General features: G+C 59.4%; 47 protein-coding genes and 1 pseudogene. 25 read left to right on the top strand and 23 right to left on the bottom strand.

Features of this window, described 5'->3' with window-relative positions:
- Nucleotides 1-458: 458 nt before the first annotated feature.
- The 4 genes from DK871_RS22385 (at nt 459) to DK871_RS22370 (ending at nt 3783) form a co-directional block, all read left to right on the top strand.
- Nucleotides 459-755 (top strand): DUF6124 family protein, encoded by a 297-nt coding sequence (locus DK871_RS22385; RefSeq protein ID WP_161906663.1) that lies wholly within the window; start codon nt 459-461, stop codon nt 753-755.
- Nucleotides 756-964: 209 nt separating this feature from the next.
- Nucleotides 965-1906 (top strand): ornithine cyclodeaminase family protein, encoded by a 942-nt coding sequence (locus DK871_RS22380; protein WP_161906662.1) that lies wholly within the window; start codon nt 965-967, stop codon nt 1904-1906.
- A gap of 117 nt (nt 1907-2023) precedes the next feature.
- On the top strand, nt 2024-3157 hold the full coding sequence (locus tag DK871_RS22375) for an FAD-binding oxidoreductase (RefSeq protein WP_161906661.1): 1134 nt from the start codon (nt 2024-2026) through the stop codon (nt 3155-3157).
- Complete coding sequence (locus DK871_RS22370; protein ID WP_161906660.1) at nt 3157-3783, top strand: transcriptional regulator; 627 nt, start codon at nt 3157-3159, stop codon at nt 3781-3783. Before DK871_RS22375 ends, DK871_RS22370 begins: the two co-directional genes overlap by 1 nt.
- A gap of 124 nt (nt 3784-3907) precedes the next feature.
- Here the strand turns inward: DK871_RS22370 and DK871_RS22365 are convergent, their stop codons facing one another.
- Both DK871_RS22365 and DK871_RS22360 read right to left on the bottom strand, forming a co-directional pair.
- Nucleotides 3908-4684, bottom strand: a complete 777-nt coding sequence (locus tag DK871_RS22365) for an ABC transporter substrate-binding protein (RefSeq protein ID WP_161906659.1) — start codon at nt 4682-4684, stop codon at nt 3908-3910.
- A gap of 174 nt (nt 4685-4858) precedes the next feature.
- On the bottom strand, nt 4859-6358 hold the full coding sequence (locus DK871_RS22360; RefSeq protein WP_161906658.1) for a CoA-acylating methylmalonate-semialdehyde dehydrogenase: 1500 nt from the start codon (nt 6356-6358) through the stop codon (nt 4859-4861).
- A gap of 108 nt (nt 6359-6466) precedes the next feature.
- On the opposite strand from DK871_RS22360, the gene DK871_RS22355 reads away from it, so the two are divergent.
- The 4 genes from DK871_RS22355 (at nt 6467) to DK871_RS22340 (ending at nt 11741) form a co-directional block, all read left to right on the top strand.
- Nucleotides 6467-7408: a LysR family transcriptional regulator gene (locus DK871_RS22355; RefSeq protein ID WP_161906657.1), complete on the top strand. Its 942-nt coding sequence runs from the start codon at nt 6467-6469 to the stop codon at nt 7406-7408.
- Between the two features lie 280 nt (nt 7409-7688).
- On the top strand, nt 7689-8147 hold the full coding sequence (locus DK871_RS22350; protein ID WP_014718046.1) for a (2Fe-2S)-binding protein: 459 nt from the start codon (nt 7689-7691) through the stop codon (nt 8145-8147).
- Nucleotides 8147-10384, top strand: a complete 2238-nt coding sequence (locus DK871_RS22345) for a molybdopterin cofactor-binding domain-containing protein (protein ID WP_161906656.1) — start codon at nt 8147-8149, stop codon at nt 10382-10384. Before DK871_RS22350 ends, DK871_RS22345 begins: the two co-directional genes overlap by 1 nt.
- Nucleotides 10385-10400: 16 nt before the next feature.
- Nucleotides 10401-11741, top strand: coding sequence for a cytochrome c (locus DK871_RS22340; protein ID WP_161906655.1), 1341 nt, complete (start codon nt 10401-10403; stop codon nt 11739-11741).
- Nucleotides 11742-11951: 210 nt separating this feature from the next.
- On the opposite strand, the gene DK871_RS28695 is transcribed toward DK871_RS22340, so the two are convergent.
- Both DK871_RS28695 and DK871_RS22335 read right to left on the bottom strand, forming a co-directional pair.
- Complete coding sequence (locus DK871_RS28695; protein ID WP_178116078.1) at nt 11952-12101, bottom strand: hypothetical protein; 150 nt, start codon at nt 12099-12101, stop codon at nt 11952-11954.
- A 132-nt stretch (nt 12102-12233) separates the two neighbouring features.
- Nucleotides 12234-12677, bottom strand: coding sequence for a DUF421 domain-containing protein (locus DK871_RS22335; protein WP_014718042.1), 444 nt, complete (start codon nt 12675-12677; stop codon nt 12234-12236).
- Nucleotides 12678-12911: 234 nt separating this feature from the next.
- Between DK871_RS22335 and DK871_RS22330 the strand changes: the two genes are divergently transcribed.
- Nucleotides 12912-13130, top strand: coding sequence for a hypothetical protein (locus tag DK871_RS22330; protein ID WP_032892334.1), 219 nt, complete (start codon nt 12912-12914; stop codon nt 13128-13130).
- Between the two features lie 3 nt (nt 13131-13133).
- Here DK871_RS22330 and DK871_RS22325 read toward each other — a convergent pair whose 3' ends face one another.
- Nucleotides 13134-13973, bottom strand: coding sequence for a DNA/RNA non-specific endonuclease (locus DK871_RS22325; protein ID WP_161906654.1), 840 nt, complete (start codon nt 13971-13973; stop codon nt 13134-13136).
- 222 nt (nt 13974-14195) lie between these two features.
- Here DK871_RS22325 and DK871_RS22320 point away from each other — a divergent pair, with 222 nt between their 5' ends.
- Nucleotides 14196-14888, top strand: coding sequence for an alpha/beta hydrolase (locus DK871_RS22320; protein ID WP_161906653.1), 693 nt, complete (start codon nt 14196-14198; stop codon nt 14886-14888).
- A 234-nt stretch (nt 14889-15122) separates the two neighbouring features.
- On the opposite strand, the gene DK871_RS22315 is transcribed toward DK871_RS22320, so the two are convergent.
- The 11 genes and pseudogenes from DK871_RS22315 to DK871_RS29310 all read right to left on the bottom strand — a co-directional run.
- On the bottom strand, nt 15123-15569 hold the full coding sequence (locus DK871_RS22315; RefSeq protein ID WP_038449776.1) for a hypothetical protein: 447 nt from the start codon (nt 15567-15569) through the stop codon (nt 15123-15125).
- Nucleotides 15570-15580: 11 nt separating this feature from the next.
- Nucleotides 15581-16705, bottom strand: coding sequence for a fimbrial protein (locus DK871_RS22310; RefSeq protein WP_038449774.1), 1125 nt, complete (start codon nt 16703-16705; stop codon nt 15581-15583).
- Nucleotides 16702-19299 carry a fimbria/pilus outer membrane usher protein gene (locus DK871_RS22305; protein WP_161906652.1) on the bottom strand — a complete coding sequence of 866 codons (2598 nt, stop codon included), beginning with the start codon at nt 19297-19299 and terminating at the stop codon, nt 16702-16704. The genes DK871_RS22310 and DK871_RS22305 overlap by 4 nt, the downstream gene beginning before the upstream one ends.
- A gap of 33 nt (nt 19300-19332) precedes the next feature.
- A complete protein-coding gene (locus DK871_RS22300; protein ID WP_038449772.1) occupies nt 19333-20079 on the bottom strand; it encodes a molecular chaperone in 747 nt (248 codons plus the stop codon).
- A gap of 73 nt (nt 20080-20152) precedes the next feature.
- Nucleotides 20153-20701 carry a fimbrial protein gene (locus DK871_RS22295; RefSeq protein WP_038449771.1) on the bottom strand — a complete coding sequence of 183 codons (549 nt, stop codon included), beginning with the start codon at nt 20699-20701 and terminating at the stop codon, nt 20153-20155.
- Between the two features lie 276 nt (nt 20702-20977).
- Nucleotides 20978-23311 carry an ATP-binding protein gene (locus DK871_RS22290; protein ID WP_161906651.1) on the bottom strand — a complete coding sequence of 778 codons (2334 nt, stop codon included), beginning with the start codon at nt 23309-23311 and terminating at the stop codon, nt 20978-20980.
- Nucleotides 23311-25653 carry an ATP-binding protein gene (locus DK871_RS22285; RefSeq protein WP_256677511.1) on the bottom strand — a complete coding sequence of 781 codons (2343 nt, stop codon included), beginning with the start codon at nt 25651-25653 and terminating at the stop codon, nt 23311-23313. The genes DK871_RS22290 and DK871_RS22285 overlap by 1 nt, the downstream gene beginning before the upstream one ends.
- 41 nt (nt 25654-25694) lie before the next feature.
- Nucleotides 25695-26360: a response regulator transcription factor gene (locus DK871_RS22280; protein ID WP_161906649.1), complete on the bottom strand. Its 666-nt coding sequence runs from the start codon at nt 26358-26360 to the stop codon at nt 25695-25697.
- A gap of 139 nt (nt 26361-26499) precedes the next feature.
- Complete coding sequence (locus DK871_RS22275) at nt 26500-27165, bottom strand: response regulator transcription factor (protein WP_038449765.1); 666 nt, start codon at nt 27163-27165, stop codon at nt 26500-26502.
- Between the two features lie 220 nt (nt 27166-27385).
- Complete coding sequence (locus DK871_RS22270) at nt 27386-28735, bottom strand: EAL domain-containing protein (protein WP_161906648.1); 1350 nt, start codon at nt 28733-28735, stop codon at nt 27386-27388.
- A gap of 105 nt (nt 28736-28840) precedes the next feature.
- Nucleotides 28841-29002, bottom strand: a pseudogene (locus DK871_RS29310) (AraC family transcriptional regulator CmrA); the annotation flags it as partial.
- Nucleotides 29003-29102: 100 nt separating this feature from the next.
- Between DK871_RS29310 and DK871_RS22265 the strand changes: the two are divergent.
- Together DK871_RS22265 and DK871_RS28690 are read left to right on the top strand one after the other, a co-directional pair.
- Entirely contained in the window at nt 29103-29558 is a 456-nt protein-coding gene (locus tag DK871_RS22265; protein WP_003190483.1) for a GNAT family N-acetyltransferase, read from the top strand.
- A 90-nt stretch (nt 29559-29648) separates the two neighbouring features.
- On the top strand, nt 29649-29798 hold the full coding sequence (locus tag DK871_RS28690) for a hypothetical protein (protein ID WP_019821496.1): 150 nt from the start codon (nt 29649-29651) through the stop codon (nt 29796-29798).
- A gap of 27 nt (nt 29799-29825) precedes the next feature.
- On the opposite strand, the gene DK871_RS22260 is transcribed toward DK871_RS28690, so the two are convergent.
- Complete coding sequence (locus DK871_RS22260; RefSeq protein ID WP_161906647.1) at nt 29826-31349, bottom strand: sensor domain-containing diguanylate cyclase; 1524 nt, start codon at nt 31347-31349, stop codon at nt 29826-29828.
- Between the two features lie 419 nt (nt 31350-31768).
- Between DK871_RS22260 and DK871_RS22255 the strand changes: the two genes are divergently transcribed.
- From DK871_RS22255 to DK871_RS22240, 4 genes are all read left to right on the top strand, one after another.
- Nucleotides 31769-31945 carry a general stress protein gene (locus tag DK871_RS22255; RefSeq protein ID WP_003190478.1) on the top strand — a complete coding sequence of 59 codons (177 nt, stop codon included), beginning with the start codon at nt 31769-31771 and terminating at the stop codon, nt 31943-31945.
- A 327-nt stretch (nt 31946-32272) separates the two neighbouring features.
- Nucleotides 32273-32623 carry a general stress protein gene (locus DK871_RS22250; RefSeq protein ID WP_014718036.1) on the top strand — a complete coding sequence of 117 codons (351 nt, stop codon included), beginning with the start codon at nt 32273-32275 and terminating at the stop codon, nt 32621-32623.
- A 53-nt stretch (nt 32624-32676) separates the two neighbouring features.
- Nucleotides 32677-33228, top strand: coding sequence for an ATP-dependent Clp protease proteolytic subunit (locus DK871_RS22245; protein WP_019821492.1), 552 nt, complete (start codon nt 32677-32679; stop codon nt 33226-33228).
- Between the two features lie 29 nt (nt 33229-33257).
- Nucleotides 33258-33491: a DUF2934 domain-containing protein gene (locus tag DK871_RS22240; RefSeq protein WP_014718034.1), complete on the top strand. Its 234-nt coding sequence runs from the start codon at nt 33258-33260 to the stop codon at nt 33489-33491.
- Nucleotides 33492-33966: 475 nt separating this feature from the next.
- On the opposite strand, the gene DK871_RS22235 is transcribed toward DK871_RS22240, so the two are convergent.
- Nucleotides 33967-34236, bottom strand: coding sequence for a DUF6555 family protein (locus DK871_RS22235; RefSeq protein WP_003190473.1), 270 nt, complete (start codon nt 34234-34236; stop codon nt 33967-33969).
- 403 nt (nt 34237-34639) lie between these two features.
- Nucleotides 34640-34954 (bottom strand): hypothetical protein, encoded by a 315-nt coding sequence (locus DK871_RS22230; protein WP_019821486.1) that lies wholly within the window; start codon nt 34952-34954, stop codon nt 34640-34642.
- A gap of 397 nt (nt 34955-35351) precedes the next feature.
- Here DK871_RS22230 and cyoA point away from each other — a divergent pair, with 397 nt between their 5' ends.
- From cyoA to cyoE, 5 genes are read left to right on the top strand one after another with little or no spacing between them, the layout of a single operon-like run.
- Nucleotides 35352-36275: a ubiquinol oxidase subunit II gene (gene cyoA / locus DK871_RS22225; protein WP_161906646.1), complete on the top strand. Its 924-nt coding sequence runs from the start codon at nt 35352-35354 to the stop codon at nt 36273-36275.
- A 2-nt stretch (nt 36276-36277) separates the two neighbouring features.
- Nucleotides 36278-38251 carry a cytochrome o ubiquinol oxidase subunit I gene (gene cyoB, locus DK871_RS22220; RefSeq protein WP_161906645.1) on the top strand — a complete coding sequence of 658 codons (1974 nt, stop codon included), beginning with the start codon at nt 36278-36280 and terminating at the stop codon, nt 38249-38251.
- 3 nt (nt 38252-38254) lie between these two features.
- Nucleotides 38255-38869 (top strand): cytochrome o ubiquinol oxidase subunit III, encoded by a 615-nt coding sequence (locus tag DK871_RS22215; RefSeq protein ID WP_003190467.1) that lies wholly within the window; start codon nt 38255-38257, stop codon nt 38867-38869.
- A 1-nt stretch (nt 38870) separates the two neighbouring features.
- Nucleotides 38871-39209, top strand: a complete 339-nt coding sequence (gene cyoD, locus DK871_RS22210) for a cytochrome o ubiquinol oxidase subunit IV (protein WP_019821483.1) — start codon at nt 38871-38873, stop codon at nt 39207-39209.
- A complete protein-coding gene (cyoE, locus tag DK871_RS22205; protein ID WP_161906644.1) occupies nt 39167-40063 on the top strand; it encodes a heme o synthase in 897 nt (298 codons plus the stop codon). The genes cyoD and cyoE overlap by 43 nt, the downstream gene beginning before the upstream one ends.
- A gap of 126 nt (nt 40064-40189) precedes the next feature.
- Here cyoE and DK871_RS22200 read toward each other — a convergent pair whose 3' ends face one another.
- From DK871_RS22200 to DK871_RS22190, 3 genes are all read right to left on the bottom strand, one after another.
- Nucleotides 40190-41785, bottom strand: a complete 1596-nt coding sequence (locus DK871_RS22200) for a histidine kinase famiy protein (RefSeq protein ID WP_178116077.1) — start codon at nt 41783-41785, stop codon at nt 40190-40192.
- Between the two features lie 121 nt (nt 41786-41906).
- Nucleotides 41907-42791, bottom strand: coding sequence for a manganese catalase family protein (locus DK871_RS22195; RefSeq protein WP_161906643.1), 885 nt, complete (start codon nt 42789-42791; stop codon nt 41907-41909).
- A gap of 165 nt (nt 42792-42956) precedes the next feature.
- On the bottom strand, nt 42957-43187 hold the full coding sequence (locus tag DK871_RS22190) for a hypothetical protein (RefSeq protein ID WP_161906642.1): 231 nt from the start codon (nt 43185-43187) through the stop codon (nt 42957-42959).
- Between the two features lie 320 nt (nt 43188-43507).
- Here DK871_RS22190 and DK871_RS22185 point away from each other — a divergent pair, with 320 nt between their 5' ends.
- The 3 genes from DK871_RS22185 (at nt 43508) to DK871_RS22175 (ending at nt 44445) form a co-directional block, all read left to right on the top strand.
- Entirely contained in the window at nt 43508-43690 is a 183-nt protein-coding gene (locus DK871_RS22185) for a general stress protein (RefSeq protein WP_003190457.1), read from the top strand.
- Between the two features lie 216 nt (nt 43691-43906).
- On the top strand, nt 43907-44161 hold the full coding sequence (locus tag DK871_RS22180; protein WP_161906641.1) for a hypothetical protein: 255 nt from the start codon (nt 43907-43909) through the stop codon (nt 44159-44161).
- Nucleotides 44162-44166: 5 nt separating this feature from the next.
- On the top strand, nt 44167-44445 hold the full coding sequence (locus DK871_RS22175) for a hypothetical protein (protein WP_161906640.1): 279 nt from the start codon (nt 44167-44169) through the stop codon (nt 44443-44445).
- Between the two features lie 19 nt (nt 44446-44464).
- Here the strand turns inward: DK871_RS22175 and DK871_RS22170 are convergent, their stop codons facing one another.
- The gene (locus DK871_RS22170) at nt 44465-44965 is read right to left on the bottom strand and encodes a CinA family protein (protein WP_161906639.1); all 501 of its coding nucleotides are present in this window, start codon (nt 44963-44965) and stop codon (nt 44465-44467) included.
- A 124-nt stretch (nt 44966-45089) separates the two neighbouring features.
- Here DK871_RS22170 and DK871_RS22165 point away from each other — a divergent pair, with 124 nt between their 5' ends.
- Nucleotides 45090-45497, top strand: a complete 408-nt coding sequence (locus DK871_RS22165; protein WP_161906638.1) for a low affinity iron permease family protein — start codon at nt 45090-45092, stop codon at nt 45495-45497.
- Nucleotides 45498-45628 lie beyond the last annotated feature (131 nt).

The raw sequence follows: 45628 nt of genomic DNA, 5'->3' as shown, positions 1-45628 counted from the left end.
GGCCAGCGTGGTTTAACGGGGCGCCTGAGATCAAGATCAAAAGCAGATCAAGAGCAAGAGCGGCTCGCTTCGCATCGTGGTTACCGGCAGTCGCAGGCAAGCCACATTGATCGTATTGCACGCTTGGGTTAGTGGCATTTGGTCATGGTTTGTAAAGGGCCAGCAAGGCGTGTCCCTTTAAATTGCAGGACGTTTCCTAGACAATCCTTGCCGCCTTGTGCCTGCTGGATTCGGTGGCTAGTCTGCGGTCCGTCACTGCCAAATCAGTGATCGGGTTTAGTCGCCCGGCATTCCAAAAGGCGCATGATCCTCCATGAGTTTTAATGGTGGCTGTGCGCAGGGCGCCCTTGGGTGCGCCGGATTTTGCCTTTTGGCCGGTCGACTAACCTGCGTACAGCCGCCACCCTACGTTTAGTCGCGAAAGGTTCGGCTCCCTGAATCCAAAAGGAAGCTAAACAATGAGTAAAGTTCTACCCGATCCCGCAAAAGACCGCGCTGCCTTCAACCGCGCCATCGACCACTACCTCCCCACCCAAGGCTTCCATTGCGTCAACGAAGACCTGAGTTTCGAAGACGCCCTGCTCTACACCGCCAGCCTGCTCGACAGCGCTTCTGCCACGGCGCTGGATTGCGGTGAGCTGCTGCAAAGCCCTGAACGGGCGAAGATCCTGGCGGTGTGGCATCTGCTGGAAATTGCAAAAACCACCGTAGATCGCTCCATCGAGTGCCTGACCGGCACCAAGGCCACTGCCTAAACGCGCTTAAAACTGTGGGAGCGGGCTTGCCCGCGAAGGCGGTGTGTCAGTCACCGCATCTGCTGCTGCACTAACGCCATCGCAGGCAAGCCAGCTCCCACATTTGATCTTCATGGCTCTCTCCCACATTGATCTGATTTTTCCCTCGGGTTATTGCGGATAAAAACTAAAAGTCCATAATGGACAAATTAGTTTATCCGGAGAATCCCATGCCCACGACGCCCCTCGTTATCGACCAGGCCCAGGCCCGTACCTTGCTGGCTCAAGTCGACGTGCCCTTGGTCCTGCGCAAACTGTTCCGCGACCTCGCCGCCGGGCAAGCGGTGCAGCCGGCACAACAGCTGGTGGCGTTTCCCCATGATGGCGGGGATTTCATCAACTACTTGGGCGTATTGGCCGAAGACGGGGTGTACGGGGTCAAGACTTCGCCTTATATCGTGCGCGAGCAAGGCCCGTTGGTGACGGCGTGGACACTGTTGATGTCGATGCACAGCGGCCAGCCGTTGCTGTTGTGCGATGCCGCTGAATTGACCATTGCACGCACCGCCGCCACCACGGCCTTGGCGGTGGATGCGCTGGCCCCGGCGGCGGCGCAGCGCTTGGCGATCATCGGCAGCGGCAAGGTCGCCCAGGCGCACCTGCGTTATGTGCAGAACCTGCGCGACTGGCAGCAGATCCGCCTGTATTCCCCCAGCCTGGGAAGCGCTAGCGCCGAAACACACGCGCAGTTGGCCTGCCTGGACCCGCGCCTGACCCTCGCCGCCACCTGCGAGGCCGCCCTTGAAGACGCGGATGTAATCCTGCTCTGCACCTCGTCCGCCGGGCCGGTTATCGACCCGTCACGCTTGAGCAAACCCGCGTTGATCACCTCCATCAGCACCAACGCACCGCGTGCCCATGAAGTACCGCCGCACAGCCTCAACCAGATGCACGTGTTCTGCGACTACCGCCAGACCACCCCGGATTCGGCCGGTGAGATGCTGATCGCCAGCGAACAGCACGGCTGGGACAAACGCACGATTGTCGGCGACCTGCCCGAGTTGTTCAGCGACATGGCCCAACGCCCGGACTACGATCGCCACGTCTTTTTCCGCTCCATCGGCCTGGGCCTGGAAGACATCGCCCTGGCCAATGCCCTTTACCAACTGTAGGAGCGAGCTTGCTCGCGAAGACCTCACAGCTACTGCGTTTACACAGGATGGGCGCGTTATCGTTAACGTTTTTCGCGAGCAAGCTCGCTCCTACGAGGCTTATTTCGGGAGATATCCATGAGCCAGGCAGACTTCATCATTATCGGCGGCGGCATTGCCGGCGCGTCCACCGGGTTCTGGTTGTCGCAGCACGGCAAGGTATTGGTACTGGAACGTGAAAACCACCCGGCGTATCACTCCACCGGGCGTTCGGCGGCGCTCTACACCGCCGCATACGGCACCCCGCAAGTGCGCGCGTTGACCTTGGCCAGCCGGGCCTTCTTCGACCAGCCACCCGCAGGCTTCTGCGAACACCCACTGCTGACGCCCCGGGGCGAAATGACCGTTGATTTCAACGGTGACCCGGCCGAACTCGACAGCCAGTACCTGAGCGCCAAGGCCACCGTAGAGCAGGTGCAGCGCCTGACGGTCGATGAAGCCTGTGCACGCTTGCCGATCCTGCGCCGTGAAAAAGTCCACGGGGCTATCTACGACCCTACCGCTTGCGACATCGACACCGACGCCCTGCACCAAGGCTACCTGCGCGGTATCCGCCGCAACCAGGGCGAAGTACGCACCGACAGCCATGTGCTGGGCTTGAGCCGCGACGCCGACGGCTTGTGGCAGGTGCGCACCCAGGATGCGACCTTCACCGCGCCGGTCATCATCAACGCCGCCGGTGCCTGGGCCGACCATATCGGCGGGCTGGCGGGCGCGGCGTCCATCGGCTTGCAGCCCAAGCGCCGCTCGGCCTTTATCTTCGCCGGCCCCGAGGGCGTGGACAGCCACGACTGGCCGATGCTGGTAGCGCTCGACGAAGCGTTCTACATGAAACCCGATGCCGGCATGTTCCTCGGCTCGCCAGCCAACGCCGACCCGGTAGAACCCCAGGATGTGCAACCCGAAGAGCTGGATATTGCCATGGGCATCTACCAGATCGAGGAAGCCACCACCCTGACCATCCGCCGCCCCACGCGCACCTGGGCGGGCTTGCGCAGTTTTGTGCAGGACGGTGATTTGCTGTCGGGCTTTGACCCTCAGGTGCCGGGGCTGTTCTGGGTGGCCGCGCAAGGTGGCTACGGCATCCAGACCTCTCCCGCCATGGGCCAGGCAAGCGCCGCCCTGGTGCGCGGCGAACCGCTGCCGGAGGCTCTGACCCGGTTCGGCCTGGACGCTGGTATGCTCTCCCCGGTCCGCCTGGAGCCCCATTGATGAACACCGCTGAACAAGACAAGGTCATGCAGAACTTTCGCGCGATTGCCGATGCAATCGCCACGCTGTTCTTTCCCCATGCAGAAGTGGTGCTGCATGACCTGCGCACGCAAACCGTGGATTACATCGCCAATAACCTGTCCAAGCGCAGCCTGGGTGACGACTCGTCCCTGGAGGACATGCTCGACGGTGACGTCAGCGAGGTGAATATCGGCCCTTACGAAAAGCTCAACTGGGATGGCCAGAAAATCCGCAGCCTGAGCACCGTGCTGCACGACCACAAAGGGCGCCGCTTGGCCGTGCTGTGCATCAACCTGAATATTTCAATGTTCGAAACGGCCAAGGCGGCACTGGATTTGTTCCTGTCGCCAAGCAAGCTGATTGCACAGCCAGACGCGCTGTTTCGCGATGATTGGCAAGAGCGCATCAACACCTTCCTGCATGCCTGGCTGCGCGAGCGTCAGTTGAGCCTGAACCTGTTGACCCGCGACCACAAACGCGAACTGGTGCTGGCGCTGCACGCCGAAGGGGCGTTCAAGGGCAAGAGCGCCTCCAACTATGTGGCCAATGTGCTGGGCATGGGGCGGGCGACGGTCTACAAGCATTTGAAAGAATTGAAGGCTTAATCAGTTGTAGGAGCGAGCTTGCTCGCGAAGAACTTTAACGATAACGCGTGCATTCTGGGTAAACGCGGTGCCTGAGAGTTCTTCGCGAGCAAGCTCGCTCCTACAAGAGTTCGATCCGATGGCATCAGTCGCCGTAGATATCGGCCTTGAAGTACTGCTGTGAAATCTTCTGGTATTCGCCGCTGGCGCGAATGCCGTCGATGGCCGTGTTCAGTTCGCTGACCAACTCACCATTGCCCTTACGCACTGCAATCCCTGCACCCTCACCCACGTATTTCGGGTCCTTGAGCTCAGGGCCGACAAAGGCATAGCCCTGCCCGCGCGGCATCGACAGGAAGTCGCTCAGGGGGATGGTGTCGGCAAAGATCGCATCCAGGCGCCCTGCTGCCAGGTCCATGTAGATTTCTTCGTTATTGCTGTAGCGCTTGACGTTGATGCCCTTGGGTTCGAACACCTCGGTGGCATAGCGGTCGGTGGTGGTGGCGCGCTGTACCCCGACGTTCTTGCCCTTGAGGCTGGCGTACTGGTCATCCACCACGGCGCCGTCCTTCATCACCAGACGCGACGAGGTGAAGTAGTACTTGTGGGTGAAATCCACCGACTTCTTGCGGTCTTCGTTGATGGTCATGGACGACAACGCCATGTCGATCTTCTTGACCTTGAGGGACGGAATCAGCCCGTCGAACTCCCCTTCAATCCATACACACTTGACCTTCATTTGCGCACACAGGGCGTTGCCGATGTCGTAGTCGAAACCGACGATCTCGCCGTCGCCGGTCTTGGAGGCGAACGGTGGATAAGCGGCTTCAATGCCGATACGCAGGGTTTTCTCAGCGGCCAGCAAGTGGCTGGAGGCAAACAGGCTCAGGGCCAGGGCGGGAAGGAGGTGGCGTTTCTTCATGGAGGGGTTCTCGCAAGTTGTTGTTGGTTTGGCAAGAGTGAAGAAAAACGTGCAACGACTTTTTTGTACTTATAATTCCATACTGGACTTTTATGTGTTTACCCGTCAACAGGCAAAAAAAATGTGGGAAGGCTTGAGCCTTCCCACATCAGATCCTGCAGCACAGCTCGAACCTTACTTGGACACCGGCATCGCAAACTCCGCCCCCTGCTCAATACTCTCCGACCAGCGTTGCATGATCGACTTCTGCTTGGTGTAGAAGCGCACGCCCTCGGTACCGTAGGCATGCATGTCACCGAACAGGCTCTTCTTCCAGCCACCAAATCCGTGCCAGGCCATGGGCACCGGGATCGGTACGTTGATGCCGACCATGCCCACCTCGATACGCCGCGCAAACTCGCGAGCAATGTGGCCGTCGCGGGTGAAGCAACTGACGCCGTTGCCGAACTCGTGGTCGTTGACCAGCTTCACTGCCTCGGCAAAATCGTTAACCCGCACACAAGCCAGCACCGGGCCGAAGATTTCTTCGCGGTAGATGCTCATGTCCCGGGTCACGTGATCGAACAAGGTCGCGCCGAGCCAGAAGCCATTTTCCAGGCCGGGTTCGGTGGGCACGTAGTCACGGCCATCAAGCAACAACTGCGCGCCGGCGTGTACGCCCTGCTCGATGTAGCCACTGATGCGTTCCAGCGCAGCCCGCGACACGATCGGGCCCATCTCGGCTTTCAAATCGCGACCATCGGTGATGCGCAACGTCTTGGCGCGCTCGGTCAAAGCGGCGATGACTTTGTCACCCACGTCGCCTACCAGCACCGCCACCGAGATCGCCATGCAGCGCTCGCCGGCACTGCCGTAGGCGGCGCCCATCAGCGCGTCCACGGTGCGTTCGATATCGGCGTCGGGCATCACCACCATATGGTTTTTCGCCCCGCCCAGGCCTTGCACGCGCTTGCCGTTGCGGGCGCCGCTCTCGTAGATGTATTGGGCAATCGGCGTGGAACCCACGAAGCTCACGGCCTTGACGTCCGGGTGTTCGATCAGCGCGTCCACCGACTCTTTATCACCCTGCACCACGTTGAACACGCCTTTAGGCAGGCCGGCTTCATGCAGCAACTCGGCCATGAACAGCGAAGCGCTTGGGTCAGTCGGGCTGGGCTTGAGGATAAAGGTGTTACCCGCCGCAATGGCGATGGGGTACATCCACATCGGCACCATCACCGGGAAGTTGAACGGGGTCACGCCGGCGACCACGCCCAGCGGCTGGCGCATCGTCCAGTTGTCCATGCCACGGGAGACCTGGTCAGAGTGTTCGCCCTTGAGCAGGTTGGGAATGCCACAGGCGAATTCGAGAATGTCGATGCCACGGTCGACTTCGCCCTGGGCATCGGTGAACACCTTGCCGTGCTCGGCGACGATGATGCGCGCCAGGTCGTCCTTGCGTTCGCGCAGCAGGTGCAGGTATTGGAACAACACGCGGGCGCGACGGATCGGCGGGGTGTCGGCCCAGCCGGCAAACGCGGCCTGGGCAGCGGCGACGGCTTCGGCCACGGTCTGGCGGCTGGCCAGGGCCACGCGCGCGGTGACTTCACCGGTGGCCGGGTTGTAGACGTCCTGATAACGGTCATCGCGGCTGACGCGCTGGTCGTTGATGTAGTGCTCGATGGTTGCAGGCATGGCAGTCGATCCAGGTGGGTAGCGTTGGGCCACACGATAGGCTTTCGCTTTGTTCCTAACCAGAGCAGAATCTAGAACTTATTGTCCTTATAGGCGAACAATACACCCATGGAAAAGGCTGAGATCGAAGGGCTGTGGACCCACATTCACTGGCTGTCGGTGCTGGAGGAACAAGGCACCTACACTGCTGCCGCCGCGCGCCTGGGAGTGAGTAAATCGGCGGTGAGCCAGCGCATTTCCGACTTGGAAAAGGCCACCGGCACGCGCCTGGTGACGCGCACCACGCGCAGCGTGCGGCTGACCGATGCAGGGCTGTCATTGACCCGCGAAGTGCGCAGCGCCTACGCGCAGATCGCCCGCAGTTTTTCCTCGGTGCGCGACTCGGTCGGGGAGATACGCGGGTTGGTACGCCTGACCGCTCCCGTGGCCTTCGCCCGGCAACAACTGGTGCCGCACCTGTCCGGCTTTTTGCAGCAGTACCCCCAGGTGCGTATCCAACTGGATGTCTCCGATGCCTTGAGCTCACTGGCCGCCGAGGGTTACGACCTGGCGGTGCGCCACGGCTTCCAGGTGCCAGAAACCCACGTGGCGTGGAAGCTGTGCGATACCACCTCGGTGCTGGTCGCCACCCATGATTACCTGCGACGCCACGGCGCCCCCCGCGAGCCGGGCGACCTGTCGGCGCACAACTGCCTGTTTTACCCACGCGGCACCGACCAACCCGCCTGGACCTTCGAGCGCGGCAGCCAACCCCTCGAGCGCCTCACCGTGCCCATCGCCGGCAGCTTTGCTACCAACAACAGCGAAGCCTTGCGCGACGCCGCACTTAACCACCTGGGCATCGCCCTACTCCCGGACTTCAGCGCCCAGGCGGCGCTCACCGCTGGCAAAGTGGTGCAGGTATTGAAGGACTGGACACTCAAAGGCGCGTTTGCCGATGAAATTTACCTCATTCGGCCCTACTCGCCCCATGTGCCCAAATCGGTGACGGTATTGGTAGGGTATTTGAAGGAAAAGCTGTCAAGCGGGTTTCAATTTGATGGCTGCTGATGAAGGCTCTTGTAGGAGCGAGCATGCTCGCGAAAAACCCGAGAACCCCGCGTTAAACCTGATAGCGCGCGTTATCGTTGGCGATCTTCGCGAGCAAGCTCGCTCCTACAGATGACAGTGACCCAATCCTGTTGAATTCTTGCCTGATCCTCTGAACTTGAGGGCAATCGGATAGATAGCCCTTGCGCGTTGGTCTAGAGTTCGACGATGGGCGACTTTTAGTCGCACCGCTCCTATAAGAACTCAGCACCACCAACCGATGATCAGCAGGTGAGCCCGCATGGAATTACGTATCAACCAAAAGGCCTATCAGGTCGATGCCGAAGCCGACACCCCGTTGTTGTGGGTGATCCGCGACAACCTGGGCATGACCGGCACCAAGTACGGCTGCGGCCTGGCCCAGTGCGGCGCCTGTTCGGTGCTGGTGGACGGCAATGTGGTGCGCGCCTGCGTGACGCCTGTGGCCGGCGTGGTCGGTCGCGAGATCACCACCATCGAGGCCGTGGAGGCCGATGACGTGGGCAAGCGTGTGGTGGCGGCCTGGGTCGAACACCAAGTGGCGCAATGCGGTTACTGCCAGTCCGGGCAGGTGATGGCCGCCACCGCGCTGCTCAAGCACACCCCCGCGCCGACCAAGGCGCAGATCGACGCGGCGATGGTCAACCTCTGCCGTTGCGGCACCTACAACGCCATCCATGCCGCCATGGATGCCTTGGCCGCCGGGAAGGAGACCGCCTGATGAACACCAACGAGATCATTCCCGGCGTGACCCTAGGCGAACCGATCAACCTGTCCCGTCGCCGCTTCCTGGCCAGCACCGCCGTGGGCGCGCTGGTGATCGGCTTCGGCTTGCCGCTGGGCACCTCCCGCGTGCAAGCCGCGACCGGCGCTGCGGCTGAACGCGGCACACAAGTGCCCGCCTTCCTGGAGATTCGTCCCGACGGCAGTGTGCGCTTGCTCAGCCCCTTCATGGAAGGCGGCCAAGGCACCCACACCGCCATGGCGCAGATCGTCGGTGAAGAGCTGGATGCCGACCCGGCCACGTTCATCGTCGAAGCGGCCCCACCCGGCGAAGCCTACGTGGTGATGGAAAATGGCATGCGCATCACCGGCGGCAGTATGTCGGTGCGCATGAGCTACCCGACCATGCGCCGCCTCGGCGCCCTCGCCCGTGCCATGCTGATGCAAGCCGGTGCCGAGCAACTGCGCGTACCGCTCAGCGAACTGACCACCCAGCCCGGTCGCGTGGTGCACGCCGCTTCCGGTCGCTCCCTGGGCTACGGCGAACTGGCCGGGCGCGCCCTGGATATGCCGGTGCCCGACCCGGCCAGCATTACCCTGCGCGACCCGAGCCAGTTCCGCTGGATCGGCAAGCCGGTCAAGCGCCTGGATGCCTATGACAAATCCACCGGCAAGGCGCAGTACACCATCGACCTGAAAATCGACGGCATGCTCCACGCTGCCGTCCAGCATGCGCCACGCCTGGGCATGACCGTGGGCAGCCTGCGCAACCAGGCGCAGGTGCAAGCCATGAAAGGCGTGCATTCGGTTCACACCCTGCCCGGCGCCGTGGCCGTGGTAGCCGAGCGTTGGTGGCATGCCAAGCGGGCCGTCGAAGCCATTCAGGTCGAATGGCTTGAAGCCGCCGCCGACTCCACCGTGCGGGCGATGCCAGCGGATTTCTCCAGCGACAAGTACCGCGACTTCCTCGCCGCCCAGCAAGGCCCGGCCCGCGATGACGAAAACGAAGGCGATGTGGCCGGCGCACTGGCCAGCGCCAAGACCCGCGTCGAAGCCACCTACCACAACCAGTACCTCAACCATGCCCAGCTGGAACCGCCTTCAGCCCTGGCACGCTTTAACCCCGACGGCACGCTGGAGGTGTGGCTGCCTAACCAGGCGCCGGATATGTTCCGTGCCGACATTGCCAAGCGCACCGGTCTGAGCATTGAGCAAGTCACCCTGCACTCGCCGCTGCTGGGCGGTTTTTTCGGCCGGCATTTCCTGTATGACTCCGCAAACCCTTACCCGCAAGCCATTGCGTTGGCCAAGGCGGTGGGCCGGCCGATCAAGCTGATCTGGAGCCGTGAAGAAGAATTCGTGCGCGATGTATTGCGCCCGGTCGCCGTGGTCAAGTTCCGCGCCGCGCTGGATGACAAAGGCCTGCCCGTCGCCATCGAAGCGGTGAGCGCCACCGAAGGCCCCACCGAAGCCATTGCCGGCAAACAGGGGGATGCCATCGACCCTACTGCCCTGGAAGGGTTGTCGGGCAAGAGCTACGCGATACCCAACAAACGCATCGCGCAGATTTACGTCAAAGGCCCGGCCATGCTTGGTTATTGGCGCTCGGTGGGTAACTCGCTCAATGACTTTTTCTACGAAGCCTTCCTGGACGAACTGGCCGACAAAGGCGGCCATGACCCCTATGAACTGCGCCTGCACCTGCTGCGCGACAACCCGCGCCTGACCACCCTGCTGCAAGCGGCCGCCGAGCTGTCGGGCGGTTGGAAGCGTGGGCCTTACACCGCCGAAGACGGCACCCGTCGCGCACGCGGCGTGGCCATGGCCTCGCCATTTGGCTCCCATGCAGCGGTGGTGGCCGAGGTGTCGATCGAGAACGGCCAGGTCAAGGTTCATCACATCTGGCAAGCGATTGACCCTGGCAGCATCGTCAACCCGGCGATTGTGGAGGCGCAGGTTAACGGTGCCGTGGCCTTGGGCCTGTCGCAAACCTTGTTGGAGGAAGCGGTGTACGTGGATGGCAAGCCACGGGCGCGCAACTACGACCTTTATCCGGTGCTGCCGCCTTCGCGCATGGCGCAGGTACACGTGAAGATCGTCGAGAGCGGAGAAAAAATGGGCGGTATCGGCGAACCGCCGTTGCCGGCTGTGGCCCCCGCCGTGGCGAATGCGGTGGCGCAGTTGACTGGCCAGCGCATCCGCAGTCTGCCTTTGAGCCGCTACACCTTCAGCTAACCGACAGGGAATGCCCATGAATAACCGCCGATTCGCAAGAACCGCAGGGTGGCTGGTGCTGCCCTGCGTGGTCGCCGCCGGCCTGCTGGCCTGGTACGTCACCCGCGAGCCTGCCTCGCCTTTTGAACAGCAACAGGCCACGAGCTTCGACCCTGCACTGGTCAGCCGCGGCGAATACGTCGCCCGCGTAAGTGACTGCGTGGCCTGCCACAGCCTGCCGGGCAAGACGCCCTTCGCCGGCGGACTGGAAATGGCCACGCCACTGGGAGCGATCCACGCCACCAACATCACCCCCGACCGCGAACATGGCATTGGCACCTACAGCTTGGCCGACTTCGACCGCGCGGTACGCCACGGCGTGGCGCCGGGTGGGCGACGGCTCTACCCGGCCATGCCCTACCCGTCTTACGTAAAACTCAGCGATGACGACATCCAGGCGCTGTACGCATTTTTCATGAAAGGCGTGCAACCGGCCAATGAACCCAACCTGCCCAGCGGCATTCCCTGGCCGCTCAACCTGCGTTGGCCCATCGCCCTGTGGAACGGCGTGTTTGCGCCCACCGCTACCTACGCCGCCAAGCCCGGCCAGGACGCGCTGTGGAACCGTGGCGCGTATATCGTGCAAGGCCCCGGCCACTGCGGCAGTTGCCACACGCCACGCGGTTTGGCGTTCAACGAGAAAGCCCTGGACGAGTCCGGCGCGCCGTTCCTCGCCGGTGCCCTGCTCGACGGTTGGTACGCCCCCAGCCTGCGCCAGGACCACAACACCGGCCTGGGGCGCTGGAGTGAGGAACAGATCGTGCAGTTCCTCAAGACCGGTCGCAACCAGCATGCCGTGGTCTATGGCTCCATGACCGAAGCCTTCAACAACTCCACGCAGTTCATGCAGGACGATGACCTGGCCGCGATCGCTCGCTATCTCAAGTCGCTGCCCGGCGACCCGCAGCGTGACGGTAGCCCCTGGCAGTATCAAGCGGTGACGGCGCGCTCGGAAGCGCCTGGCGCCCACACGTACGCCACCCGCTGCGCCTCCTGCCACGGCCTCGACGGCAAAGGCCAACCCGACTGGATGCCGCCCCTGGCCGGCGCCACCTCGGCACTGGCCAAGGAAAATGCGTCGGCGATCAACATCACCCTCAATGGTTCGCAACGCGTGGTCACTGCCGGCCTGCCCGACGCGTACCGCATGCCAGCATTTCGTGAGCAATTGTCCGACCAGGAAATCGCCGACGTGCTGAGCTACGTGCGCGGTACCTGGGGCAACCACGGTGGCGCGGTCGATGCGAAGGCCGTGGGCAAGTTACGCGGGCATACGGACCCCGCGAGCAGTAGCCCGATCATTTTGCATATGCGCTGATAGGTCGCGATCAACTGTGGGAGCTGGCTTGCCTGCGATGCAAACACCTCGGCTCATCAGGTAGACCGAGTCGATGCATTCGCAGGCAAGCCAGCTCCCACATTGGTTATGTGTTGCCCACAGAATCAACGCCTGGCACAAGTCCCCTGTGGGAGCGGGCTTGCTCGCGAAGGCGGCCTGTCAGTTACTGCATCTTTAACTGAACCACCGCTATTTGCTCTCGTCCGCCTTGCCTTCCTGCATTTGCACCGATGACTGGGTGCCACTGTTGTTGTCTTTAGTGGCGTTATCGGCGTTGTCAAAACAGCCGTGCAGCAGGAACGCGCTGCACAGCCCGAGGCAGATATAGAGCTTCTTCATGATGGTTCACCTATTGACGAGTGAGTGATCTGCGTGACGAAAGCACGATTCGTCCGCCCATGATCTATCTGTCTGGAACAGAAGCGCTGGCGTTCAAAAAAAAGCCCCTTGGCTGACGAATGGGGCCGCGTGTTATTCAAACGGGATCACCGAAATCTTGCCGTTGCGCTCAAGAATCGCGAAGCGGATCTGCTTGAGCTCGACAAGCCCTTGGGTAGACCGGGCCGCCTCAAGGATGTCGCCCTCGTCCAGGCGCGCATGCTTGAGGCGTTTATGCAGCACCTGGCCTTGCTCGACCAGCACGGTCGGCCCTCCATCGAGCACACGCGCGAACCAGGCTGAACGCTGCTTGGCCAGCGAGAAACCAATGTCGATGGCAATCAAGGTGGCGATGACCAGCACGGCATTGGTCATCGAGAAATCTTCGCCCAGCAACGCCTGTTGGGTGGCTTCGCCGATGACCATCAACAGCACCAGGTCAAAGGTGGTGAGTTCAGCCAGTGTGCGCCTGCCCGCAACTTTGAACAGCACCAATAGCACCAGGTAAATCGCCACAGCTCGCAGTACAGAGTCCATGGTTGCCCCTCGCAACAGTGAATGGGAAACGACCGATTCATACGGATTAGGTGACCACCGCGCCGCTCAGGTTCATTCTTTCGACGCGCCCCGACCACCATCTAAAAAGATGATGGTTCCAGCGCAACTGAAGCGTTGAAGTGATCGAAATTTCGGCAGAAACCCAATTGATATAGGGACGCTTGAAGCGGGTCACACCTCTATATCGACCACGTTGAAGAAGGAACCCCTGTCATGAACGACTCACAACGCGCCTGGGAACTGGCCATGGTGTTGATTGCCAATGGCCGCATCCCCTTCGACCCCGCCAACCCGAGTGGGTCGGTGAAAATCCTGTCCAAGCATTTGCAAGCACTGGAAGAAGCACTGCGTGAACAGGCCACAGACGCCGCCACACATGAGCGCCTGGGCAAAAACAGCAGCCGCAGGCCCTCATTGGTGTGTGCCGACTAGGCGTCAGGCTTTGGTACGGCTACAGCCGATCCGGCTCGGCAACTGGCCCTGCCTGGCCTTCAGCATGGCTTGCATCGCTTGCGGCAAGGTGCTCCAGAACGTCAGCCCGGAGCGCTCTTCGATGTGGTCCACGGTGACCTGGTAATCGCAGAAGTCTGCGCCCTTGGGGGTTTCCTGGTTCATCACAAACGAGGCGTACAGGCCCGTTTCCGGAGAACTGCCGACCACGATGATTTTCCAGTAGCCGCTGGGGATGGTGTGAACTTTGTTCGTGCCCGGCAACGAGCCGACAAAATGCTCATACAGCGGCCCGGTGGCCACATACACCTGATCGACGCCTGGCTCCTTGCTGAGGTTGCGCTCCTGGTCTTCCAGGCGCACCCACGGCCCCTGGTTGAGTTCGGCCTTTTGCGGGGTGATGTTTGACAGGTAGTTGAGCGTTTGCCAATCGGCCACCCCGGCCATTGACGCGAGGTTGGCCTGATGCCCCCGGTCGATTTTGAGCGCGACGTTGGCACCGTTGTAATCCACCGGGTCCAGGGTTTCCCCGGTTGGAATATCCGGGTCGGTGCGCCAGTCACGGGAACGCCCGCTGGCCGCCGTGGCCTTGGTGATCTTGTAGGAGACCCAATTGGCAAACTTGGTCGAGCCGTTGTTGTTCAACGTGTAGGCCTGGCGGTTCAACGTCACCGGGCTGCCCCCGGTGGGGCAACTGATCGCACAGTTATCGAACGGCAAAGGTGGCGCCGGGAGGACGGCGGACTGGCGTGTGGGCGTGGTACAGGCGGCCATCAACGGGATCAACGAAAACGCCAGGTACTTGAACGATGTGCTTCCTTGCATGGTGTTACTCCTTGGGATGAGTCTTTTAAGAGACTGAATGGCCTCGGCCGATGCGCGTCCTGCGCAAACCGAGATGACCATTGAATCACATAAACATTTCTAAACGAGGACAGCAACCAGGCCGACGAACGTGCCCCCTTCGCGCCCCATAACTGTGCTATCCATAACGCCGCCCGTTGGCGGGCGATAGCACCACCTCATCAATGCACAAGGAACTTACACATGAGTGAGAAACCGGCAATTGTCTTGGTCCATGGTTTTTGGGGCGGTGCGGCGCACTGGAACCGGGTGATTATCGAACTGCACAACAAGGGCTATACCGATCTGCATGCGGTGGAGATGCCGCTGACCTCGCTGGCCGACGATGCCGAGCGTACCCGCAAGATGGTTGCGCAAATCAAAGGCCCGGTGTTGTTGGTGGGGCATTCCTATGGCGGCGCCGTCATCACTCAGGCGGGTAATGAACCGAATGTCGCAGGCCTGGTGTACATCGCGGCATTCGCCCCGGATGACGGCGAAAGCCCAGGCGGCATCACCCAGGAACATCTGCCAGAAGCCGCCCCCAACCTGGCGCCTGATAGCGACGGTTATCTGTGGGTCAAGCCTGAACAGTTCCACGACAGCTTCTGCCAGGACCTGCCCCAGCAAGAAGGTCAAGTCATGGGCGTCACCCAAAAGGCTCCGCTAGCGAGCACCTTTGGCGATGTGATCAGCAACCCGGCGTGGAAGAACAAACCGTCCTGGTACCAGATTTCGAGCCAGGACCGCATGATCCATCCCGATAACCAGGTGCGCATGGCCAAACGCCTAGGCACCCGGGAAACCATCACCCTGGATGCCAGCCACGCCTCCCTGGCGTCCAGGCCGGTAGAGGTCGCTGCGTTTATCGATAGGGCGGCGCGTTCGTTGTCGTGATGGTGTGATCAGACATGGCTGTCCCCAATGGCGCGTTCAGCGTTGCGTCCAATTGAACGCGCCGTATCCCTTTCCCACAACATTGCCGGTCACCCTTCTGAGCACTCTCAACACTGGGTTTTCAGTTGCGTATATGAAGACACTCTGGCGGCGCTGTTTGTCGCACCAGAGCATCAACAAAAAGCACAGCTTTATCGTACTCAGAGAGCATCGGGACGAACACACAGGTCACCTTCAAAAAGTGATGTGCTTAGCGCCCGATGGCTTATTTGACCCATTGCCCTGATTATCCCAACCAGCCTTGCCATCAACCTTTCTCATAAACGCCTCCAGCGCTTGCAGATCAGGCAACGGCGCCGTGCTGGTCAGCACGTTGGGCGCATGGCACCACGCAAGCGCGGGCGAAGCGCGTTCGCTCTGGCCATAGATCAACACATGACGAATCTGTGGGTTGTCCCTGATGAACCAGAGCAAATCGAATTTGACGCTGTGCGCCAGGGCGGCATTGATGATCAGCACATCCAGCGGCGTATCGCCGAAATCCACTGCACTCAATACTTCATCCAGCCGGTGTATCGGCGCGATGCGGTAATAGCCCAGCTGGTTCAACGCCCGTTCGATTTTCAAGCGGTAGAAATGCTGCCCATCGGCAATCAGAATGCGTAGCGCTTTATTGGTCATGTTCCCACCGCTCACTGATAAATGATCGTGAAGGTTGCCGACGCATTCGCCGGCCCCGGCGTGACCTTGGCCCCGGTTTGCAGGTAGCGCGCTCGCAGTGGGATGGCATAACTGCTTTCGGTGCTCCTGAGGGTCAGGCCCGTGTTTTGGTTGCTTGCCAGCGGCAGGGCAACGCCGTTACTGGTGGCGACCTGAATGCCGACGCCAGTCGCAGCAGGCGCGTTGCCGGCGGTGCTCGGGTCGAGGCTCAGGATGCCGTTGCTTGCATTGATGGCAGTCCGAGCCGGGTCGATGCGGTATTGCAGTGTGTTGTTGACGCGGGTTCCGCTGGTGCCGGTGCCTGAGGGTGAGTTACCACCTTGCGAAATCCAGCCGGGACCCGCGGCGGAGAATATGCCGTTGAACGCCGGGCAGTCATTTAGCGCAATGGAGAAGTCCGTCCAGCCGGTGGAACTGTTGAGGCCAGTGAATTTGTTGACCAGGTGGGTGCCCATCGGTACCGAGACATCCGGTGTGCTGCAGGTGCGCGAGACAATCTGGATGCTCCCGGAAATGCCCATCCTGAAGCCGCTCATTCTGGCGTCGCCGAAATTGCCGAACAGGCTCACGATCGGCAATGTACTGCCCACCAGCACACCTGGCGTCACCTCGCCGATCTTAATCAAGATCAGTTCAAAGTTCGAAGGCCCGTCAAAAGGCACGATGCATCTGAAACCCGCCGAACACGAGGTCCATGCCTTGGCGCTTTGCCTGGGCAGCAGGCCACCGTTGCTGTTGAAAGCAACGCCCAATCCGGGGATGCTGGTTCTGTAAACTTTATTGGCATAGGTGCCACTGGTTACATTGGCCAGAGCCTGGCTGGATTCAACGATAAGGTCGGTCCACTGCTGAAACGGCGCGACAAGGCACTCCAACTTCACCGCCTGACCTGAGGCCATGCTGAACTTTTGACGGTAGACCTCAGTGCCCACCGGCACATCCCGCCCGACGGTGATCGCCGAGATCTGCAACGGCATTGAGCCCACGGCAGGCCGGGTACCGTCCATATAGGAACAGGTGACTGCCATGGCCGTGCCGGCCGACGCCCACAAGGCCAAGCCCAGCCCCCCCAGTTTGATCAAAGAGCCGATGTTCATAACGCTACCTTTTGCTGGGTGTTGGGCCGCACGCTGTCAGCGACCTGTTTGCCGGCCGCACACACGGCGTCTACTTGTTGCAGCTGTTGCCCATCGCCGGGGCCCGGCGGGATCGTCAGGGCGCACTGCTGCTGCGCCTGGCTGCCCCAGTTGACCAGCAAACGGCGCGTTTCGGGTTTGATCCGCGCATACAGTTGACCGCCCTGCCCGACCACGCCCACGGTGGCACCCTCGCCATCGGTCACGCCCGCGCCGAACGGCAGGCTGCTGCCGTCGTCCAGGCGCACATTGAGCAGCACCGCGCGGCCCTGGTTGGTGGCGTATTTGAGGTGCACAACGGCACCGGCACGCGGCGCGGTCTGTTGGCTGGTTTCACTTAGCTCTACGTCCAGGGAACTGCCGATCGGGTCGATCGCCACCTCGTTCAATTCGTACGGGCGCAGGTAGGGCACCACGGCGTTGCCGCTGCCGTCGAGCCTCAGGCCCGGGTAGCCGGAGACCTTCGCGCCCTCGGCGCCTGGGGCGCTGACCACGGCCATGGTTTCACCGCGATAAGGCGTCATGGTCACCCCGTCGACATGGGCTACCACCGTGCCGCTGGCGCCCACCGACGCGCTGGTATAGCCATCGCCCCGGCCCAGGGCGGCACTGAGCATGGCGCGGGCGCCGGTATACTGGCCGTTGAGGGCTGCGCTCTTGGTATTGCTGCCACCGTCATGGCCGAAGGTGGCGCCGTAGCCGTACTGGCGGTCCTCGCCGGCGGTGCCGCTGATACCCGCCTGCTCGCTGTAATGGCTTCGGGGGTCCCGGCCCAGCTGTGCCGTCACTTGCGGCCCATAGCCCGGGCCGCCGAATTCCAGGGGCATGCTCATGGTCAGCAGAAAACTGTTTTCCATATCGCCCAGGCCCATCCGGCTGCGGTTAGCGTTCAGGCTGAAACTCACCCGGTTGAACTGCTTGCTGTAGCTGAACTGGTACTGCACGTCGCTGCCCTGCTGGTTCCAGTAGTTCTGGGCATAGCCGCTGATCGACACCTGACCCCAGGGCCCGAAGCTTTGGTCGGCGGTGACTGACAAGCGGCTGCGCGGGCGGCCGAACTCGCTGGTGTCCCAACCGTTTTTCTCGGCATCGAGCAGCTGCACGGCATTGCTGAAGTCCAGGTAGTCACGGGTAGAAAAACGATAGGCCGCTACCGAAAAGTTACTGCCGGTACTGAGGATGTTCTTGCTGTAGGACAGGCGCATGCTCTGCCCCTTCGCCCGGCCGGCAGCCAGATCGGTCTGGGCGTGCGTCACGTCCACCGCCATCGCGCCAATCGGCGTGCCGAACGCTACGCCTGTGAGGATGGCCGCGTAGTCATCGCTTGATTGCACACCGCCAAACCCGGTGAAGGTGTTGTTCAGACCATATTGCAGCGTGCCTTGCAAAAGGCGCGTCTGCTCGTCAACGAAGTTGTTGCGGGTTTCCCCGGCGGTGACACTGAAACGCGAGGTGCCAGGGCGCAGCAACTGGCTGACCGAGGCGTAGGGCACGATAAAGTTTTGTTCGGTACCGTCCGCCTCGGCCACGCTCACGTTGAGGTCGCCTCCGTAGCCGGTGGAGTACAGGTCGTCGATGACGAAGGCGCCGGGGGCGACCGTGGTTTCCAGCAGCACGTTGCCGGCCTGGCGAATGGTGACACGCGCATTGGTGCGGGCGATGCCACGGATAACCGGCGCATATCCGCGCATGGAGTCGGGCAACATGCGGTCATCACTGGCCAACTGTACGCCGCGATAAGACAAGGTGTCGAAGATCTCACCGCTGGTGTTGGACTCACCTACAGTCAGCTGGCTTTTCAGCGCAGTGATATCGCGTTGCGCGTAGCTGTCCAACGCCTGGTACTGGCTACCGTTGCGCGATTGCCAGCTCATCGAGGCATTGTGACGCAAGCGCCAGTCGCCCAGATTGAGGCCTGCATTGAGCCCCAGGAACGCCGAGTCATTGGTGCCGCTGCGGGTGCGGTTGCGATTGGCATTGAAGTTATAACTGAGCATCCCTGCAGTGACGCCACGGTCCCACAGTTCAGGGCTGACATAGCCACGCGAGTTACGCTTCAAGGCCGCCTGAGGGATGCTGAGGTCAAGTGCCTGGTTCTCCGGGGAGAAGTTCGCACTGGCGCCCTGAATCAAACTGCCCAACGCCGTGCAGCCTGGACCCTCAAGCGCCAGGCTGGCTTCGGGTGACAGTTTGGCGATGTTCACGCCCTGGCGCTCAAGCAGGCCATGATCCATGCACACCACCGGCTTGCTGCCGTCGGGCTGAGCCTCGATACGAATGTCCTGGCGACTGTTCAACTGGCCGTTGAGCATAACGTCCGCACGGTACTGCCCCGGGGTCACCGGGTTGCCGGCCTGGTATTTGCCGAGGTCAAGATTGCGTGAGTCTTCCGGCAGGAATGCATCGTTGAACTGCACCTCTTGCGCCAACGCGGCGTGGCCCCCCCAGGCGCATGGCGCGGCGGCCAATACCTTGAGTATCAAGCGGGTGAGCGGATTCAGGGCGAAGCGAGGCTGCGCCCCCAGGGGCGGCCTGGAGCGGGAAGAGGTCTGCATAAATGACTCGCGGGTAAAGACGTCAGGAATGGTTCAGGGCTTGAGTGCTGTCCGAGTCGGGATCAGCGCGCCGTAATCGTTGATTGCGCTGAACTCCACCTGTGCGCCTGGGGCTGGTCGGGTTTTAAGCGTCGGCAGCGGGAATTGCCGGGTTTGACCCGGGCCCACCATGCCGTCCTCACTGCGCGCGCGCTGACTGCCAGACACCAAGTCCAGCTCAACCAGCGATACGTGAAAAGCCGATGGATTGAACGCTCGCAGAGCCAGGCCCTGGCCATCGCGGGCCGTCACCAGTTGCCATTGCACCTGCTCGATCGCTTCGCTGGCGGTGCCTGCAAGGCCCGTCGGGCGGTAGAACAATTTGATCCGCGAACGGAAGGCCATTTGCAGAGTATTCAGGTCTGCCCCGGCCTCAGGTTTGGGTGGTATTTCCAGCACGTTGAGCCAGAACACCGACTCCTTGTCCTGGGGCAGCGCTGCCCCGGTAAACAATACGCGCAGGCTTTGGCCCTTGGTCGGGTCGATACGCGCCACCGGAGGCGAAAGCAGAAACGGCGCCTTGGAGCTGGTGGGCGTGGACTCCACACTGCCGGTATCAATCCACGCTTGCATCAACGCGGGTTGAGTACCGTTGTTATTGAGTTTTACTGTGACTTCTTTCTGGTCTGCCGGGTAGATCACGCGGGTGCCGGTGATCACCACACCTGCCAGCGCCTGGGAACACCCAATTGCCACAAGACTTGCCAGAAGCATTTGTTTAAATGGAAGTATGCAAGGCATGACGTAGTCCCAATGCCGCCCCGAAAACACGCCCTTTAACTATTCAACAGGGCGTGTAGTCATTACCGGCGACTTACTGATAATTGATGGAGTAAGTCACGTTGCTGATAACGGTGCCCGGCGTGGTCGCGGCTTGGGCGTAGTATTGAACAGCGTACGGCAGGTCTGCGCTGAGTGCGGTGGCGTCGATGGCGATACGGCTGGTGGAAGCCACTTGTGCGGTGTCACCGGCTTTGATGGACTTGCCATTGGATGCGTCGATCAGTTGCAGTTGAACCTTGGTAGCACCGCCGCCGATGTTCTTCAAGTTGCCGCTGGCCGGATCAACCGAACCGCCGGCTTCAAAGAACGCAGCTGCGGTTTTCAGCGCTGCCGAGCATTTGCTCAACTGAATGCTGAAACCGGTCTGGCCGGCCACTTGGCCAGACGAGGTCAACGAGGCAGTGGAGATAGTCGGCAGCGTGACGGTAGTGCCTGCCGAGCCGGCCGCCCCATTCACTGCAACCTGGCAGGTCTCGGCCTTCAGTTCGCCGTTGAAATTGATGGTGCCGTCCGACGCCATGGCAGCGGAGGTGGCGGTGGCGGCGACCAGTGCAGCGAGGACGCGAGCTTTGTAATTCATGAGTAACTCCGAGAGAGCGATATACCAGGTAAGTGAAGAAGTTTCCGGTGCTGGAGAACTTCTGTGTTGTTGCGCAGTGAAGTGTAGGGAGTCCACGCAAAACCCAATATAGGAGTGCTCCTAAAAACAACTAAGCCACTCAATATTTCAAACAATTAACGCCTCTTTCCCTCGGTGTAAACTTACCCCTTCAACTTATGTTTTTTATTGGGCTGCTCATTACTTCGTCTATAGGAGTGGTCCTAAAAAGCTGGCTATCGACGCAACGCAGACTATTTAATAACTCGCTGCAGTCCAGTCATCCATCATGAGACTCAATTGACGCGCGACCGCCACCGTTGGCCAGCTCACTTCATCGTGCAACAACAACTCGACCTTTTCGGCGCCGGCCGCAATCGCCGCCCAACCTGCCGTCTGCGCAGCGCCCTGGAGGCGATGCGCAGCCTGCATGGCAACCGGGCGGTCACGCAGGGCAACAGCGCTGAACAGACGGTTCATATCCGGGCGCAACGCTTCCTGCGGCCCTTCCCGCTCATGCCTGGAGGCACCGTGCACCTGCGTCGCGGCTACCGGCACCTGATCGCACCACAACTCAATCATTTGCTGCAATTTGTCCTGACGCACCGGCTTGCTCAGAACGCCGTCCAGGCCAGCCGCAAAACAGCGTTCGAGATAGGCATTGCCGGTCACCTGCGACATCGCAATGATTGGGCAATGCCCGTACTGTTGTTGGCGCTCCACGTCGCGCAAAGCGCGGCTCAGGTTGAACGCGTGATGCTCATCGATCAGTACCAGAGCAACCCTGTGCTTATTGAAGAGCGCCAGCGCCTCTTCATCATCGTCCGCCGACAACACGCCCAGGCCAAAACCTTGAAGCAGGGCTTTCACTGCTTGCTGATCGGCGTACTCCGCCTCCAACACCAGTACCCAGAATGAAACCTCTATAGGCGCTGCGACAGAATCTGCCGCCCGCACTGGCGACTCAAGCGCGCCAGCCCACTCGACGGGCAACCTCACTTCGACTTGGGTGCCGCTCCCCGGCACGCTGCTCAACGTCAGCTCGCCCTGCATCAACCTCACCAACCGGCGACAGATCACCAGCCCCAAACCGGTGCCGCCACTGCGCTTGAATGACTGCCTGGCGCGGGCATAGGGCCGAAACAGCGCAGCTTGCGCCTGGTCGGACAAGCCAATGCCGGTGTCGACCACGCGTATCAACGCCTGCGATGTTGCCCCCGGCTGTGCGTCGGGCAGCAGCAGTTGAACCTCAACCCCGCCGTGCTCGGTGAACTTGATGGCGTTGGAAATCAGATTACGTAGCACCTGGGCCACCCGTTGGTCATCGAGCAGTGCTGAAACAACGGGACGCTGACCGGTCAATGTCAACGTCAGCCTCTTTTCCTCGGCATAGCCTCGGTAATCATCCACCTGCTCTTGCAGCAGTGACCACAGGTCCACCGGCTCAAGGTTGAGCCGCAATTGCCCGGCCTCCATTTTGGAGATATCCAGCACATCGTCTACCAGGCGCAACAAGGTGTTGGCGCCGGTATTGGCCAGGCCCGTGAAGTGCCGCTGTTGTTCGTCCAGCGGTGTGTGCTCAAGCAGCTCAACTGCCGCCAGCACTGAGTTCATCGGCGAGCGGATTTCATGGCTCATGACCGCCAGGAACATCGCTTTCTCGCGCTCGCGCTGCACCGCGCACCGTCGCTGCAACCGGCTTTGCCACACCAGGATGATAAGTAACAGCACAATGGCCAGTAACAGCCACAACTCACCCGCGTAATGTGCGGCGATGGACCTGATGGTCGGGATATCCAGGTTCATGTCGGCAAACCAGGCGTCGAAGATCGCCTTGCGCTCATCGCCGGTGATCGAGGTCAATGCCTTCTCCAGGATCGACAGCAGGATTTCATCGCTGTCGCGCACCGCCATGCTGACACCCGTGTGCAATTGGGGCACCACGCCGGATATCTGCAATACGCCCTGGTACTGGCGGGAAAGATACGGGATCAACAACCACTCCGAAGCGATTGCGGCGTCTGCCTTGCCGTCCTTGACCATGGCCATCATGTCTACGGCGTTCTGCGCGGTGATGATCGTGACTCCCGGGGCCTCGTGGCGCAGGAATGCGCCATAGACTTCGCGTCCCAACATGACTAACCGTTTGTGAGCGAGCTGTTGCAGACCTGCCAGGGGCTGATCGCCGAAACGACTGACAAGGATCGTCGAGCTGGTGTTGTAAGGCAGGGTGTAAAGCATCCCACGATCCTGGGCCGGGTCGTCGGAGCGGCGTCGAGTGGACAAGATGTCGACCTCACCGCTGATCAGCATGTCCTTGCGGGCACTGCGCGTGGTGGTCAGCACCGGTTCGAAATGCAGGCCGGTACGCAGGCCGATCAGCCCCAGGTATTTGGCCGAAAGACCGCGCAATTGGCCGCTGCTCATGTATTCGAAAGGCAGCAAGTCCTCAAACACACCCACACGCAGCACCGGATTGGCAGCGATCCAGGCCACCTCCTGTTGCGTCAACGCCATGGGTGGCGAACTGGCGTACACGCCAACCGACGCCGGAAGGCACACTAACGCCAGTACCACCAGCAGGCGCCGCATCAGCGTGCCGTCCGTTGCACCGGTGTCGCCGGCAGCACGTCGAGCGCAGTATCGCCGCTCAAAGCGGCCCAATGCTGCAGCAACGGCTGCAAGGCTTGGGCGTGCACCGGCCCCCACTCATGTTCGCCGTACAGCAGACGCTCCATGTATTCAGCGGCCTGCGCCAGTGCCGCCCACTCCATGATCAACGCCGCGCCGTGCAATCGATGAGCCACGTGCTGCGCCGATGCGCGATCACACAGGGCGACGGCTTTGATCAGGTTTGCCAGGTCGCCGGCCATTTCACGGTAGATTGAGGCTTGATCCAGCAAAGGCGCCATCAAGCTGGTGCTCGGCGCAGCCAGCTTGACCCCACACCAGCGCTCAATGACCTCGGATAACTGCCCAAGACGTATAGGCTTGCTCAACGTCGCGTCCATGCCCGCCTCGATACAGCGTTGCAGATGACGGTCGCCGGTCAGGGCAGAGATGGCGATAATCGGGCTGCGTATGCGCCCCAATTGTATTTCCAGGGCGCGTAATCTGCGCACCAGCCCATAGCCATCCTCATCGGGCAAATCGCAGTCCATCAGCACCAGGTCATAGACGGTTTCCCTGAACAGGGGCCAGGCTTGCGCAGCGTTGGCAGCAATCACTGGTTGACAGTCAAGCGCACTGATTTGCGCGCGCAATACCTCCTGGTTGGCATAAGTATCTTCCACCACCAGAATTCGCAGCCCGCTCGAGGTTGGCTGGGTTGAGGGTGCAGCTTGCGCCAGCAAGACAGGTGGTTCCTCGCCGATGCTCACCGGTAAGCGGATAGTCACTGTGGTGCCCGTGCCCTGCTCGCTGGTCAGCGTCAATGCCCCGTGCATCAAATCCACCAACTGTCGACAAATCATCAGGCCCAACCCGGTACCCCCTGTGCGCCTGGAAGACTCGCGGGCCTGGGCATAGGGCTGAAACAGGGCGGCCTGCACTGCCTCTGAAATGCCGACGCCACTGTCGCGAACTTCAATCTGCAATTGCGGGCTGCCGTCCGGTAAAGTCGCCAACGCCACGTCAATGTCGATACTGCCCGTGTCGGTAAACTTGATGGCATTGGAAATCAGGTTATGGAAGATCTGCGTGAGCCGGGAGCTGTCGAGCAGCAACAGGGGCAGTTGCGCCTGAATATGGCTGTTCAAGCTCAGTTTTTTTTCTCGCGCACGCAGTCGATGCAGGCCAACTACGCCTTGAACCAATGCCGACACGTCGATTGCCTCAAAGGCCAGCCGGGGCAGTTTGGCGACCGAGCCGGGCCTGTCCAGCACATCATCGAGCAGGCGCGCCAGGGCGTTGGCGCCACTGTTGGCTAAATGGGCCAAATGGCGCTGCTGCTGGTTAAGCCGGGTGTGCCCAAGCAACTCCATCGCTGCTAGCACGGCGTTCATCGGTGAGCGGATTTCATGCCCCATCACGACCAGGAACATGGATTTTTCCTGCTCGCCAAGCACGGCCAGATGCCGCTGGCGCTGGCCGCGATACACCAGAGCGCACAAGCTGACCAGCACCAGCGCGCCAAGGATCAGCACATGCGAATAATGGGCGGCGATACTCGGCAATGAAGGGATATTAAGGTTCAGGTCCTGGTACCAGCGCCCATACAGCGTGTTGCGTTGCTCGACGCTGATGGACGCGAACACCTTTTCAAGGATCGAATACAGCATGACCTGGTCTGTACGGGTCGCCATGCTCACATCCAGCACTTCGCTGCCGAGCACACCGGATACTTCCAGAATGCCCTGGTACCGCTGGTACAGATAAGGCGTTAGAAAGATGGCTGACGCGATTGCCGCGTCGGCGCTGCCGTTTTCAACGCGGGTCAGTATCTCCAGGGCCGAAGCGCTTTTTTTGAGATTTGCCTTTACCCCCTTTCGGCGGAATATTTGCTCGTAGTACGCCACATCCGGTATCGCTACGGTCTTGCCCTGCAATTGGTCAATATCGAAAACGTCGGGGCTATCAACACGCGTGACAATGATCGGTGAGGTCGATTCGTAAGTCAGCGTTTGAAGCCCCTTGATGGTGGGTTCAGACCGGAAGCGCAAATAGGAGGACAGCAGGTCCACCTGCCCCTCCAGCAACATGTCTTCGCGCTCTGCCAGCGTCTTCCCGGGCAGGTAAGTGAACTGAATGCCCGTCGCGGCTGTGACAACTTGCAAATACTCTGATGACCGCCCGTGCAATACCCCCGCGTCCATGTATTCGAAAGGAATCAGATCCTCAACCACCCCGACCCGTAATACCGGATGCGTCTGGATCCAGTGCTTTTGCTCTGCACTCAGTTCGACCGGACCGGCCCTTACACCAGGCACCAGCATTATCAGCAAGCACCATAACGCCACGACGCACCGCCCCGTTTTCATGGTGTACCGATGATCTTGTTGAGCTTGAACAGCTCATTGTTGGACGTCACCCCGAGCTTGCGGAATGCAGAGGTTTTTTGCGTGCTGATGGTTTTGATGCTGCGATTGAATTTCTCGGCTATTTCACTCACGGTCATGCCTGCCAGATAACAGCGAATGACTTCCTGCTCACGGCTGGTCAGCTCCGCCAGCGCCAAGGCGTCCCGCTCTTCAGCGGGGCTTGCACTTTTCTCACCTGTGACCGTTTCCGCCAGGCGATACGTCATGTCGGTGTTCAAATACACCGCACCCGCTGCGACTTTTCGAATCGCCTTCACCAACTGGCTCATGTCTTCGCCCTTACCCACAAAACCACGGGCCCCGACCCGCATGGCGAGGCCCACTGTCGCCGGATCATGATGGCTGGACAGGATCAGGATATGGCAGTTGGGAAATTTGACGCGTAAAGCGCGGATCAGTGATACACCGTCCAACTCATTGGGATTAAGGGAGAAATCCAGAAGTAGTAAATCTGCCGGTGCCGTAACAAGGCCTACAATTAAGTCGCGGCTTTTTTCATAAATGCCAACCACTTCAAAGTTCGCCTCGGCTGCCAACGTATTGGCAAGGCCATGTCGAACGACCGCGTGGTCATCCAATAACGCAATGCGTATGGTTTTCATCGTGATCGTACCCTCTCGGTCCGGCGCGCACCGCACCGTCGAAATACAGGGATAACTCATCGATACAACGTCTAATACGCACATGAGTATATGCAATAGCCGCAAAATGACACGCGCACAGCAGATGAATTCGTGCCGCTCAAACCCCTTCGATAATATGCCTGATCCTGAATAACTCATTGTTCGACATCACCCCCAACTTGCGAAATGCGGAGGCTTTTTGCGAGCTGATGGTTTTGATACTGCGGTGGAATTTCTCGGCGATTTCCGTGATGGTCATGCCGGCCAGGTAACACCGGATCACCTCCTGCTCGCGCGCAGAAAGGCTGACAAAGCGCAGGGCTTCATCCCGGCCTTTGGCCTCGCCGTCATAGCTCACGGCGGTAGCTTCCGCCACGCGGTAGGCCATGTCCGGGCTCAAGTACACCGCGCCCGAGGCCACCAGGCGGACTGCGCAGATCAACTGCTCCATGTCCTCGCCCTTGCCCAGAAACCCGCGTGCGCCCACCCGTAACGCCAGAATTGCCGTCGCCGCATCGTGGTGCGTCGAAAAGATCAGGATCCGGCAGGTTGGAAACTTCACGCGCAGCGCGCGAATCAACGAAATACCATCCAGCTCGCAGGGGCCGAGCACAAAATCGAGCAGCAATATCTCAGCCGGTTCGGTCGCCAGCCCAGCCATCAGATCACGGCTACGGCTATACACGCCGACCACTTCAAAGTCCGGTTCCTGTACCAGTCGATTGACTAAACCATGTCGTACAATTGCATGATCATCCAGCAAAGCAATGTGTAAACGTTTCATAGATCAAGGAACACTCTTTATAACGAGCAAAAAGACGAGAACCGAAACTTATCGACTGTTAGTTAGTTCTCGACTTTTCAAGCGCACAGTTCGCCAGCCGAGCGACTACGCCTCAGCAGCAGGATATTCAAAAGCACTGAACATTTGAAAAATCAGACGATGCGCAACTTAATGCAATGGCGCCCCGATGAATATCAGACTGCTCTTAAAAGCGTATGGCTCACTCAATTGCCGAGGCGCCGTTGCTGTTCTGTTGGGTCACAAAGTTCAGGAAGGCATCGATTTCCATCGGCCGCGCCAAGGCATAGCCTTGTCCAACCCGGCAGCCCAAACGGTGCAGCAACGGGATCGTCGACTCATCCTCGATCCCCTCCGCCACCAGGCTCAGGTTGAGCAGCCGCGCCCAGTTGACGATGCCGGCGATGACATTACGTGACGAGGAATGCTGTTCGACCCCCCGGACAAACGAGCCATCGATTTTCATCTCGTCAAACGACAGGTTTGCCAGCAAGGCGAAGGTCGCCGCCCCTGTGCCGAAATCATCCATCGACACCTGGAAGCCCTTGGCTCGAATAGCGGTCAACGAGGCCGACAGATACAACTCATTGGGTTCGGGCACGTCTTCGGTCAGCTCGATCTTGAGCAGGCGATTGGGCAGCTCTGCCTGCCGCATTCTGGCTGCCAGGCGATCGGCGAAGTTGGGCGTACAAATCGTCTTGGCCGAAGCATTTACGGCAATGGGAATCTGGATGTTCGCGCGCTTGAGCGACAGCATGACCTTGATCGTCCACATCTCCACCAGGCTGAACAACAGCAAATCCAGGCCCAGGCGGTTGACCAAAGGCATCAGTACCGAAGGCGGTACTTCACCAAAGCGGGGGTGCTTCCAGCGCACCAACGCTTCGGCCCCCACAATGCGTCGGCTGAGCAATTCGAACTGCGGTTGAAACACAAAGCGCAGCCCGTCGCCAGTCGTCAGCGCATGGATCACCTCATCTTCGGCCAGGGCGTCGAAGGTATTTTTGCGTAGCGAGGGGTCGGGTTGCACGCGGGTCAATACCGTGGCGCGCAATGCATCGCCCAAGTCCAGGGTACCGCCTTCGCGCACGATCTCGACGAAAATGCCCGCCGCCCTTGCCAAACGGGCATGGGATTCCAGGGCGCTGACGGCGACTCCACCCAAGTACTTGATCCACAGCGGCTTGGCCGACCTTTCACGCGCAGACGTACGTGAACCGTCAGCGGCCCCACCCGGCGCGCCCAGCGTGGTTTCGCCCATCCACAAAATCCCTGGAAACTGGGCCAGTTTGCCAGACTCGAGACGTGCCTTGAGCAGGCTGGGCAACATCAAGCCATCGCCGCATTCAGGGCGAATTTCACTCACGATGACGTCGACCGGATAATCATCCAGCCACGCTTGCAGCGCATCCAGGGAGTCGACGTTGGCCAGGGGCAAGACCCCCATGCCACTCAATGCGGATGCAAGCCGATGTGCGCACGCCGCATCGGATGCCAGCGTGATTACACGTAACGCGCTGAACTCGTTGGGCACGGCGACATTTAGGATCATGACAAGGAATTTCCCGAGACTATTTCTTCAGGGAAAAAGCTTATCAGCGCCAAAAAAGAAACAAATAGGACTGGGACTAAAAGCCAGCGTGGCTGCCATCAGCCTTTATTGAGCAGCATCCGCCCCATCACGCATACGCCGGCTATCCCGTAAGGGCGGCGCGCCAAACAGTCGCTTGTATTCGCGGCTCAATTGCGAGGCGCTTTCATAGCCCACCGGGCTGCTCGCCTGGCCTGCGTCCAAGACCTGATTGAGTATCAGTTGCCGCGGACGATATGCTATCGATAAGGCGGCGCGTTCGCTGTCGTGACGATGTAATCAAGCTCGAGGGGTAATGAAGTGTTTAAACAGAGGATGCTTAACGACCATGGCTGAATACCTTCTGCCCCCCGCTGCCCCACACTGGCTGATCCGCCAAGCCACCCCCGACGATGTGCATGCCTTGGTCGCACTGGATGCCTACGCAACCGAGCATGCCAGCCGTCGTGTGTTTATCTATGACGCCGTGGTTCGCCAGCAATGCTTGGTAGCCGCCGACGCTAACGTGTGCGCCGGCTACCTGGTGCTCACCCACGACTTTTTCAACCATGGGTTTATTGCGCTGGTGGTGGTTTCACCGCTGTACCAGCGCCAAGGCGTCGCCCTTCGTCTGCTGTCAGCGGCCGAAGCAGCCTGCAAGACGCCCAAGCTGTTCGCATCGACCAATGCCTCCAACGGCGCGTCCCAGGCCCTGCTGACGAAAGCCGGCTTTATTCCCAGCGGGCAGATCGAGAATCTGGACGATAACGACCCTGAACGTGTGTACGTCAGGTTCATTCGCTGAGCTCCATAAGGTGCCTTCTGCGCGGGCGGGAACCTTTTCTCGAATGCACAATCTGTGGTTCACCCTTTTGAACCGATTGAGACCCTGCGCATGCTTGTGAAAAAAGCCGTCCTCTGCCTGGCACTGCTAAGTGCCGGCTTCATCGCAGGCTATGCGGCCAAACCCACCCCGCAGTTGCAAGTCACCGCTGGCCAACTGATGGAGTGCGGCGAACTCATGATCCCGACGCTTGGGATGTGAGCCGCGCATACCCAGGTAAAAGCCGTTTCAGCCGCTCGACGTCACGTGCGCAGGATGCACGTTGAACCCATTGCGCCCCGCCGCCTTCGCACAGTAAAGCGCTGCATCGGCCGCCTCGACCAAACCCAACACCGGCTCCAGCCGTGAGCCCATGCCCGTCGCAACGCCGATACTCACGCTCACGCGCCCGAAGGGGCTGCCTGGGTGTGTGATGTTCTCCTGCTGTAGGCGCGAAAGAATGCGTTGCGCGACCACCGCAGCGCCTGCGCTGTCAGTCGCGGGCAGGATGATCGCCATTTCTTCTCCGCCATAGCGCGCCACCAGGTCCGACGGTCGCCGCACGCACGTTTCCAACAGCGTGCTGACCGCCTGCAAGCAAGCATCTCCCGCGACGTGACCAAAGGCATCGTTGAAGCGTTTGAAATGGTCGATATCGATCATCAGCAATGCCAGTGACGTACCCTCGCGCTGCGCCCGGCGCGCTTCCAGGGCCAGCGTTTCGTCAAAACAGCGGCGGTTGGCGAGGCCGGTCAGCGCGTCCTTTTTCGCTAATAGCGCCAATTGCCGATTGGAGTCGAGCAACTGTTGCTGGGCGACGCGCAACGCCTCTTCCGCCGCCGTACGCCTGCGAATATCCAGGATCAGAAACCAGCCGATCAGTCCCGTCAGCCCCAACAGCCCCACCACCACGACCGCTGACAGCGCCGCCTCGATGCGCCACGCCGCGAGGGCTTCGTGTTTACCCAACGCGACGGTGGTGATCAGCGGCAGGGTTTCGCTTTTGCGAAAGGCATAGAGCCGTTCTACCCCGTCCAGGCTGGAGGTATAGGCCGCGGTGCCCACCGGTTGGTCGACCAGGTACTTGGAATAAATAGGCGAGGAGGAAAAGTTGCGGCCCATGTCCTGCTCGCGGAAGGGGTAGCGCACCAGCAACGTGCCGTCGGCGTAGGACAGGCCGATGGCGCCCTCCTGGCCTACATCGAGTTTGCCGAATACCCGCAGAAAGTTTTCCACCCCGAGGGTCACAGCGACCACGCCAGCGAAGTTGCCCGCCGCGTCGTTGAAACGACGGCTGATGGTCACCACCCATTCATGGTTGGCACGGCTCTGAATCGGCGGGCCAATAAAAGGTTCAGCGCTCGGATCGTCGCGATGGTGGATGAAATAGGCCCGATCACTGCTATTGGCGCCCTCCGGGATCGCGCGATTGGAAGACAGCAACCACCGGCCCTGATGATCATAAATAGTGATACCGCTGAGCTGTGGCATCAGCGGCTGCTGGCGGTTGATCAGCGTACTGATGCGCTGGATTTGCACCGGGCCACTGCCTTCGGTTTCCAGGCGCTCAACCAGCCCCAGCAACAGCAACGAGCTTTGCCGCACGATGCCTTCGGTATAGGTGTTAAGGGCCTGGGTCAGGTTCAAGCCATGTACGTCCACTTCCGCCAGCGCACGGTCGCGGGAAGACAGGACTTTCCAAATCGTCAGCGAAGTCAGGGAACAGCCGATCACCAACAGCAACAGCATCACAAGGCGGGTATCACGCTTCACGTCAGCACCTTAAGGAAGTCCGGTTTCCATTCCAGCCATCATTCGAACGTCGGTACTCACAGGGGCAACCGGTTCCAGAGTGCCAGCATACAAGCAGTCTGTGGAGGCTGCAGCAACAGAGTGTGCGGCTGAGCGCCTGCCGAAGGAGCAAGCGCCTTTAATGACCCACTATAAGGCAACGTATTAAATGCCAAACGAACCGTTAAGAACGCCACTAATTCAATATCGATCGACGCCAGCAAAACTTATACGAAGCGGCACTTCCTGAGCCTACTTGTACAAGTTTCATCTGCCACCCTACCGTTCATCGCCCTTTTTAAAAAATTTCAAAACATCTACGCACCCGCCCTTATCAGAGAAGATGTCCGTTGCATAAATGGGTAACTAGCGAAACGACATTTCAAACTAGGAGTATTGTTATGACGACGAGCAATAAAAACCCTGGAAACTTTGCCAACGATCGCGAAAAAGCATCACAGGCGGGTAAGAAAGGTGGACAGGCCTCTGGTGGCAACTTCGCCAATGATCGCGAAAAAGCTTCAGAAGCCGGGCGTAAAGGTGGCCAGAACAGCCATGGTGGTGGACGCAAGTCCTGACGAGGCGGCCAGTACCGCTGTTCCACTTGTTAAAAAAGGGCATTAATCATGCGCGCATCAACTGATAATCAGCGCGGCGAGTTATCTCGCCAACCGATTATAGAAGTGCAAACTAAAGCAAGGACTGGCCTGCGTTCTAATACGTCCGCGTGCTATGAACATCGGCAACTTGCTGAACAAGCCGAAGCGACGATAAGCGCATCTAAAACGCCACCGCTATGTGAGCGGCACTTATAACCGTGCACCTGAACGCACGCCCTGAGTGCACGTTTCCAGCACAATCGAAGTGAACGTTACATTACCGACATAACGACGAGGTAACTGAACATGACTACTCAAGACAAGCAAGGCCAAATGAGCGTCAGCGAAGCCGGTAAAAAAGGCGGCGAAGCCACTTCTGCGTCCCATGACAAAGAGTTCTACCAGGAGATCGGCAGTAAAGGTGGCCAAAACAGTGGCGGGAACTTCAAGAATGATCCCGAACGCGCCGCTGAAGCCGGCAGCAAAGGCGGCCAGAACAGCGGGGGCAATTTCAAGAATGACCCCGAACGCGCCGCCGAGGCCGGCAGCAAAGGCGGCCAGAACAGTGGCGGCAATTTTGCTAACGACCGCGAAAAAGCTTCCGAAGCCGGGCGTAAAGGTGGCGAACACAGCCACGGCGGCGGACGCAAAAGCTGATGTGCTTGATGCAGGGGAGCCATGCTCCCCTGCTTTCATTGATGAGGGACACCATGCCTTTACACATTATCAACTTCACCGCACCGGTCACCGCCTCCACGTGCAGCCAACTGATCGAAAAAGCCTCGTTGGCCGTACAACAAGATGCCCAGGGCCTGGTACTGAATATCGCCACCATGGGCGGTGAATGCAGCTACGGCTTTACGATGTACAACTTTCTATTGTCCCTGCCGATTCCGGTGCATACCCATAATCTGGGCACTGTGGAATCCATGGGCAATATCATCTTTCTGGCCGGTGAGCGCAGGACCGCCTGCAAGCACAGCAAATTCCTGTTCCACCCCTTCCACTGGCATGTGCAAGGCGCGGTTGACCATTCGCGCATGTCCGAATACGCGATGAGCCTCGATTACGACTTGCAGTTGTACGCACGCATCGTGGCCGAGCGCACCGCCGATGCCGTCGAAAAACTGGAGACCGAAAAGTACCTGATCGCCGCGCCACGCATTCTTGACCCGCAACAAGCGCTGACCGCCGGCTTGATCCATGGGATCGAACTTCCCGTGATCAAGGCGGAATTCGTGAGCAGCTTCATTCACTCATAGCACCTTTTATTCAATAGGGGAGCCTCACAATGGACGAAGAAACGATCCGACTCACCGCGTACCGCATTTGGGAACAGCAAGGGAAGCCTGACGGTCAGGATTTCGTGCACTGGTTACAAGCCAGGGAGGAGCTGACAACCCCGCCGAATGACGGCCTGGCAGGCTCGATAGCAAGTAGCGTCACCCCGCCCAACCCGGACCGATCAAAGCGCCAGGCGACCGCCGCCGGGCAAAAAACCCGCAGCAGAAAACCCAACTGCTGAACCCACAGAGCAGAGAGTGAGGACGCGCCTGTCGATAAACCTGCCAGGGTTCTAAAACATCGACAGCCGTCCAAGCGCCATCCCCTCCCCGCCGCCTCTCGATACTGGCATTAAAACATCAACTAATCGCTCGTTTGAATTCTTCCTCTTTAGCAGTTGAAAACGCCCACTTCTTAATCGAGAGTGGCCGTTCATTCAGGGAGGAATCGATGTGACCCATCTACAAGCGAACCGAAGTTGCCTGCAATGTAAACAACCCTACGAATCGACGCTGGATGACCCCGACTTTCTAGTGTCGTCGGCCTCTGACATGCTCTGCCCAGCGTGCAAGCAACACTATGCAGCCGACCTGATGAAAGAGGCACTTCAACGCAGCGTGCAAAAGTTGTGCATGTTGCAGGAGCGACGCAAAAAACAGTAAACACGCGCCTCGCCCTACCGCCACCCGCATGGACACCGTCCATTAAAAATACATTCATTCGGGTGGCGGCGGCACATAGGGCTTTGCAATAAACGGGATACTCCCAGACGGGCGCCATCTTACATTCTCAAGACCGTAGCGCTCGGCCAGCGGTTTACTGATGCGTTTGATCTTTTCATTACGCGACCTGGGAATAATGCCAATGCCTGCATCGCAACAGGCCCAATGCCACGCCTCTGCGTTATTCATCACCTCCGCTCTTATAATGAAAGACTTAGGCTCGTGGTGGTATTCGTATTCGATGACATATAAAGAATTTTTCATAACCTCTCCTTCTGATTTTTTTGTTATTTGCTCAGAACGAAGGTTCAGAAATTTTAATGTTTTAATGACGACGATCACGCACTTGCTGTTGCACTACCGTTCGTCGGCCTCGCATTAAAAAAATAAAACTGCTCATGCTTCTTTTGTTTCTTAATACTGAGTCTGTTCACTCCAGGCTCTTGGTAAAAACTCCTGTCTTGCCCGCACTCTGTGCGGGCTTTTTTATTTTGCCGCGACGCTACACCGTGTGGCGAGGGAGCTTGCTCCCGTGACGGCCGGGCAGCCGACGCTTGTCTAACTGATGCACCGAGGTCCAAGCTTGCCTGTCGGACCAAAATCCTCATCGCCTGTCAGGCTGCCTTCGCGAGCAAGCCAGCTCCCACATTCAAGATCGCGGAGCCACTCAATCGTCGTCGTGCACGTGAGCGTCAGCACAGGGCAGTCGGCCGGACTCACCTCCGGCAATCCGTTCCGCCTGATCAATACCGCGTTTGAGCGCGTCATTCACCGTCCATTCGGCACCCGGCAACTGCTTGATGCGTTCAACCACACATTGTCCCGTCGCGGTATAAACACAGAGCAGCACTTCAATATCAGCATCGTCCCGCTCTCGGGCCCTGACTTCGATATGGCAGCCGTTTTCGACTTCCCGGGTGAAGCATTTTTCTTTCAGTGCTTTTGAGACCCAGGCTTTATAGGTGTTGCCACGTATAAACATAGCGCTTCTCCAAAACCGTTAGTGGGGTTGGCCATCAACTAACGACTGAAATCCCTAACCAGAATTCAGACTTTCTGCAAGGCCACCTCCATCATGCACCGATAAAAACCTTTTACCGTTTCGCCTGTTAAACCGTTCGTCAGGCGAGGAAACAAATTGTTAAACCAACCCACCGGGCTCTATTCAAAATGTTCGGGAGCGCGGCGAAAGGCGCCCTGCAGAGCGGCAGCAAAAGCCAATAAAACCGAGCAGTAGAAGCACTTTTTCTACTGACGGCACCTTATTGCCGAGTGTTTAACACCTGACGGCTCCTGAGGTTAACAAGCGCTTCGCTTAGTTAACGCTTGAGCACTGATTCGGCACAGCAAAACGCAAGTTTCCAATACAGGAGCAAGGCATGAAACGAGCGATGGGTTATTGCCTGGTCACTATCACCAGCCTCTTCTTACTCACCAGTTGCAACCTGGTGGTCTTCAACCCCAAGGGGCAAGTAGCAACCGATGAGCGCGACCTGATTATTCTCGCTACGGGCCTGATGCTGCTGGTGGTCGTTCCGGTGATTGTGATGATGTTTGTCTTCGCCTACCGCTACCGCGCCACCAATAAAAAAGCCCGTTACTCCCCCCGCTGGGCCAGCTCGCACAAAATCGAAGCGGTGGTATGGGGCGTCCCCCTGCTGATCATCATCGTGCTGGGATGGGTGACCTGGGAGACCACCCACGCACTGGACCCCTATCGCCCGCTTGACTCAGACACCCCGCCGATCAATGTGCAGGTGGTGGCCACCGACTGGAAATGGCTGTTTATCTACCCTGACCTGGGCATCGCCAGCGTCAACGAGCTGGCCCTGCCGGTGCACACGCCGGTGAGTTTCACCGTCACCTCCGACGCGGCCATGACCTCGTTCTTTATTCCGGCACTTGGCGGGCAGATCTACGCCATGGCCGGCATGCAGACCAAGCTGCACCTGATCGCCAACGAGACCGGTGAGTTCAGAGGAATAGCCGCCAACTACAACGGCCCCGGTTTTTCCGACATGCATTTCACCACGCTGTCGCTGAGCGCTGCCGACTTCCAAAACTGGGTGACGAAGGTCAAGGGCGCCGCCACACCTCTGGACCACAGCGCTTACGCGCAATTGGCCAAGCCCACCCTCAAGCACCCGGTGACCTATTACTCGGCAGTACAGGAGCGCTTGTTCCTGGACATCGTCGATAAATACGAAGGCATGAACAAGGCCAATAAACCCAGGCGTTCGCCATTGAGCGACGCGGCACAACGCACCGATCAACACCCAAGTCTGCTGGCTGAGGAGCGGTAACCATGTTCGGAAAACTGTCGTGGGACGCGATCCCAACCACTGAACCCATTGTGATGTACACCCTGGCCATCGTCGGCCTGATCGGTGTGGCGCTGGTGGGCTCGATCACCTGGAAACGCAAGTGGGGCTATTTGTGGCGCGAGTGGTTCACCTCGGTCGACCACAAGAAGATCGGTTGCATGTACATCATCGTCGCGCTGGTGATGCTGCTGCGCGGGTTTTCCGATGCGATCATGATGCGCACCCAGCAAGCCATGGCCGCCAGTGGCGGGCCGGGTTACCTGCCGCCGGAACATTACGACCAGATCTTCACCGCCCATGGCGTGATCATGATTTTCTTCATGGCCATGCCCTTCGTGGTCGGCTTGATGAACATCGTCGTGCCATTGCAGATCGGCGCACGCGATGTGGCTTATCCGTTTCTCAACGCCCTGAGTTTCTGGCTGTTCGTGGTGGGTGCGGCGCTGGTGAACATTTCGCTGGGGGTCGGTGAGTTCGCGCGCACCGGTTGGGTCGCGTATCCGCCGTTATCCGAGCTGGGGTATAGCCCCGGGGTCGGCGTGGATTACTACATCTGGTCATTGCAGATATCCGGCATCGGCACGCTGCTCACGGGGGTGAATTTCTTCGTCACCATCCTGAAGATGCGCACCGAAGGCATGACGCTGTTCAAGATGCCGGTGTTCACCTGGAACGCGCTGTGCACCTCGGTGCTGATCCTGGCGGCATTCCCGATCCTCACCGCCACCCTGCTGATGCTGACCCTGGACCGTTACCTGGGCATGCATTTCTTCACCAACGAGGCCGGCGGCAACCCGATGATGTACGTGAACCTCATCTGGGCCTGGGGGCATCCGGAGGTGTACATCCTGATCCTGCCGGCGTTCGGGGTGTTTTCGGAGATCGCCGCCACGTTCAGCAGCAAGCGGTTGTTCGGCTACGTGTCGCTGGTTTGGGCGACGATCGCGATCACCGTGTTGTCGTTCATCGTGTGGCTGCATCACTTTTTCACCATGGGTGCGGGGGGCAACGTCAACGCGTTCTTCGGCATCATGACGATGATCATCGCGGTGCCGACCGGGGTGAAAATCTTCACCTGGCTGTTCACTATGTACCGCGGCCGCGTGCGTTTCGAAACGCCCATGCTGTGGACCCTGGGCTTTATCGTGACCTTCAGCATCGGCGGTATGACCGGGGTGCTGCTGGCGGTGCCGGGGGCCGACTTCCTGCTGCACAACAGCCTGTTCCTGATCGCGCACTTTCACAACGTGATCATCGGCGGTGCGGTGTTCGGCTATATGGCCGGCCTGACGTATTGGTTCCCCAAGGCGTTCGGTTTCCGCTTGAACGACAAGCTGGGCCGCATCGCCTTCTGGTGCTGGCTGGTGGGCTTTTACTTCGCGTTCATGCCTTCTTACGTGCTGGGCTTCATGGGCATGACGCGCCGTCTCAATCATTTCGACAACCCGGAGTGGCGGCCCTGGCTGCTGCTGGAGCTGGTGGGGGTGGCAATCATCCTCTGCGGTGTGGCGACGCAGGCGCTGCAACTGTTGGTCAGCATCCGCAACCGTCATCAATACCGCGACCGCACCGGCGACCCGTGGGACGGGCGCACCCTGGAATGGGCCACCGCGTCCCCGCCGCCGCTGTACAACTTCGCCGAGCAACCCAAGGTCAATGACCTGGACGCGTACTGGGGCATGAAGGAGCGCGGCGTCAGCACCCTCAGCCACACCGACTATCGCAGCATCCACATGCCGCGCAATACCGCATCGGGCCTGGTCATCAGCTTGTTTGCGCTGGTCTGCAGCTTTGCGTTGGTGTGGCACATCTGGTGGTTGGCGGCGTTCGGCCTGGTGGCCTCGGTGGTGGCGTTCGTGGTGCGCAGTTACGACGAAGATATCGATTACTTCGTGCCCGCGCAGGAAGTCGCGCGCATCGAAACGGCACGTCTCAAAGACCTGGCAGAGGCTTGACCCATGTCCAATATCGTTATGGAAAAAGACATCGCCCATACCCACGAACAAGGGCATGAAGACGCCGGTTCCCTGAGCCTGTTCGGGTTCTGGATCTACCTGATGACCGACTGCATCCTGTTCGCGACCTTGTTCGCCGGCTACGCCGTATTGCGCGACAGCGTGGCAGGCGGGCCGTCGAGCATGGATATTTTTGAACTGCCCTATGTGCTGGCCGAAACCATGCTGCTGCTGTTGAGCAGTATCACCTACGGCTACGCGATGCTCGCCATGAACCACGGCAAGCAACGCGATGTGTTGCGCTGGCTGGGGCTCACGTTCGTGCTGGGCGCAGGCTTCATCGCCATGGAGATCAACGAATTCCACCACTTGATCGCAGAAGGCTACGGGCCGGACCGCAGTGGATTTTTGACGGCTTTCTTCACCCTCGTCGGCACCCACGGCGCGCACGTGTTAACCGGGTTGATCTGGATGGCGGTGCTCATGGTTCAGGTCAAGCAACGCGGCCTGACCAGCACCAACGCCACCCGGCTCAGTTGCCTGAGCCTGTTCTGGCACTTTTTGGACGTGGTGTGGATCTGCGTCTTTACCGTGGTCTATCTGTTGGGGGTGGTGTGACATGTACAAGCAAAGCTCGCTTCACAGCAGTGCCGGTACCAGCCATGGCAGCAGTCGCTCCTATCTGGTCGGGTTCCTGGTGTCGGTACTGCTCACCCTGATCCCGTTCGGCCTGGTGATGTTCCCGTCACTGCCGCGCACCTTCACCGCCTGGCTGGTGGTGGCGCTGGGCGCGATACAAATCGTGGTCCACCTCAAGTTCTTCCTGCACCTGGACACGGCCGAAGAACAACGCTGGAACCTGATTGCGCTGATTTTCTCGGCGGTCATCATTCTTCTGTTGGTGGGGCTTTCGCTATGGATCATGGACAGTATTCATCACAACATGCTGGCGCACTGAAACACTGGCGGGGGCTGTTCAATACCGCCATCGAGCTCACCAAGCCGGGCATTATTGTCGGCAACCTGGCCTCGGTGCTGGGCGGTTACCTGCTCGCCGCCAGCGCGCATGTGGCCTCGGTGACGCACGGGCTTGCCACCCTGCTCGGCACGGCCCTGGTGATCGGGTGCGGCTGTGTTATCAACAACTGCATTGACCGCGACATCGACCGGCGCATGGTGCGCACCTGTCATCGGCCATTAGCACTGCGCACCATCAGGGTGTACACTGCCGCAGGCTATGCGGTCGTCCTGGGCGCCTGCGGTTTTGGCTTGTTGTGGGCCGGCAGCAATGCGTTGGCGTGTGGGCTGGCGATGGTCGGGCTGGTGATTTATGCGGGGGTCTACACCTACTGGCTCAAGCGGCGCTCCCACTGGGCCACCTTGATCGGCAGCCTTTCCGGGGCGATGCCGCCGGTGATCGGCTATTGCGCGGTCACCGGGCGGTTTGACCTTACCGCGTTGCTGCTGATCGTGGTGTTCTGCTGCTGGCAGATGCCGCACTCACACGCGATCACTGTGATGCGCCGCGAGGATTTCCGCGCGGCAGGCCTGCCGCTGTTGAGCCTGGCCCAAGCCCACTGGCAGATACAGACGTACATGCTGGCTTTTCTCGCTAGCGCCCTGGTGCTGGGCGCGGTGGCGCAGATGACGGCGCTGTATTTTGTGGTGATGCTAGGGCTGGGGAGTTATTGGCTAACCCTCGCGGCCAGCGGTACACGCCTCGCTGACCCGTCCGGCTGGGCACGTAGGATATTCGGGTTTTCGATTGTGCTGGTGCTGGCGCTTAACCTGGCGCTGGGGGTGCTAAGGTAGCTCCGTGGGCGCCGCCCTCCCTGTAGGAGCGAGCTTGCTCGCGAAAAACGTCAACGATAACGCGGGTTGCCTGAATACACGCGGCGCCTGTGAGTTTTTCGCGAGCAAGCTCGCTCCTACAGAGGGTCAGATCGCTGTCGGCTGTCTGGCATCGAGTACCGCACGGATTTTTCGGGGCAAGTCAGCAGGTTGATACGGCTTGGGAATCAACTCGAACTCATGTACCTCGATGTCCGCGCGGGCCAACGCGTCTTTCGCATAGCCGGTGGTCAGCAGGATCCTGATGTGCGGGTACAAGCGCGACACCTCCCGCGCCAACGCTGCGCCATTCATCACGCCGGGCATGATCAGGTCACTGAACACCAGGTCATACGTCGCCTGCTTGAGCATGCCCAAGGCCTCGGCGGCATGGTGGGCGATGGCCGTGTGGTAACCGTAGTCAGACAGGATCACTTGCGCCAACTCGGCCACCTCGGGCCGGTCCTCCACAATCAGGATTCGCTCATTACCTTGGGGTGAGGTCGCCTCAGGTACCTGCTCAACCCACAGCTGGCTATCATCGGCCGGAAAATACAAGCGTATCGTCGTACCGATGCCCGGGTATGAATGAATCCGCGCCGTGCCGCCCGATTGCTTGACGAAGCCGTACACCATCGACAACCCCAGGCCCGAGCCCTGGCCTTCTTCCTTGGTGGTGAAGAACGGCTGCATGACTTTGTCCTGAATACCCACGGCGATGCCGTTGCCGTTATCCGAGACCGAAATGCTCACGTAACTGCCATCGGTCAACCCATCCCGCTCGGCATCGACATCGCCCGGCACCTGGACGTTGCAGGTCTTGACGGTGACAGTCGGATCAGCACGCCCAAGCAAAGCATCCTGGGCATTCGACAACAGATGCTGCACCGCCAGCTCCGCCTGGACCGGGTCGATGCGGCAGTTCCACAAATCGTCGGCAAGCTCCACCTGCAACTCGACGCCCTGCAGCGCACGCGCCATGAAGTCGGGGCGGCCGAGCAAACTGTTCAGATTGATCACCCGACTGTCGAGCCGTTGCTTGCGCGAAAACGCGAGCAACTGCTGAGTCAGGGTTTGCGCTTTTTCCGCCGCCGCCCGCGCACGGCTGGCACTGTTGACGATGCGCTGCGGATCGCTGACAGGGCGTTTGGCGCTCTGCTGGATCAAATCCAGATAACCCATCATCACTTGCAACAGGTTATTGAAGTCATGGGCGATGCCGCCGGTCAGTTGCCCCAGCGCTTCCAGATCTTGTGCGCGACGCACGCGCCGCTCGGCGTCGTGACGCCGGCTCACGTCCAACTGCGACGCGAAAAAATACACCAGTTGTCCACGTTCGTTGAACAACGGCGAAATGAACAGCTCGTTCCAGAAGGTCGAGCCGTCCTTGCGGTAGTTGAGCACCTCGACACAGGCCTCATGGTGCTGCTCAACGGCGCGCTGCACCTGCTGCAGCGCGTTTTTGTCGGTTTGCGGCCCCTGCAGGAACCGGCAATTACGTCCGATCACTTCGTCCAGTTCAAAGCCTGTCAAGGTCAGGAACGCCTGGTTGGCAAAGATGATCGGGTTATCAGGCTCGGCGGGGTCGGTCACGATCATTGCGCTGTGGCTGGCTTGCATGGCCGCAAAGAACAGGTCTTTGCGGCTGGCAGACAGCATCGCCAATTCCATACCCTCGACCACAGGCTTCTTCTTTGTCGCCAAGGTTCACCTCCAGATACGTGGTATGTGTTCCATGGACCGTGAAAACGCTGCGCAGTGCCATCTACCACCTAAAGGGCGCGGCGCCTTACGGTTGGGCGCCGCGCGACAGTACAGCCTTGGATCATGGCTCAGGTTTTGGCTGCACCCCCCTGCCCAGGTCAGCGCCGGTGGTGGGGTCGCTGGTGGGGTCCGAGAGCGTGCGGATCTTCATCGCGCTCAGCACCGCTTCCTCGTCGGCGTCCAACTGCACGCTGGCGGTGCCGTCCCCGCCATCGACTGCCGGTTGTGGGTTTTCCACGAACTCCCAACCGTCACCCTGGTTCCAGGGCCCGCGCAGGTTTTCCGCGCCTTGGGACATGTTGAAGTACACCTGCGTGAACTCCGGTTTGCCCGGCAACTTGCCTTGGGGAAAATTCGGCTGGATCGCATGCAGGGCTTTTTCGAAGGATATTTGGTGAGCGATTTCCCGCGTCATCAAAAACCCCAGCGCATCTTTTACGCCCGGGTCATCGGTGACGTTCATCAGTCGCTCATACACGATTTTGGCCCGGGCTTCGGCGGCGATATTCGAGCGCATGTCTGCGGTGGGTTCACCAATGGTGTCGATGTAGGCCGCGGTCCATGGCACGCCGGCAGAGTTGGTCAACGGCGAACCGGCACCGTACAACAGGCTGGTGATATGCGAGTCATTGCCGGCGCCATTGAGGGCTCGATACAGCTCGCCCTCCTCTTCCACGCCCTCGGCCATTCGCCCCTTGGCGCCCTTGTTGAGCATGACGATGATGGAGCCGACGATCTCGAGATGGCTGAGTTCTTCGGTGGCAATGTCCATCAGCAAATCTTTGCGCCCTGGGTCGTCTTCCGCCAAGGCTTGGGTGAAGTAACGGGACGCAGCGGCCAACTCACCTTGAGCGCCGCCAAACTGTTCGAGCAAAAGGTTAGCCAGGCCCGGGTTGGGCTCGGCGACACGGACGGTGTATTGAAGTCGCTTGTTATGTAGAAACATGAACAAATCTCCTCAGGCTTACGGAAAAAGGCGCCCTGCTGGAATGCGCGCCTACCTTGCATGGGAAGTGGCCTGCGCGTGGAAAATTTCAAAATAAACCGGCGCTTCACGACCAGCGGTAATGCGCTGCAAGCCAAGCGAAACGGCGCTTGTAGCGCGGTTTTCTCAATCGGCACCGTCGTTTTCCGACTCGGGCACGACGTCGATTCCGGGTGTACCGCTGGCGGGTTTGATGCTGGCGTCAGCGGGCGTCGCGGCGCTGTCGGGATGGTCCCAATCGGTGGTCGCGTTGGGGTCTTCGTCGCGCCCGGCAGTGCCGATCACGCAACCGTCTTCATTGGGTGCGTCTGGTTGCTCAAGCGGCCGGTACTGTGGGTTGGAGGGGTTGTGTTTCATGGCTGAAAAGCTCCCGTTCACAGGATAGGAACCTTGTTGGAACGACGCCTTTTTTTGGAGTGCGACGAAAAAGACGAATGGCGGGACCGTTAACTAAGCCAGCAGTTTCGATCTTATTAATATAAAAGTGCTGACCGGTCATAATAGTTATACGAAGCGGCGCATCAACCAAGTTTACGTATAACTTTTTCAAGCAAATTACCGTTCGTCGCCGCTTAGGAAAATCGGTAAAACATTTCTCAAAAAACCAATATCGGAATAAGTGTCCGTTGCGAAACGGCCAACTAACGAAACGCTAACTTAGCGATTGGAGAACTATCATGACTACAGGTAATAAAAACCCGGGCAACTTTGCCAATGATCGCGAAAAAGCCTCCGAAGCTGGTAAAAAAGGTGGGCAAGCGTCAGGCGGCAACTTCGCCAACGACCGTGAAAAGGCCTCCGAAGCAGGTCGCAAGGGTGGCCAGCACAGCCACGGCGGCGGTCGGAAGTCGGGTTCTTGAGTAACGGTGGGAGGGGCAGCTTGGCTGCCCCTTCAAACCCGATAATTTGAACACGCTGCAACTAATCCCCGCCATCCGCCCCGCTTAAGGTTTTAAGTACCGGCTTTCGACGCTAAGTGGTTACGACCTTCCTTGCAAAGCCATTACCTTGCCAGTATTTACGCGCAGTCATTATGAGCTAGCCTTATCGCCTTGAGTCCTTTACGCGGTGAACTCATGGACACGCTAACCAAAGCCGAAATCGAAACGGCGCTTTCCACTCGCCTTCCCAAGTGCGCGGTCAAGTGCGAGCTCAACCCGGACGGCAGCCTGTCAGTCACCGTAACGGCGCACGGTTTGGACCAATTCACCATCGCCAACATCAACCGCGCCCACTACCACGGTGTCTCAGGGATCAACAGGCTTGTGCGGGAAATACGTGAAGAAATGGTCATCGCCAGGCAGTCGTTCTGGCGGTCATCGGTGGGGTAACAGATATGCCAGACGCTACTGACGCAACGCTGCAACCGGTCAAAATAAAATACCTGAAAGACACGCTGTTCGGTGTGAACACGCTCGCCAGCGAGTGCATGGGGCACCTTGTGCGCACTGCGCCGGGCGTGCAGTTGCGGCTTGCGCCGCCATGGCCAAAGCTATTGCCGAAGGCCCACTGGATTAGCTTTGAATGGAATGGTCAGGCCTATCGCGGCGTGGTGCAGGAGGCTGAATCCTTGACCAATGGCGATTTGCTGCTGGACATCGAACCGCAGCCGTAAAGGCGCGCACTTGGCAGCCCTAGGCGCGTTCACCCGCCATTGCCCGCTGGTGAAAATGCGGCAGCCATTTCAACGCGTGAAGAGACGCAGCCAACTGTACCTGCTCACGAGAACCCATAAAGCGTTCCTTGCGACTGAACACACTCAATGCCCCGCCGTGTCGATAGGCCCAGGCAAAACAGACAGTGCCTGGAGGAATGCCGTCCATCCCATCCGGCCCCAGCAGGCCAGTGGTGGCGACCGCCACATCGGCGGGGCTGTCGCGCAGCGCGCCGTGAGCCATTTCCTGGGCGACTTCACAGCTGGTGAGGTTGAACGTTTCGATGGTGTAGGGGCGCACCTTTAACAGGCGCTGTTTCGCCTCTGGCGAATACACCACGTACCCGCTTTCTATCCATGAACCGCTGCCGTCGACCTGCGAAAGCAAGGTGATGATCTTGCCCGCGGTACACGACTCGGCCGTCGTGATGACCAACTGATGGTGCTTGAGGTATTCAACGATAGAAGCAGCGACCGACATGCTGAATGCTCCTGTGCAGAGGGGTATTGCTGATTGATTTTTGTCAAAAAAAAATCGATTTGTAAAAAAGAATTTCGAAAATCTGCTGGTGTCTACAGAGGAACATCCCCCAGGAGACAGCACCATGAAGTTCGCGAAATTCTGCCAAAAACTCTCCAACCAGGCGGGCAGCTCAAAAACCTTTCTGACAGCCGTCAGCTTGATTGCTGTCTGGGCGCTCACCGGGCCTTACTTTCATTACAACGACACCTGGCAGTTAATCATCAACACCTCCACCACCATCATCACGTTCCTGATGGTGTTCCTGATCCAGAACACCCAGAACCGCGACAACGATATTCTTCATCTGAAACTGGACGAGCTGATTCGTGCCACCAAAGAAGCCCACAATGCGGCGTTGAGCCTGGATAAGCTTGGGTCGCGAGAGTTGCAGAAATTGCGCGAGCAATACAGCAAGCTGGGGCAACCTAACGCGGTCGATGACAGCGGGCGGGAGGCGAATTCTTCCGGTTCTTCTAACGGCCCGATCTAAGGCCTACATGGGTCTGCGTGCAGCGATCGATGCTAACCACGATGCGAAGCGAGCCGCTCTTGATCTGCTTTTGATCTTAGGCGCCCCGTTAAACCACGCTGGCCGAACGCAGGCTTGAATTCGTGGGTAAC

This window comes from Pseudomonas sp. L13 (assembly GCF_009935965.1).
Classification (GTDB): Bacteria; Pseudomonadota; Gammaproteobacteria; order Pseudomonadales; family Pseudomonadaceae; genus Aquipseudomonas; species Aquipseudomonas lactis.
The sequence above is the reverse complement of the archived record's forward strand: the minus strand, read 5'-3'. Positions and strand labels throughout refer to the sequence as shown.

What these genes read in the sequence shown, in the direction of transcription:
- DK871_RS22385 (WP_161906663.1), top strand. Translation starts at nt 459, where the DNA reads ATGAGTAAAGTTCTACCCGATCCCGCAAAAGACCGCGCTGCCTTCAAC.
- DK871_RS22380 (WP_161906662.1), top strand. Translation starts at nt 965, where the DNA reads ATGCCCACGACGCCCCTCGTTATCGACCAGGCCCAGGCCCGTACCTTG.
- DK871_RS22375 (WP_161906661.1), top strand. Translation starts at nt 2,024, where the DNA reads ATGAGCCAGGCAGACTTCATCATTATCGGCGGCGGCATTGCCGGCGCG.
- DK871_RS22370 (WP_161906660.1), top strand. Translation starts at nt 3,157, where the DNA reads ATGAACACCGCTGAACAAGACAAGGTCATGCAGAACTTTCGCGCGATT.
- DK871_RS22365 (WP_161906659.1), bottom strand. Translation starts at nt 4,684, where the DNA reads ATGAAGAAACGCCACCTCCTTCCCGCCCTGGCCCTGAGCCTGTTTGCC.
- DK871_RS22360 (WP_161906658.1), bottom strand. Translation starts at nt 6,358, where the DNA reads ATGCCTGCAACCATCGAGCACTACATCAACGACCAGCGCGTCAGCCGC.
- DK871_RS22355 (WP_161906657.1), top strand. Translation starts at nt 6,467, where the DNA reads ATGGAAAAGGCTGAGATCGAAGGGCTGTGGACCCACATTCACTGGCTG.
- DK871_RS22350 (WP_014718046.1), top strand. Translation starts at nt 7,689, where the DNA reads ATGGAATTACGTATCAACCAAAAGGCCTATCAGGTCGATGCCGAAGCC.
- DK871_RS22345 (WP_161906656.1), top strand. Translation starts at nt 8,147, where the DNA reads ATGAACACCAACGAGATCATTCCCGGCGTGACCCTAGGCGAACCGATC.
- DK871_RS22340 (WP_161906655.1), top strand. Translation starts at nt 10,401, where the DNA reads ATGAATAACCGCCGATTCGCAAGAACCGCAGGGTGGCTGGTGCTGCCC.
- DK871_RS28695 (WP_178116078.1), bottom strand. Translation starts at nt 12,101, where the DNA reads ATGAAGAAGCTCTATATCTGCCTCGGGCTGTGCAGCGCGTTCCTGCTG.
- DK871_RS22335 (WP_014718042.1), bottom strand. Translation starts at nt 12,677, where the DNA reads ATGGACTCTGTACTGCGAGCTGTGGCGATTTACCTGGTGCTATTGGTG.
- DK871_RS22330 (WP_032892334.1), top strand. Translation starts at nt 12,912, where the DNA reads ATGAACGACTCACAACGCGCCTGGGAACTGGCCATGGTGTTGATTGCC.
- DK871_RS22325 (WP_161906654.1), bottom strand. Translation starts at nt 13,973, where the DNA reads ATGCAAGGAAGCACATCGTTCAAGTACCTGGCGTTTTCGTTGATCCCG.
- DK871_RS22320 (WP_161906653.1), top strand. Translation starts at nt 14,196, where the DNA reads ATGAGTGAGAAACCGGCAATTGTCTTGGTCCATGGTTTTTGGGGCGGT.
- DK871_RS22315 (WP_038449776.1), bottom strand. Translation starts at nt 15,569, where the DNA reads ATGACCAATAAAGCGCTACGCATTCTGATTGCCGATGGGCAGCATTTC.
- DK871_RS22310 (WP_038449774.1), bottom strand. Translation starts at nt 16,705, where the DNA reads ATGAACATCGGCTCTTTGATCAAACTGGGGGGGCTGGGCTTGGCCTTG.
- DK871_RS22305 (WP_161906652.1), bottom strand. Translation starts at nt 19,299, where the DNA reads ATGCAGACCTCTTCCCGCTCCAGGCCGCCCCTGGGGGCGCAGCCTCGC.
- DK871_RS22300 (WP_038449772.1), bottom strand. Translation starts at nt 20,079, where the DNA reads ATGCCTTGCATACTTCCATTTAAACAAATGCTTCTGGCAAGTCTTGTG.
- DK871_RS22295 (WP_038449771.1), bottom strand. Translation starts at nt 20,701, where the DNA reads ATGAATTACAAAGCTCGCGTCCTCGCTGCACTGGTCGCCGCCACCGCC.
- DK871_RS22290 (WP_161906651.1), bottom strand. Translation starts at nt 23,311, where the DNA reads ATGCGGCGCCTGCTGGTGGTACTGGCGTTAGTGTGCCTTCCGGCGTCG.
- DK871_RS22285 (WP_256677511.1), bottom strand. Translation starts at nt 25,653, where the DNA reads ATGCTGGTGCCTGGTGTAAGGGCCGGTCCGGTCGAACTGAGTGCAGAG.
- DK871_RS22280 (WP_161906649.1), bottom strand. Translation starts at nt 26,360, where the DNA reads ATGAAAACCATACGCATTGCGTTATTGGATGACCACGCGGTCGTTCGA.
- DK871_RS22275 (WP_038449765.1), bottom strand. Translation starts at nt 27,165, where the DNA reads ATGAAACGTTTACACATTGCTTTGCTGGATGATCATGCAATTGTACGA.
- DK871_RS22270 (WP_161906648.1), bottom strand. Translation starts at nt 28,735, where the DNA reads ATGATCCTAAATGTCGCCGTGCCCAACGAGTTCAGCGCGTTACGTGTA.
- DK871_RS22265 (WP_003190483.1), top strand. Translation starts at nt 29,103, where the DNA reads ATGGCTGAATACCTTCTGCCCCCCGCTGCCCCACACTGGCTGATCCGC.
- DK871_RS28690 (WP_019821496.1), top strand. Translation starts at nt 29,649, where the DNA reads ATGCTTGTGAAAAAAGCCGTCCTCTGCCTGGCACTGCTAAGTGCCGGC.
- DK871_RS22255 (WP_003190478.1), top strand. Translation starts at nt 31,769, where the DNA reads ATGACGACGAGCAATAAAAACCCTGGAAACTTTGCCAACGATCGCGAA.
- DK871_RS22250 (WP_014718036.1), top strand. Translation starts at nt 32,273, where the DNA reads ATGACTACTCAAGACAAGCAAGGCCAAATGAGCGTCAGCGAAGCCGGT.
- DK871_RS22245 (WP_019821492.1), top strand. Translation starts at nt 32,677, where the DNA reads ATGCCTTTACACATTATCAACTTCACCGCACCGGTCACCGCCTCCACG.
- DK871_RS22240 (WP_014718034.1), top strand. Translation starts at nt 33,258, where the DNA reads ATGGACGAAGAAACGATCCGACTCACCGCGTACCGCATTTGGGAACAG.
- DK871_RS22235 (WP_003190473.1), bottom strand. Translation starts at nt 34,236, where the DNA reads ATGAAAAATTCTTTATATGTCATCGAATACGAATACCACCACGAGCCT.
- DK871_RS22230 (WP_019821486.1), bottom strand. Translation starts at nt 34,954, where the DNA reads ATGTTTATACGTGGCAACACCTATAAAGCCTGGGTCTCAAAAGCACTG.
- cyoA (WP_161906646.1), top strand. Translation starts at nt 35,352, where the DNA reads ATGAAACGAGCGATGGGTTATTGCCTGGTCACTATCACCAGCCTCTTC.
- cyoB (WP_161906645.1), top strand. Translation starts at nt 36,278, where the DNA reads ATGTTCGGAAAACTGTCGTGGGACGCGATCCCAACCACTGAACCCATT.
- DK871_RS22215 (WP_003190467.1), top strand. Translation starts at nt 38,255, where the DNA reads ATGTCCAATATCGTTATGGAAAAAGACATCGCCCATACCCACGAACAA.
- cyoD (WP_019821483.1), top strand. Translation starts at nt 38,871, where the DNA reads ATGTACAAGCAAAGCTCGCTTCACAGCAGTGCCGGTACCAGCCATGGC.
- cyoE (WP_161906644.1), top strand. Translation starts at nt 39,167, where the DNA reads ATGGATCATGGACAGTATTCATCACAACATGCTGGCGCACTGAAACAC.
- DK871_RS22195 (WP_161906643.1), bottom strand. Translation starts at nt 42,791, where the DNA reads ATGTTTCTACATAACAAGCGACTTCAATACACCGTCCGTGTCGCCGAG.
- DK871_RS22190 (WP_161906642.1), bottom strand. Translation starts at nt 43,187, where the DNA reads ATGAAACACAACCCCTCCAACCCACAGTACCGGCCGCTTGAGCAACCA.
- DK871_RS22185 (WP_003190457.1), top strand. Translation starts at nt 43,508, where the DNA reads ATGACTACAGGTAATAAAAACCCGGGCAACTTTGCCAATGATCGCGAA.
- DK871_RS22180 (WP_161906641.1), top strand. Translation starts at nt 43,907, where the DNA reads ATGGACACGCTAACCAAAGCCGAAATCGAAACGGCGCTTTCCACTCGC.
- DK871_RS22175 (WP_161906640.1), top strand. Translation starts at nt 44,167, where the DNA reads ATGCCAGACGCTACTGACGCAACGCTGCAACCGGTCAAAATAAAATAC.
- DK871_RS22170 (WP_161906639.1), bottom strand. Translation starts at nt 44,965, where the DNA reads ATGTCGGTCGCTGCTTCTATCGTTGAATACCTCAAGCACCATCAGTTG.
- DK871_RS22165 (WP_161906638.1), top strand. Translation starts at nt 45,090, where the DNA reads ATGAAGTTCGCGAAATTCTGCCAAAAACTCTCCAACCAGGCGGGCAGC.